This window comes from Actinacidiphila acidipaludis (assembly GCF_019890725.1).
GTDB lineage: Bacteria > Actinomycetota > Actinomycetes > Streptomycetales > Streptomycetaceae > Actinacidiphila > Actinacidiphila acidipaludis.
This window is the reverse complement of sequence record NZ_JAINZZ010000039.1, coordinates 1-56374: the sequence shown is the minus strand read 5'-3', so window position 1 is coordinate 56374 and position 56374 is coordinate 1. Positions and strand designations below refer to the sequence as shown.

Genomic DNA, 56374 nt, shown 5'->3' with positions numbered 1-56374 from the left:
TGCGGCGGTCGAGGTTGCGGTGCATCATGTCGGCGCTGCCGAGCCAGACCTCCGGTTCGCCGCCGTTGCCGAACACGAACACCCGCGAGTGCTCGAGGAACCGGCCGAGCACACTGCGTACCCGGATGTTCTCCGACAGCCCCTCCACGCCCGGGCGCAGCGCGCAGATCCCGCGCACCCAGACGTCGACGGGCACGCCGGCCTGCGAGGCGCGGTACAGCGCGTCGACGACGACCTCGTCGACGATCGAGTTGACCTTCAGCTTCACGAAGGCCGGGCGGCCCGCCTTGTGGTGGGCGATCTCCGCCTTGATCCGGTTGATCAGCCCGTCGCGCAGGCTGCGCGGGGCCACCAGCAGGCGGTTGTAGGCCTCACGCCGCGAGTAGCCGGAGAGCCGGTTGAACAGGTGCGACAGGTCCGCGCCGACCTGCGGGTCCGCGGTCAGCAGGCCCAGGTCCTCGTAGAGGCGGGCGGTCTTCGGGTGGTAGTTGCCGGTGCCGACGTGGCTGTAGCGCCGCAGCGTGTCGCCCTCCTGCCGCACCACCAGCGACAGCTTGCAGTGCGTCTTGAGGCCGACCAGGCCGTAGACGACGTGGCAGCCGGCCTCCTCCAGCTTGCGGGCCCACTTGATGTTCGCCTGCTCGTCGAACCGCGCCTTGATCTCGACCAGCACCAGGACCTGCTTGCCTGCCTCGGCCGCGTCGATCAGGGCGTCGACGATCGGCGAGTCGCCGGACGTGCGGTACAGCGTCTGCTTGATCGCCAGTACCGCCGGGTCGAGGGCCGCCTGGTCCAGGAACGCCTGCACCGAGGTGGAGAACGAGTCGTACGGGTGGTGCAGCAGCACGTCCCGCTCGCGCAGCGCGGCGAAGATGTCCGGCGGCGAGGCCGACTCGACCTCGGCCAGGTCACGGTGGGTGCCCGCGATGAACTTGGGGTACTTCAGCTCCGGACGGTCCAGGTCCGCGATGGCGAACAGACCGGTCAGGTCGAGCGGCCCGGGCAGCGGGTAGACCTCGGTGTGCTTCATCTTCAGCTCGTGCACGAGCAGGTCGAGCACGCGCGGCGCGATGGACTCCTCGACCTCCAGCCGCACCGGCGGGCCGAAGCGGCGCCGCATGAGCTCCTTCTCCAGCGCCTGGAGCAGGTTCTCCGCGTCGTCCTCCTCGACCTCCAGGTCCTCGTTCCGCGTCACACGGAACATGTGGTGGTCGAGCACCTCCATGCCCGGGAACAGCTCGTCCAGGTGCGCGGCGATCACGTCCTCCAGCGGCACGTACCGCTGCGGGCCGGCCTCCAGGAAGCGGGACAGGATCGGCGGCACCTTCACCCGGGCGAAGTGCTCGTGCCCGGAGACCGGGTTGCGGACCACCACGGCGAGGTTCAGCGACAGGCCGGAGATGTACGGGAAGGGGTGCGCGGGGTCCACGGCCAGCGGCGTCAGCACGGGGAAGATCTGCTGCCGGAACAGCGTGGCCAGCCGCGCCTGCTCCTTGCCGGTCAGCTCCCCCCAGCGGATGACGTGGATGCCCTCCTCGGCGAGCTGCGGCGCCACGTCGTTCTGGAAGCAGGCCGCGTGCCGGGCCATGAGCTCGCGGGACCTGGTCAGGATCAGGTCGAGCACGTCGCGCGGCTGCAGGCCGGACGCCGAGCGGGTGGCCACGCCGGTCGCCATGCGGCGCTTCAGACCGGCCACGCGGACCATGAAGAACTCGTCCAGGTTGCTGGCGAATATGGCCAGGAACTTGGCGCGCTCCAGCAGCGGTGTGGTCGGGTCCTCGGCCAGTTCCAGGACACGCTCGTTGAACGCGAGCCAGCTCCGCTCCCGGTCCAGGAAGCGGTCGGCCGGCAACTCGTCGCCGAACTCCTCGCTGGCGGCGGCCAGGCTCGGCGGTTCGGGCTCCAGATCCGGCACGACACGTGGCCGGAACGCGCCGTCCGACAGCGCGTCGCTGTCGGCCCGCAGGGCCTGCGGCTGGGCGGGAACGCTGGTGTGGTTCGTCTGGGCCATCGGTGAGCCCTCCTCCGCTTCCGGCACGTGTCGCGTGCGGCCGGCGGCCTCCGGGTGGCGCCCAGCCGTCGCTCCATTGTCCCGTGTACCCGCTCGTTTCGGCAGGTCGGGCGAAGATGGGGAGGTCGGGCCTGCGGGCTGCATCCTGAGATGTTGGCAAGCGAGGTTGAATCGGCGGTAACGGGTGGGTGGCCGTCAGGCAAGCGGGGCGCTTCCAGCGCGGTTCCTGGTCTGTGCCCGCGGGGCACTCCGCTGTAGGCCCGAGGTCCCCCTCAGCCACCCCATTCCAGCCGCCCCACCGGGGCCGCAGCCCCTTCCAGCTTCCGGGCTGCCCCCGGGTGCGCGTTCCCGGCCCCCCGCTGGTGGGTGGCTTGTCGCGCAGTAGTTCCTCGCGCCCCTTCGGGGCTCGTCCTGTCCCTTGCGGTGCCATTGCCGTCTCACGGTGCGTCGTGGCTTGTCGCGTTGGGGGCACCTCCCGGACGAAGTCTGGGGGACCCCGCGCCCCTGTTTCACGTGCCGTTCGTTCGTCTGTCGGGGGCAGTCCGGAAGCGTCTCCTCGGACTGTGCATGGCGGGTTCTTCCACACCTTGACCCGGGCGGATGCACATTCCTGCGGGGAGCGCTTCCTCCCCACCCCCTGGCAGCAACGAGTGCCGCAGGAGGTGTTACCGGGGTACCGCCGTACTGCCCAGGCGGCTCCATGGGCTGCCAAGGGGGTGGGGAGGAAGCGCTCCCCGCAAGGACTTGTGCACACACCCGCCCAGCCCTTTCGGGAGAACGGTCACGCACAAGTCCGAGGAGACGCTTCCGGACTGCCCCAACGTGCGGGCAAACGGCACGTGATCAGGGGCGCGGGGAACTGCGCGAACAGCCACGACGGCGCAGCAGTCGGCAACGCACCCGCAAGGGGCAGGGCGGCCTCCGGCAGGGGCGGGGAGAACGGTGCGGGGTGGACGGGGAGCGGGACGCAGTCCCGGGGTCAGGATTCGGTGCGGTACATGAGGTCGGTCTCGTGGGTGGTGAAGCCCAGCCGTTCGTAGACGGCGACAGCCGGCGCGTTGTCGGCGTCGACGTACAGCATGGCCGTGGGCACGCCCCGCTCCGCCGCGAGGTGGCGCAGCCCGATCGCGGTGAGGGCGCGCCCCAGGCCGCTGCCCTGCTCGCTGGGAGCGATCCCCACGACGTACACCTCGCCGAGCCCCTCCTCGGCATGGACCTTGGTCCAGTGGAACCCGGCCAGCGCGGCCCCGCGGAAGGCGAGGAAGAACCCGGCGGGGTCGAACCACGCCTCGGCCTCCCGGTCCCGCAGGTCGTCCAGCGTCATGCCGCCCTGCTCGGGGTGGTGGGCGAAGGCCGCCGCGTTCACGGCCAGCCAGGCCGCCTCGTCCTGCCCGGGCACGAACGTCCGGACGGTGACGCCCTCCGGCAGTCGCGTCTCCGGAATGCCGCCACCCGCCGCGTCCAGCGGCCTCCGCATCTGCCGCAGCTCGCGGAACATCTTCAGGCCGAGCTGGACGGCCAGGTGCCGGGCCGCCGGGTGCCCGCCGTGCGCCCACACCCGCAGCCGCTTGCCGGTGGCCTCCAGCATCGCCTCGCCCAGGGCACGGCCGTGCCCCTGGGAGCGGTGCCCGGGGTGGACCAGGAACTCGCCGGCCGGGGCCTCGACGGCGTCGGTCCCGTCGATCTGCCCGTACCCGGTGAGCTCCGCCCCGCTCCACAGCAGCAGGTGCTGCACGCCGGGACGCGATCCGTGCCGTACCCGCAGCCTGCCCTGCTCGGACACCGCGGGCTGGCCGTCCTCCGCGGCGCCTGCGGCGATCAGCGCGAGCACCGCGTCGGCGGTCGCGGCGGGCAGTTCGGTCAGTACCTCGATGCGCCGGTCACTCATGCGGAGATCGTACGGCGCGCACCGGCGGCGGGCGCCGCCACCTGCGCCGGTACCGGGATGATCGCCGCGGACACGCAGGCCGTGACGGCGGCCAGCACGAAGCCCGGCCAGTACGCGGTGGCCGAGATGACGGCGCCCATCAGCGGCGGGACCACCGCCGCGGTGAGGTTCTGGCCCGTGTTGTGGACGCCGAGGGCCCGCCCGGACCAGGCCGGCCCGGCGAGCTCGGCGGTCGAGGTGAACGACAGGCCGTTGGTGCTGGACGTCAGCGCGATGGCCGCCACCAGCAGCACCGGCGTCAGCGGCGAGGGGAAGGCCGTGGCCAGCGCGGTGGCGCCCACCAGCGCCGCGGTGCCCACCGCGAGCTGCCGCATCGGCCGCAGCCGCTCCCCGACCCGGTCCGACCAGCGGCCCACCAGGATGCGCGAGAGCGCGCCCAGCCCCTGGGCCGCGGCGATCAGCTGCCCGGCGTGCACGGACGACCAGCCGCGGACGTCCACCAGCAGCACCAGGGCGAACGCGCCCGCGGTGAACTGCGGGATGACCAGCAGCGCCGCCGAACCGTGGATCCGCCACAGCGTGCGCGACCCGCGGTAGGGGTTCGGCGCGGGCTCCGCCGCCGCCTTGGCCGGCCGGGCCGGGTCCGCGGCGAAGAGGGCGATCAGGACCGCGATGACCCCGCAGACGACCGCCAGGAAGCCGATCGCGCCGCCGAGCCCGTGCGCGTCGGACAGCGGCGGCATGGCGAGTGCGGCCACGCCCATCCCCAGTGGCGTCGACGTCTGCCGGATGCCCATGGCCAGACCCCGCTCACGCGCGGTGAACCAGCCCATGACCAGCCGGCCGCTCGCCGAGTACACCGAGGCCCCGGCGGCGCCGGCCAGCACCAGCAGCAGCCCGAGCGGAACCATGCCGTGCACCGTCCAGGCCGCCACGGCCAGCGCCGCGGCCGCCGCGCCCAGGCCCAGCGCGATCACCACGCGCTCGCCCCAGCGGTCGGCCGCCGCGCCCCACAGGTAGAGCGCGAGCACCAGCCCGGCGGTCGGGCAGGCCACCAGCAGCCCGACCTGGGTGAGGCCGAGGTGTTCCTGGCGGCGCAGCGTGTCGGCCAGGTACGGGATTCCGTACACGAAGGCACACGCCGCGGTCTGCGCGGCGGTGCCCAGGGCCAGCATGATCCATCGGCGCACGGGGCGGCACCTCCTTGGTAGGTGGTACCGCCAACTATGTGCCCATGTCGCGGATTGAGACAGAGGGTTTCGTATCGTGAGACGTGATGGTGTGTCAGGACGCCGGGGGAGCGAGTTCGTCCGGCGGCGGTGTCGGGGCGCCGGGCAGCATCAGGACCGCGAGCGTGCCGCCGCCCGCCGCGGGCGCCAGCGTGACCTCGCCGCCCGACTGCTGCACGGTCCGCGCCACGATCGAGAGGCCGAGCCCGCTGCCGGGCAGGCTCCGCGCTGACGGCGAGCGCCAGAACCGCTCGAAGACGTGCGGCAGTTCCTCCGCCGGGATCCCCGGCCCGTGGTCCCGCACGGTCAACTGCCCACCGTGCAGCCGCACCTCGATCGTCCCGCCCGCCGGGCTGAACTTCACCGCGTTGTCCATGAGGTTGACGATGGCCCGTTCCAGCGCCGTCGCCTCGCCCCGGACGTACCAGGGCGACACGTCCGCCGCGATCTTCAGGTCCGGGCCGCGCAGCCGGGCCCGGCCCAGCGCCGTCTCGGTCACCTCGTGCAGCGGCACCACCTGCAGCACATGGGCCGCGTCCGGCCGCGACAGCTCCTGCAGGTCCCCGATCAGCGCGGCCAGCTCCGTCATCTGCGCCTTCACCGACGCCAGCAGCGCGCGGCGGTCCTCCGGCGGCAGCGCCCGCCCGGTCGCCTCACTCCGCTCCAGCAGCTCGATGTTGGTGCGGAGGGACGTCAGCGGGGTGCGCAGTTCGTGGCCGGCGTCCGCGATGAGCTGCGACTGCCGTTCGCGCGACGACGCCAGCGCGGCGGTCATCGCGTTGAACGACGCGCTGAGCCGGGCGATCTCGTCCTGGCCCTCGACCGGGATCCGCACGTTCAGGTCCTCGGTGCGGGCGATGTGCTCGACGGTGTCCGTCAGCCGGTCCACGGGTCTGAGCCCCGCCCGCGCGATGGCCGCGCCCGCGCTTGCCGCACCGACGACGCCGATGCCTGCGACGGCCAGCAGGAGCCAGGCGAGGCGGGTGAGCGGCGCTGTCACATCGCTGGTGGGCCGGGCAACCGAGAGCGCCGCTGTCTGGTTGCCCACGATGAACGGAGTCGACGTGGTCCGCACGCGGAGGCTCTGCCCGCCCTGCTTCACGGTGTGCGTCACCGTGATCGGCGGACTGTCGGGATTCCTTCTGGCGAGGGACTGATCCTGCGCGGTCGCGGGGAAGGTTCCGGCCCCGCTCATCCAGCAGGTCGTGCCGTCCGCGAGGACGATCTGCGCGGCGACGTTCGACGGGTTCACGTTCTGTCCCCGATCGGCGGGCGGGGACTGGAAGCAGCTGATCCGGCGAAGGGTGTGCAATTGCTGCACGGTGTCCGTCTGTGCCTGGGCGAGGGACTGGTCGAGCTGCGCGTTCAGCTGATTTCTGGTGATCAGCCAGCACGCCAGGGCCGCCGCGGCCACCGCCACCGCCACCGCCGCCGCGGTGAGTATGGCCAGGCGGGACCGCAGGGGGAGGCGGTTCACGAATGACCGCCGTCCGGGGCGCGCAGGACGTAGCCCACTCCCCGCACGGTGTGCACGAGGCGCGGCATCCCGCCGGCCTCCGTCTTGCGCCGCAGGTACATCACGTAGACGTCGAGGGAGTTGGACGAAGGCTCGAAGTCGAAGCCCCACACCGCCTTGAGGATCTGTTCGCGGGTGAGGACCTGGCGCGGGTGGGCGAGGAAGAGCTCGAGCAGGGTGTACTCGGTGCGGGTCAGCTCGACCGGGTGGCCGTCGCGGGTGACCTCGCGGGTGCTGGTGTCCATCCGCAGGTCGCCGAAGGTCATGACGTGCTCCTCGCCCGCGGGTCCGGAGGCCGCCGCGTAGGAGCTGCGCCGGAGCAGGGCCCGCAGACGGGCCAGCAGCTCGTCGAGCTCGAAGGGCTTGACGAGGTAGTCGTCGGCGCCCGCGTCCAGGCCCGTGACGCGGTCGCCGACGGTGTCGCGCGCGGTGAGCATGAGGATCGGTGTGGTCACGCCGGACGACCGCAGCCGGCGTGCGGTCGTCAGGCCGTCCATCCGCGGCATCAGCACGTCGAGCACGATCGCGTCGGGCCGGTAGGCGTCCGCCTGCTCGAGGGCGGCCATGCCGTCGGCGGCCAGGGCCGTGTCGTAGCCCTCGAAGGCGAGGCTGCGGCGCAGCGCCTCCCGTACGGCGGGCTCGTCGTCGACGATCAGGATGCGGGCGGGGGCCTCGCCGCTCTCGCCGGGGCTCATGGTCTGCGGTACCTCACTGACGGACATGGCGGTGGTGTGCGGAACAGTCTCAGCGTCGCACGGTTGCGGCGCGGCGGCGTGCAGTCCGGTGACGGGCGCGGGCCGCGCTGACCTCGGGCGCCCGGGGGGCGGGCGCGAGGCCGGCGGCCAGGGCGAGCGGGAGGTCGAGGTCGGCCGGGCCGGTCGCGACGGCCGGGGCGTGCGGGCTCCAGGACACCGCCGTGCCCAGGGCGCGCCGCAGACGGTTGACGCCGGCCGTGATCGTGCTGCTCATGGGGTCTCCCAGGTGGTGCGGGACGGCAGGACCGGTCGCGGGGCTCCTGCCGGTGGACCGGAGGATCAGTTGCCGGAGGTGCCGCCGGCCCGCAGGGTGGCGAGGTCGGCCTTGACCGTGTTGACGGGGATCGCGAAGCCGAGGCCCACGCTGCCGGCGCTGGAGGAGCCGCCGCTGTTGCTGGAGGAGTCGGAGTACATCGCGGAGTTGATGCCGATGATCTGCCCGCTCATGTTGATCAGCGCGCCGCCGGAGTTGCCGGGGTTGAGGGAGGCGTCGGTCTGGATCGCCTTGTAGGTGGTCGTGGAGTTGCCGGTGTCGCCGTTGTACTGGTTGCCGCCGAAGGAGAACGGCCACCGGCCGTCGCCGCCGCCGAACTGCTGCTGGCCCTGTCCCTCGTCGGTGGAGACGGTCACGTCGCGGTTGAGCGCGGAGACGATGCCGCTGGTGACCGTGCCGCTCAGGCCCTCGGGGGAGCCGATGGCCACGACCTGGTCGCCGACGACGAGTCCTGAGGAGTCGCCGAGGGTGGCCGCGGGCAGTCCGGAGGCGCCCTGGATCCTGATCAGCGCGAGGTCCTTGTTGGCGTCGGTGCCCACGACGCTGGCCCGCGCGGACTTGCCGTTGCTGTACGTCACGCTGACGCTGTCGGCGCCCGCGATCACGTGGTTGTTGGTGATGACCTGGCCGTTGGAGGTGATGATCACACCGGCGCCGGTGGACTTGCCGGTGGGGGAGGTCGCGTTGATCTCGACGACGCTCGGGCTCACGGCCTTGGCCACCCCGGCGACGCCGCCGTCGACCGCGGAGGCGTTGACGACGGCAGCGGGCGCGGCGGCGGTGGTGTGGTCGGTGGCGTTGCCGATCAGGGCGCCGGCGCCACCGCCGACCACGCCGGCGGCCAGGGCGACGGCCGCGACCAGCAGGGCGGGCTTGCGGACCCGCCTGCGGCGGTGCGGCGCCGGCTCGCCGGGCGGCGGGAAGCCGTAGCCGTGACCGTACGGGGGCGGCGGCGGGTAGGCGCCGCCGGCGTCACCGGCCGCCGGGGTCCCCGGTGCGACGCTGTGGGAGGCGACGACCTCCGACGGGACGACCCGGTCGTCCCCGAAGGCCGGCGGCTCGTACGGCGTGGTCGCGTGGACCTGGGGCTCGGGGGAGCGGTACTCCGTTCCCTGCGGGCCGTGGTAGAGCGGAGGCTGCTGGTCGTACGGGTGGGGTTCGCCGTTGCGGCTGCTCTCGGTCATGTCTATGACTGTGCGCTCGGACCATGAGAGGTTCCTGAGTACACGCTGAGAAGCCCGACAGAAGTGGGTATGCCCCATATAAGGACCGGCGGCGCCCGCGCTCACCGGCCTTTATCCGGGCCCAACAGGCCCGTCCGCCAACGGAGTTACGGGCCCCGGGCGAAGCGCGCTCCGGCTCAGCCCTCGCACCCGCAGGACCCGCGGACCACCAGCCGCGACGGGAACTGGCGCAGGCGCTCGCGGCGCGAGCCGGGCACCCGCAGGGAGTCGTCCAGGACCGCGTCGACCGCGGCCCGGGCCATGGCCTGCCGGTCGGAGGCGACCGTCGTCAGCGGCGGGTCGGCGAGCCCGGCCTCCTTGACGTCGTCGAAGCCGGCCACCGCCAGCTCGCCGGGCACGTCGATGCGCAGCTCGCGGGCCGCCCGCAGCACGCCTATCGCCTGGTCGTCCGTCGCGCAGAAGATGGCCGGCGGCCGGTCCGGGCCCGCCAGCAGCTCCAGGGCGACCCGGTAGGCGTCGTAGCGGTTGTACGGGGACTGGAAGAGCCGGCCCTCGGTGGACCGGCCCGCCTCCTGCATGGCCCGCTGCCAGCCGACCACGTGGTCGTGCACCGGGTCGCCGACGACCGGGGTGATCTCGGTGCCGCCGAGGCAGGCCACGTACGGGTGACCGTGCTCCAGCAGGTGCCGGGTGGCGAGCTGGGCGCCGCCGATGTCGTCGGTGACGACCGCGATGTCGTCGATCGCCTCGGGGCGTTCGTGCAGCAGCACCACGCGGGCGTCCCAGGCGTCGATCTCTATCGCGGCGTTCTCGCTGGGGCCCTGGCTGATCAGGATCAGACCGGAGACGCGCATGCCCAGGAAGGCCCGCAGGTAGTGCACCTCGCGCTCGTCGAGGTAGTCGGAGTTGCCGACCAGCACCATCTTCCCGCGCTCGGACGCCGCCTGTTCCACCGCGTGCGCCATCTCCGCGAAGAACGGCTGCCGGGCGTCCGGCACGATCAGGCCGATCAGGTCGGTACGGCGGCTCGCCATGGCCTGCGCCACCCGGTCCGGGCGGTAGCCGAGCTGCTTGATGGCCGCGAGCACCCGCTCGCGGGTGGCCGGGGCAACCGGCCGGGGTCCGTTGTTGATGACGTAGCTGACGACCGCGGTCGAGGTCCCCGCCAGCCTGGCCACGTCGTCGCGCGTCACCTTGGGCACGTCGCGCAGTCTACGCGTGTCTATCCGGCCGCCACATGGGTCGTCGTGCCGGTCATCTTGCCGGTCCTGCCGGGGAGCGTCCGGCGGTGGAGCGGTGGTCACGCGCCTCCGCCTCGGGGCGGTCCGGGCCGCGGCCCTGGGCGGCCTCGCTGCGCGCCGCCTCCTCGGCCGCGCGCTCCGCCTTCTCCGGGGTCACGAACCGGTAGCCGACGTTGCGGACGGTGCCGATCAGCGACTCGTGCTCGACGCCGAGCTTGGCCCGCAGCCGCCGTACGTGCACGTCCACGGTCCGGGTGCCGCCGAAGTAGTCGTAGCCCCAGACCTCCTGGAGCAGCTGGGCGCGGGTGAAGACGCGTCCCGGGTGCTGGGCGAGGTACTTCAGCAGCTCGAACTCCTTGAAGGTCAGGTCCAGCACCCGGCCCTTGAGTTTCGCGCTGTAGGTCGCCTCGTCCACCGACAGGTCGCCGTTGCGGATCTCCATCGGGCTGTCGTCCGCGGTGATCTGCTGCCGCCCCATCGCCAGCCGCAGCCGGGCCTCGACCTCGGCCGGGCCGGCGGTGTCCAGCAGCACGTCGTCGATGCCCCAGTCGGCGGTGACCGCGGCGAGACCGCCCTCGGTGACCACGAGCATCAGCGGGCAGCCCGGTCCGGTCGAGCGCAGGAGCTGGCACAGGCTGCGCACCTGCGGCAGGTCGCGGCGGCCGTCGATGAGGATGACGTCGGCACCGGGGGTGTCCACCAGGGCCGGGCCCTCGGCGGGGGCCACCCGCACGTTGTGCAGCAGCAGTCCGAGGGCGGGCAGCACCTCGGTCGACGGCTGGAGGGCGTTGGTCAGTAGCAGGAGAGAACTCATCGGGCGCTCCCGTCGGTCGTCCGGACGTGCCGCGGCGTACTGCCTCGCGGGGCGCGGGGCACCCCGGGGTGGAGCTGGTCGTGCTGGCTCAAACCGAACCCTCCTCGGGCCTGCGAGGACGACGTGCTCGTGCCGGAAAAGCACGAAAGGACCCGGGGGCGACATTGCCCAGGTCCTCTGCCACGCAACAATAGCCGACATGGACAGCCCTGCCGAGACCGACTCCGAGCGTTTGCGTGTCGAGCCGACTCCGACGAGTGGCCGGCAGACCGTGCTGTTGACGTCCGACGGCGTCCGGATCGAGGCCGAGCACCTGCCCGCGGCGAACGGATCCGGCCGTCTGGCGATCGTCGTCGCGCACGGCTTCACCGGGTCCCTGGAACGGCCCGCGGTCCGCCGCGCCGCACGGCAGTTCAGCCGGTACGGCGCGGTCGTCACGTTCTCCTTCCGCGGCCACGGCCGCTCGGGCGGCCGCTCGACCGTCGGCGACCTGGAGGTGCTGGACCTGGCCGCGGCCGTCGACTGGGCGCACCGCCTGGGGTACGCGCGGGTCGTCACGGTCGGCTTCTCGATGGGCGGGTCGGTGGTGCTGCGGCACGCGCCGGGCGCCGGGCTCGCCGCCGTGGTCGCCGTCAGCTCGCCGGCCCGCTGGTACTACCGCGGGACCGCGCCGATGCGCCGGCTGCACTGGGTCGTCACCCGGCCCGCGGGCCGGCTGGTCTCCCGGTTCGGGCTGAAGACCCGGATCCATCCCGAGGACTGGGACCCGGTGCCCGTCTCCCCGGTGGAGTCCGTGCCGCTCATCGCCCCCACGCCGCTGCTCATCGTGCACGGCGACCGCGACGCGTACTTCCCGCTGGACCACCCGCTGTCACTGGCCGCGGCCGCCGGGGAGGGCGGTGCCGAGCTGTGGATCGAACGCGGCTTCGGCCACGCGGAGAACGCGGCCGACCCCGCGCTGCTCGGCCGCATCGGCGACTGGCTGACCTCCCGCGTTCCCCCCGCGTGAGACCGACGGGCCATGATGGAGCCCGGTACGACCTGCAGGACGACGAACGGAAAGCGTGATGGCTGCACCTGACACGGCCGACGGGTGCCTGGCGGCGGGCACGATCCGCTACTGGGCCGCCGCGAAGGCCGCCGCGGGCACGGCGGAGGAGCCGTACCAGGCGGCGACCCTGGCCGAGGCCCTGGCCGCGGCCCGCGAACGCCACGCCGGCGCACCGGAGTTCGACCGGGTGCTGCTGCGCTGCTCCTTCCTCGTCGACGGCACGCCGGTCGGCACCCGTGACCACGCCTCGGTCGCCCTGCACGACGGCGCGACCGTGGAAGTCCTGCCGCCCTTCGCGGGAGGTGCGCGATGACCGCTCCCGGTGAGGGCGACGCCTCGACGCCCGAGGTCCCGCCGCAGGCGCCCGGCGCCTACCCGCCGCCCGCCGCGCCCCCGAACACCCCGCCGCCCGGCTTCCCGCACGCGACGTACGGCACGCACGAGACCTTTGGCACGCCTGCCGAGGGCTACGGGCAGGGCGGCTACGACCAGGGCGCGTACGGCACCGGCGGCTACGACGCCACGGGGTACGGCAACGACGGGCACGGCACCGGCGGGTACGCGAACGGCGGCTACGCGAACGGCGGCTACGCGAACGGCGGCTACGCCGGTTACCCCGACGCCGCTCACGGCGGGGGCACGTACCAGGACGCCGGTCACGACGGCGGCTTCGGGAACGCAGGCCACGGCACCCCGGGCCAGCCCCGGCCCGGCTACACCGGCGGCGGGCACCTCGACCCCGGCTACCCCTCGGCCGGCCGCCCCGGCCCCGTGTACCCGGGGCCGGGCTTCGGGCACGGCGGGCAGCCGCAGACGGCTCCGCGGACCGGTACCACGGGCTTCCCCGGCCCGGGCCCCCACGACAGCCACCTCGGTCACAGCGCCGCCGCGGCCGGTCCCGGCGAGGACGGCACCTACGTCCCGGAACCGCTCGTCGGGCAGCTGCCGGACGAGGCCGACCCGGGTGCCGCGTTCGGGCTGCCGTCGTCCGGGGACGCCTGGGGCGGCCACGCAGCCGCCCGGGGCGCGTTCACCGGACCCGCCGGCGGCGCCGGCTGGGGGCAGGCGCCGTCCGCCGCCCAGCCGTGGGACCACCAGCCGGCGGCCGACGCCCCCGCCGGTTATGCCCCGGCGGAGCCGCAGCCGCAGTGGTCGCGGCAGCAGCCGCACACCTACGCGGCACAGCAGCCGTTCGCGGGCACCGAGCACACCGCGGTCCTGCCGACCGTCGGCGAGGAGCCGCCGCCCGCAGCCGCCTCGTCCGCGACGGGCGGCGGGCCCGTGCGCACCGGCTCGCCGATCATCCCGCCGGGCATCCAGCCCGCCGCCATCACCGCCGCGCTGGGCCTGCTCATCGCCGGCGCTGCGGCGCTCGGGAAGCCCGGGCTGGCCGTCGTGCTGCTGGTGCTGGAGGGCGTGACCGCGGCCGGCTGGTTCCGGCTGAACGGCATGTGGCCGGCCCGGCAGGGCATCATGCTGGCGTTCCTGGCCGGCGTCACCGCGGACGTCGCGCTGCTGGCCGCCGGCGGCTCCCACAACGCCGAGGTGCTGCTCGGCACGCTCGGCGTGTGGCTGCTGCTGGTGCTGATACTGCAACTGCGCCACCACGGTTCGGCCGACGAACGCCTGTCCTCGCTCACCGCGACCTCGGCGTCCACCCTGCTCACCGTCGTCGCCGCCGGGTATCTGGCCACCGCCGCGTCCGGCGCGGGCAGCGATCCGGTGGTCGTGGGCGCGATCGCGGTGGCCGCGGCCACGCTGGTGCGCGCGGTCCGGCTCCCCGGCGGCGAACCCGTCTCGCTGGCGCTGTCGCTGCTGGCCGCGCTCGTCACGGGCCTGGCCACCGGCCCGGCGACCGGCATGGGCACCGGCCACGGCGTGCTGCTCGCCGTCGCGAGCGGCGCGTGCGCGCTCGTCGGCCTCCGGGTGGCGAGCTACGACTTCCCGTCGCGGTTCGTGCACTTCACCGCGGGCGTCGCGCTGCCGCTGACCGCGGCGGCCCCGGTCGTCTACGCGCTGGGCAACGCGCTGCACTGAGCCGTCACCGCGGTGCCGCGGGCCGTCCTCCCGACGGCCCGCGGGCCTGCGACCGCACGATCCGCGGGCCGGGCCTCGGCCCTGCCGCCGGACGGTCCGCCGGGCGAAAGCCCAGGTGCCTCCCGGGGTGCTTCCCGGGTGTGTCCCAGGTAACGGATCAGTTCCGGCGGGAACCGGCGCACCCCCGCCGTCCGTCAGGCGTAAGCGAAGTGCGGCGCGCTGACCTTGCGCGGCGAAGGGACCTTGCGCGGCCCGGTTGCGGGCAGAAGCAGCCGGAGCGGGCCCAGGACGAGCGGGGAGAGCGGACGCATGCGAGTGGCGCGAATACTTCTGATCGTCGTGGTCGTTCTCGGCGGTCTGTTCGTCGCAGCGGACCGGATCGCCGTCACCGTGGCCCAGAACAAGGCCGCCCAGCGCGCCCAGGCCACCGAGAACCTCACCGAGAAGCCGAAGGTGTCGATCACCGGATTCCCGTTCCTCACCCAGGTGCTGTCCGGGAAGCTGGACGACGTGAAGGTCAGCGCGGACGACATCGCCGCCGGCGACGGCTCGCAGTCGGTACGCATCGACAGCTTCCACGCCGACCTGTACGGGGTGAAGCTGTCGAACGGCTTCAGCCGGGCGATCGCCGACTCCGCCGACGGCCAGGCGTTCATCACCTACGCGGACCTGTCCAAGGCCGCGCCCGCCGGCATCAAGGTCTCCTACGCGGGGCCGTCCGCCTCCGGCACGCCGCGGGTCAAGCTCACCGGCTCCTTCATGGGCGCCCACCTGAGCGTGCTCAGCGACATCGTGCTGAAGAAGGACACCATCGGCCTGCACGCCCAGGGACTGCCGAAGGAACTCACCGCGCTCGGCCTGGAGGGCAAGGTGCGGGACGAGATCGACTTCACCAGCCAGGTCACCCACCTGCCCGCCAACCTGGAGCTCACGTCGGTGACCACCACGCCGGACGGGATCTCGGTGCGGGTCGGCGGCAAGGACATCGTTCTCGCCAACTGAGACGGCCGCGTCCGCAAAGCGGCCGCGCACCCGTCGAGCGGCCCCTCGAACGCACGCGCGAGGCCCCGGAAAGGGCGCCGGGCGGCCGGAATCCCCCTTCCGTACCGCCATACGGACAATCTTGTCTCGACATACGACACGGCGGTGACACCCGCCGGTTCATTTCCCTACGATCGGGACTCATGAAGCGACAGGCGGATCTTACGAAGCGGCGGGCAGTCGACCTGTGCCGCGTCGCCGCCATGCTCTGTCGCATGCCCTAGGGGCAGCAGCTCTCCTGTGCCGCGGCGGGCCCGAAGGCCCCCGGCGCCGCCTGCCTGCCCCTGTTCCGTGCCCACACCGGCACACCCTCGCGCGTCGTCGCGCAACCCGCGGCCCGCGCCACCGCAGATCCGTACTGCCCCGGAGGAGATCAGCATGAGCCGCAGTGACGTCCTCGTGGACGCCGACTGGGTCGAGGCCCACATCGACGACCCCAAGGTGGTCATCGTCGAGGTCGACGAGGACACGTCGGCCTACGACAAGAACCACATCAGGAACGCTGTCCGCATCGACTGGAAGAAGGACCTGCAGGACCCGGTCCGCCGCGACTTCATCGACCAGGCCGGCTTCGAGGCGCTGCTGTCGGCCAAGGGCATCGCCAACGACGACACGGTGGTGCTCTACGGAGGCAACAACAACTGGTTCGCCTCCTACGCCTACTGGTACTTCAAGCTCTACGGCCACGACAGCGTCAAGCTGCTGGACGGCGGCCGCAAGAAGTGGGAGCTGGACTCCCGCGACCTGGTCGCCGCCGTGCCCGAGCGCGCCGCGACCGCGTACCAGGCGAAGTCACAGGACACGTCCATCCGCGCCTTCCGTGACGACGTCGTCGCCGCGATCGGCTCGCTGAACCTGGTCGACGTGCGCTCGCCCGACGAGTTCTCCGGCAAGCTGCTCGCCCCCGCGCACCTGCCGCAGGAGCAGTCGCAGCGCCCCGGCCACGTGCCCAGCGCCCGCAACATCCCGTGGTCGAAGAACGCCAACGACGACGGCACCTTCAAGTCCGACGACGAGCTCGTCCAGCTCTACAAGGACGAGAACGTCGACCTGGCGAAGGACACCATCGCCTACTGCCGGATCGGCGAGCGCTCCGCGCTCACCTGGTTCGTGCTGCACGAGCTGCTCGACCAGGCCAACGTCAAGAACTACGACGGCTCGTGGACCGAGTACGGCTCGCTCGTCGGTGTCCCGATCGAGCTCGGCGCCAACTGACCCCGACCGACTGAGGCGAGGACTGAACCTATGTGTGGAGCGAAGGCCGGCGGCCCGGACCTGGCAGGAGTGGACGTGGCCAACGAGACGATCATCCAGGGGTCCGTGACCCGCGACGGTGAGCCGGTCAGCGGCTACGTGCGGCTCCTGGACGGCGGCGGCGAGTTCACCGCCGAGGTGCCCACCTCGGCGACCGGGCAGTTCCGCTTCTTCGCGGCGCCTGGTACCTGGACGCTGCGTGCGCTGGTCCCCGGCGCCACGGTCGACCGCACCGTCGTCGCCCAGCAGGGCACGGCGTCCGAGGTCGCGATCGCGGTCTGAGGCGCTCCGGACCGTCCGTCCGGACCGCGCTGACGTGAAGGGCCGTACCCCGCGCAAGGGGGTGCGGCCCTTCCGGTGTGTCGCGCACATGTTCCGCTCTCCGCCCGGCGGACGTACCGTTGAAGTGTGTACGCGCGTCGTCGTCACTGGTACTTCGCCATGATGGGCACCTGCGTGTTCCTCTTCATCATGGCGTGGGCGGTCGTGCGTCTGTGGTCGGTGCCCGCGGCGATCGCCATGTGCCTGGTGGCCATGGTCATCCCCCCGGTCGCGGCGATCGTGGCCAACCGGCGCGGCCCCGACGACCGCTGGTGGGACGAGCCCCGCGGCGACTCCGGTGACGCGGAGTCCGACGCCTGGTGGGCGGAGCTGGAGGACGGCAAGGGCCGCAAGGACCGCAACGGCGACCACCACCCCGGCCAGCCCCCGCAGGGCGGCCACCGGCCCGAACAGGGCCCGCAGTAGGGCGGGCGGGCAGCGGACGGGCGCTGAGGCGCGCGCGCCGTCGCCTCAGTAGACGAGCGCCTGCACGCCGTCCGGCATGATCTCGCTGACGAACACCTGCGCCCCGGCGATCCGCACGCCGTCGAGCACGTCCTTCTCCGTGATGTCGCGGCGCGCCGCGCACTGGGTGCACAAGGTGACCTGGCCGCCCGCCACCACCGCGTCCAGCAGGTCGGACAGCGGCGCGGAGTGCGGCAGGTCGAACTCCGCGGCCCGGCCGGGCAGCGCGAACCACGCCGACTCCCCGGTCAGCCACAGCGAGACGTCCACCCCGCTGGCCACCGCCACCGCCGCCACGGTGAACGCCTGCGAGCAGCGCTCGGGCGCATCCGCCCCAGCCGTCACCTTGATCACGAGCTTTTTCGCCATGGCCTCAGCCTAAGCGGTGGTATAACTCTGCTTTCGCGCGATCATGCGATCGCGTCATGCGCACGTCAGCCTGGGGGGGCTTGATGACGGTCGACGACGGCTGCGCGTCCGCCGGTGGTACTGCCCGCGGACGCCGAACTCGCCTACGGGCGGCGGTGGAAGGACCGGTCGCACCGGTGGCGCCCTGCGCCCCGTGCCCGCGGACACCCGCCTTTCCCTCGGCGCGACCCGCTCCCCGCTGAGCTGCACGTCCCACTTTCCCGGAGAAGCTCTTGTCCCAGGACACCCCTGTGCCGGCGGCGGCCCCGCCGCCGCTGCCCGAACCACCGCTCATACCGCCGCCCCCGCCGGTGACGCCGGCTCCCGTCTCGCCCGCCCAGGGGGAGTCGTCCCCGGCGGCCGGGGCGTTCGGCGACATTCCGGCCGCACCCGGAGAGGTCGACGGCGCCGCCGCGTCCGACGAGACCGTGCCGGCCGCGCCCCGCCGGCGCCGCGGGCGGACCACGCTGCTGATCGCGTGCGCGGCGGTGCTCGGCGTGCTGGGCGGCGGTGGCCTCGGCTACCGCATCCAGCAGCAGCGCACCCCGACGCCCCTGCCGCCGCTCACCGGCACGGTGCTCGCCCAGCCCAAGGGCGCGGGCGTGGCGCCGAAGCCGCTGCCGGCGAGCCAGGACCGGGCCGCGGTCTTCGACAGCAACCTCCTCGCCCAGCTCGTCCCCACGCCCGAGGGGGCCAAGGAGGACGACCGGGACTGGGAGTCGCTGGCCGACTACGCCGAGAACTTCACCAAGCCCGACGGCGCCTTCATGGAGTTCGCCGCGAACGACTTCCGCCGTGCCGCGACCGCCTCGTGGACGCAGAGCGGACACGACACCGAAGTCAGCGTCGAACTGGTGCAGTTCCGCGACGAGGCCGCCCCCTACGCCCCCGGCGAGATCTCCTCGTGGACGACCTTCGACGACGACGACGAGCATCTCGGCGACAGCCACGACGTGCCCGGCACGATGGACGGCAAGGTCTGGGGTTCTGCCAAGGCGGAGCACAAGTCCGGCTACCTGCCGATGTACTACGCCACCGGCCTGGCGAGGGTCGGGAACGTCATCGCCGAGGTCGACGTGAACTCCCTCAAGCCGGTCAAGGCGAGCACCGTGATGTCCGTCCTCACCAAGCAACTGGAGCGGCTGTGAGCGACGAGACCGCGATGCCCCCCTCCCCCGAACCGTCCGCGCCTTCCGGGCCGCCGGTGCCCGCCGACCAGCCGGTGGCCGCCGAGCAGCCCGTGCCCTTCGACCAGCCGGTGGCCGCCGAGCAGCCCGTGCCCTTCGGTCCTCCCGTGCTCTCCGAGCGGCCGGAGCGCGGCAGGCGCCGGGTCGCGCTGCTGACGGCCGCCGCCCTCGTCGTGGTCGCCGCCGCCGGCGGCACCGGCTACGCCGTCCTGCACCACGGCGGCTCGGGAACGGACGCGGCCGCGCACCCCACGGCCACCACACCGTGGGCCGAGCCGACCCCGAGCGCGACCAAGGCGTTCGGCGCCCGGTCCGGCGGCAGCCACTACGGCAGCCTGAGCCTGCTGCTCGTGCCGATGCCCGACAACTACGGCCCCGGCCCGGACGTCGACGAGTTCGGCAACGATGTCGTGCTCGACGCGGGCCAGGCCCAGAAACTCGTCAAGGGCGACCTGTCGAGCCTGCCGGCCAAGGAGCGCAAGGCCATCGCGGCGAACGTCGACGCCCTGCACATCGAGGGCGCCGGCATGCGCACCTACACCCAGCACGACAACCGGCTCGTGATCCAGATGGAGATCGTGCAGATGAAGAACGAGGAGGCGGCGCGCGCCGACACCAAGTTCTTCGCCGCGTTCACCAAGGCGATGGGGATCTTCCGCAAGGGCCCGAAGATCGCGGGGCACCCGCAGGCCACGTGCGTGCTGTCGCCCAAGGTGAAGGGCGAGAAGCTCGACCTGATGTTCTGCCAGGCCACGGAGGGTGACCTGATGGTGAAGATGACGGCCAGCGGCACGCTGCCGCTGGAGAGCGCCGAGGCGGCCACGCTGCTGCGCAAGCAGCTCGACCGCGTCCAGGACCCGGGGCAGGCGGTCTGATGAACGAGATCGCCCCCGAGGCCGTGCCGCGGTTCCCCGCGGAGCCCGACGCCGAGCCGCAGCTCTCCGCTGGACCCGGACCCGAGGCCGCGCCGCAACTCTCTGCTGAACCCGGACCCCAGGCCGCGCCCCTGTTCCCCGCCGCGCCCGAGGCCGCTCCCGAGGCCGCCCCGCGGGCACCGCGGCGTCGGCTGCGCGCCGCGATCCGCTGGACCGCGGCGGTGCTGGTCTTCGCCGCCTTCGGCAGCGCTACCGCGTACGCCGTCACGCAGCCCGAGCGCACGCGGATCCCGGGCCTGCGGACCCCGGACGACGGCCGGTGGACGTACCCGCCGATCGCCCTGCCCAAGCTGCCCGCGGGCAGGGCGCGGCCCTTCGCCGACGCCAACCAGGGCCAGCACCACTTCACCGACGTGCGGTCGCTGCTGCTGCCCGCGCCGGTGGGAGCGACCGCGGACCGCGCCGTCCCCGGACCCAGTGGCTGGGTCACGCCCGACGCCTACCTCGACCTGTACAGGTTCGACGACGACTATCTGCGCAAGGCGCAGGCCGCCGAGCTGCGGCAGCAGGGCCTGCGGCACATCGCCGCCCGCTCCTGGACCTCGCCGGACGGCACCCGCACCGACCTCTACCTGCTGCAGTTCCTGAGCTCGGGGTACGCCGACCTGTACGAGCCGAACATCGGCGCCGAGCGGCTCAAGGGCGCCGAGGAGGTCGTCAAGGACTCCGGCGTGACGTCGAAGGCGGTCCCCTCCGACATCACCGTCGACGCCTCGGCCGAGTCGGCGCCGTACGGGGCGGCGGCCACCCGGTACGCGTACCTGTACGCGGGCGACGTCATCGGGCTGGTCGTGCAGACGCGCAAGGGCTCGGTGGCCGAGGTGCCCTTCCGCCAGACGGTCCGGCTGCAGGCCCAGCTCCTGGGCTGAGCCGCACGTCACGCGGGCTGCCCGCGCCCGCCGCGGGGCCGCGCACTAGACTCGTGCGCGGCCCTGACCGCCTGCCCGTCCGAGGAGCCCGTCCCGTGGCAATCGAGTACTTCTTCGACACCCTGCTCGTCCTGATCTGCATCGCCATCGCGGCGTTCGCGCTCTACGCGGTGAAGAAGCTCTACCAGGGTCAGCGCTGACATGATCGAGATCCCTTCCGACCTGCACCCCGACCTGGTCCCGCTGGCGTTCCTGCTGGGCCGCTGGACGGGCGCGGGCGTGCACGACTTCCCGGGCTCCGAGAAGTGCAACTTCGGGCAGGAGGTCGCCTTCACCCACGACGGCCGGCCTTTCCTGGAGTACACCTCGCACACGTGGGTGCTCGACGCCGAGGGCAAGAAGGTCCGTCCGCTGGAGACGGAGAGCGGCTATTGGCGGATCGACGCCGAGCGCAAGGTGGACGTCACCATGACGCGCGACGAGGGCGTGGTGGAGATCTGGACGGGAGAACTCTCCGAGGGCAAGCCGCAGATCGACCTGGTCACCGACGCCATCGCGCGACTGCCGCAGGCCGGCGAGTACAGCGGCGGCAAGCGCCTGTACGGGTACGTCAACAGCGACCTGATGTGGGTGGGCGAGAAGGCGACCCCCGCGGTGCCGCTGCGCGCCTACATGTCCGCGCACCTGAAGAAGGTCGTCGACCCCCGCGAGTGGGTCGCCGACATCAAGGACCTGCCGGACGACGGGATCGCGTTCTTCAAGTAGGCGGCCTCCGGGCAGGCGGGCTCCCAGCAGGCGGCCTCCGGGCAGGCGGGCTCCCAGCGGACGGGCCCCGACCGGGCGGGCGCGACGTGGGCGGGCCGTCGCGGCCGCGCACGACCCGGGTCCGGCCGTTACCGCGTGCCTACACTTGCCGTGTGGCGAGCACCGACTGGAAGAGCGATCTGCGGCAGCGCGGCTACCGGCTGACCCCGCAGCGCCAGCTTGTCCTGGAGGCCGTCGGCCGCCTGGAGCACGCGACGCCCGACGGCATCCTGTGCGAGGTCCGCAAGACCGCCTCCGGGGTGAACATCTCCACCGTCTACCGCACCCTGGAGCTGCTGGAGGAGCTGGGCCTGGTCAGCCACGCCCACCTCGGTCACGGCGCCCCGACCTACCACCTCGCCGACCGGCACGACCACATGCACCTGGTGTGCCGGGACTGCGACTCGGTGACGGAGGCGGCCGTCGAGCTGGCCGCCCCGCTCAAGGAGGGGCTGCGCGAGCAGTTCGGGTTCGAGACCGACATGAAGCACTTCGCGATCTTCGGGCGCTGCCGGGACTGCGCCCGGAAGGCCGCCGAGCACGGCGCGTAGCCGGGGTCCGGCGGCCCCGAGGTACCGGCCGAGGCACCGGCCCCTCCCGACGGCGTAACCCTTGCGGGTCAGGCCGGTCGTACGCTTGACGGCATGACGAAGAGCCCTTTGCTGTCGCTGCCCGGCGCCGTCCCCGCAGAAGGCCCTGACGAAGGCGTCGCCGCGCACTACGGCGACCTGTTCCGCGAGCAGCGCGCGCTCGCGGACGGCACCGGTTTCGTGGACCTCTCCCACCGTGGTGTCGTGACCGTCAGCGGCGCGGACCGGCTGTCCTGGCTGCACCTGCTGCTCACCCAGCACGTCGAGCAGCTGCCCCCGAACCAGGCCACCGAGGCGCTGATCCTCTCGGCCCACGGCCACATCGAGCACGCCCTGTACGTGGTGGACGACGGTGCCACGACGTGGATGCACGTCGAACCCGGTACCCAGGAGGCGCTGCTGGCCTACCTGGAGAGCATGAAGTTCTTCTACCGGGTCGAGACCGAGGACGCCACGGACCGCTTCGCGGTGGTCCACCTGCCCGCCGGGTCGATCACCCAGGTGCCGGAGGAGTGGGCGGTCCGTGAGACGCCGTACGGCCGGGACGTCTTCGTCCCCCGCGACCGTCTGGAGGAGTGGGCGGCGCGGTCCGGTCCGCCGATCGGTGTCCTGGCCCACGAGGCGCTGCGGATCGAGGCGCACCGCCCCCGCGTCGGATTCGAGACCGACCACCGCACCATCCCGCACGAGGTGGGGTGGCTGGACACCGCGGTGCACCTGAACAAGGGCTGCTACCGCGGTCAGGAGACGGTCGCCCGCGTGCACAACCTCGGCCGCCCGCCGCGGCGGCTGGTCTTCCTGCACCTGGACGGCAGCGAGGTGCGGCTGCCGGCGCACGGCGCCCCGGTGCGGATCGCGGAAGAGGGCCCCGACGGCGAACCCGGCCGCGCGGTCGGCGTCATCACGTCCTCCGCCCGCCACTGGGAGCTCGGCCCGATCGCGCTCGCCCTGGTGAAGCGGAACACCCCGGAGCGGGCGACGCTGCTGGCCGAGGACACCGCGGCCGCGCAGGAGACCGTCGTCGCGCCCTGAGGACGCGGTCCGAGGCCCGCAGCCGGAGTGTGCTCCCGCCTGGGGTCCTGGGTCCGGCTGAGACGAGGCGCCGCTCGGAGCTCTCCGAGCGGCGCCTCGCCCGTCCGGCCCGGGCATTCCGGGCCGAGCGGCTCAGACCTCCAGGACGACGGTGAACGGGCCGTCGTTCGTCAGCGACACCTTCATGTCCGCGCCGAACACGCCGGTCTCGACGGTGGCGCCCAGCTTCCGGAGCTGGGCGACGACCTCGTCGACCAGCGGTTCCGCGACCCGGCCGGGCGCCGCTGCGTTCCAGGTGGGCCTGCGCCCCTTCCGGGCGTCACCGTAAAGCGTGAACTGGCTGATCACGAGCAGCGGGCCGCCGATGTCCGAGCAGGACTGCTCGTCCGGCAGGATCCGCAGCGTCCACAGCTTGCGGGCCAGCGCCGCCGCCTTCTCCTCCGTGTCGTCGTGCGTCACTCCGACCAGAACGCACAGTCCCGGTCCTGTGACGGCGCCGACGGTCTTCCCGTCGACGACGACCTTCGCCTCACTCACCCGCTGGGCCACCGCTCGCATGCCGCCATTGTGGCCTGCCCGGCCGGCGCGTCACCCACACGGGTGTGGGGGGCGCACTGGGTGGCGCGGTACGCCCGGTCGGCGGGCTCGCACAACTGTTGCGACGGCCGTTCGGGTGCCATGTCGCTGCGGCGTGTCAGCGGCAAGTGGCAGCATCGATTGCGGGTCGCGGCGCGTCGACGACCAGGAAGCGCGGCGCGGCCTCGGCGAGGAGGGGACGACAGGTATGACCACACCCGGCACTGGAGAGACTTCCGGCACTGCCGCACCAGGACCAGCGGCGGCGTCCGGCACCGCCGGACCGACGGCCGCCGTCTCGACGGCGCGTACCAGGAACGCCGTTTCGGCGGCGCCCACCAGGAAGGGCCATCGCATGCTGAAGGCCGACGTTCCCGGGCCCCTGCGCCCGCCCGCCCCCCGCAGCCCCCTCGTGGACACCCCGATGCCCGACCTCACCGTGCTCGACCTCGCAGCCCTGCGCGCCCTGCGCCGCGACGCCCAGCAGGAGGAGGCCGACCTGTCGTACCTGCGGCGCATGCTGCACGGCCGGATCGACATCCTCCAGGCCGAACTGCGCCGCCGCGGCGCGTCCCCCGGCACCTCGGACGATCCGCTGGCCGAGGACGACGCCCCCGTCGTCGACCGGCTCTCCGAGATCCTCGCCGACGGGCCCTCCCGGATCCGCTCCTCGGCCCGCCATGTCACCCTCGGCACCCCGCACACCGAACGGGTGCGGGCGCTCGCCGAGGAGATGCTCTCCGAGGTCGAGCTGTCCGACCTCGACGCGCGCACCGACCCGGAGCTGGACGTGGCCATGGCCCGGCTGGTCCGCCACGAGCAGCAGGTCTCGCGCCGCCGCCACGCCCTGCAGCAGACCGTCGACGGCTGCTCGGCCGAGATCACCCGGCGCTACCGCGACGGCGAGGCCCGGGTGGAGGACCTGCTCGCCGACGGGTGAGCGACCTGCTCGCCGGCGGGTGAGCGGCCGCGGGGTGAGGGCCGGCGGGGTGAGGGCCGGCGGGTGAGCGGCTGCGGGTGGGCGGCGGTTTCCCGGCCTGCCGATAATCGAGTGCGGCGCGGCCGGGGCCTCACCTAGCGTGCCCGCATGAGCCTTGAGATCCGCACGCTGGACGAGTCCGACGTCGCCGACTGGGTGCGTGCCCTGCACACCGGATTCCACCTGGCGCCGTCGGTGACGGACGAGGAAGTGGCGGCACGCCGCGTCGCGTTCGACCTGCAGCGGACCCGGGGCGCCTACGACCAGGGCCGCTGCGTGGCCACCTTCCGCAGCATGCCGCGCGAACTGACCGTGCCGGGCGGGGCGTTCGTCCCGGCGTCGGCGATCACCAACGTCTCCGTCACCGCGACCCACCGCCGCAGGGACCTGGCCAGCCGGCTGATGGCCGCGGACCTCGCCGACGCCAGGGAGCGTGGTGAGGCGGTGGCCATCCTCGTCGCGGCGGAGTACCCGATCTACGGGCGGTTCGGCTTCGGCCCGGCGACCTGGGTGGCGGACTGGGAGATCGACATCCCCCGCGCGGCCGTGGACCACCGCTATGCCGGGCCGACCGACGGCGGCCGGGTCGACCTGGTGGACGTCGTCGAGGTCCGCAAGGTCGGGCCGGGGCTGCACGAGCGGGTCCGGGCGCTGACGCCCGGGGCCATCAGCCGCGACGCCCGCTGGTGGGAGGTCGCCACCGGCGAGCGGACGTTCCCGTCCCAGCCGTGGACCGAGCCGTTCTTCGCGGTGCATCGCGACGCGGCCGGGGAGGTCCAGGGCCTGCTGGCGTACACCACGATCGACCACCCCTGGCCGGGCAAGCTGCCGCGGGTGGACGCAACGGTCAGGCAGTTGCTGGCCGCCAACCCCGCCGCCGAGCAGGCGCTGTGGCGCTTCCTGCTCTCGCTGGACTGGGTGACGCAGCTCAACACCGGCCACCGCGCCCCCGACGACGTGCTCCCGCTGCTGCTGGGCGACCCGCGGGCGGCGCGGACGGAGACGCTGGCGGACTTCATGTGGCTGCGGGTCCTCGACGTGCCCGCCGCACTGTCCGCCCGGACCTACGGCGGAGCCGCCGGCCGCCTGGTGCTGGAGGTGCGGGACCCGGCGGGGCTGTGCGGCGGCCGCTACCTGCTGGAGACCGATGCGGCGGGGGCGGCGCAGTGCACGCCCAGCAGCACCGAGTCACCTGAACTGAGCTTGGACGTGGCGGACTTGGGTTGCCTGTACCTGGGCGACGAGTCGGCGTCCCGGCTGGCGGCGCTCGGCCGGGTGGCCGAACACCGCGCGGGCGCCGTCCGGATGGCCGACGCCCTGTTCCGTACGGCCCGCAGGCCGTGGTGCCCCGAGGTGTTCTGACCCGGGCCGCGACCCGTGGGTGCGCCCGGGCCGGGCGGGTTCACTGCGCGAGCAGCAGCGCCAGCGCGGTGAGCCCGATGGCCGTGCAGGTGGTGTTGCGGGACTTGTGCCCCCAGGTGACGAGCCCGACCGCGACCATTCCGGCTGCCCCGTACCGCCACTGGATGAGTTGTTCGAACGCGTATGCACACAAGCTGAGAGCGAGCATGACCGATCCCTCCTTCGTGGCGCCCTGCTTCATGGCTTCGTGCTGAAGGTGGGTGGCTGCGGTGCGTCCCGTACGCCCTTGGACGGGAAGGTGCGACCCCCGCGAGGTTGGATCATTCAACTTGCCGCGATTGCTGCCGAGTTGAATGAGTATCCTCATTCAAGGGTGTGCCCGGTTGCCTGAGATCCGTAAACTCAGGTCAAGCAAGCAGTGCTGGATGACGGGAAGTTGTAGCGTAGTGGCGTGAACCAGGAAGAGCGCCCGGGCGTCAACGGTGATCAGCCGCCCTACCTGCACATCGCGGATGTGCTGCGGGGCGAGATCCACGACGGCGTCTTCCGCGTGGGCGAACGACTCCCGTCCCAGGCCCAGTTGGAAAAGCGCTTCAACGTCTCCCGCCCCACCGTCCAGCGCGCTCTGACCGAACTGCGCAGAGACGGTTACCTGGACAACCAGCGGGGCCGCTCCGCGGAGGTGCTGGACTGGCGGGGGTCCGTCCCGGCGTCGCGGGCCACGCATGACATACCGGGGCCGACTCTCTCCGTCCTCGAAGCTGAGGTCGCGGAGGCGTTCGAAGCGCGGCACATCACGATCGACGCGTACTCGCTGTCGTCCGAGACCCTCACCAGCGCCCTGTCCCAGCCGTTGAACCGCGTGCTGCGAGGTGAGTTGAGCCCGGCATCCATCCGCGTGAGAGTTCTGCTTCCCGCCCTGGACGCCGAGCTGGCCATCCCCCGGCTGGTGGAAGGCGACGAGCGGTGGCCCCTGGCGCGACTGCGAGAACTTGTGGGCGCACAGGCGGTCACGCTCGAAAGCTCGTTCAACCAGGTGCGCGATCTGCTGCCGGACATCGATCTGAGCGTGGAAACGCAAGCGCTGCCGGTCACGCCCCTGCACAAGCTGTACATCCTCAACGGGAAGACGGCCCTTACCGGCTACTACCAGGTGATTGAACGGGACGTGAGGTACAGGAAGCTTTCGGGCACGATCTACGACGTCCTGGGGCTCGACGCCGTGCTCTTCCCGTTTCGCGCCGATCCGGCAGACCCTGAGAGTCTCGTGTCGCGCTTCTTCGCAGAGAGCCAGGGCTGGTTCGACTCTCTCTGGTCCACGATCAGCCGGCCACTGTTCGGCTGATCCCCGGAAGGAGCCGGGGCCGGCGGGCCACCCTCACCTGTCCGGGTTACAAGCATGTGCCGGAAGGTGACACCGGGCCGGGAGAGGGCCTCAGGCGGCCTATTGTGATCCCTTTCGGAGTGACGTCGGCCCACGAAGAGCAGAAGAGGCACCTTGACCGCGACGGCGACCGGACGAGGCACCGCTGACCAAGTGTCGGCGGCGGTCATGGGTGCGGATCGGGTGGAGGGCCCACTCAAGGGCAATCATCATCAGACCTTCGCTGTGCGGGTCGACCGTGCGTCCGTGCTCGCCGGGCAATTCCCGTGGCTCAAGCTGCGGGAGCCGCGCGACGGCGTGTTCTGGTACGACATGCGCTGGTTCCCCTCCGAGGAGTACGTGCTGCGCCTGCTCCGGGACGGTTTCGGCGACACGTTCCGCCATGTCCCGCGGGTCTGCGAGCAGCGGGTCCAGGACGAGGCATCCCCGGTGCGGAGGATCGGCCTGATCCAGTTCATCGAGGGCGTCACGCTGGACAAGGTCCGCAGCCGCCGTCCCGGCCGGATCGCGGACCGGTACGTGCGGCAGATCGAGGAGTTGTTCGGGACGCTCGCCTCCGTCGACGCCGGTTCCTTGGTCGGTCACGGCAGCCCGGCAGTCGAGGGCTGTGCGGGGTGCGATCTGGCGTCCTGGCCCGAGCAGGGTGGGTCGACCCAGTTCCTCGGTCGTCTCAAGCACTTCACCTTCAACCATGCCTATGAGCAGCGGCGCCGGGACATGGACGACCTGCTGGCCGATCTGGGTGTGCCCTCGGACAAACTCGCGGCCTTCGCCGAACGGCGACCGGAGCTGACCGACCGGCCGCGCAAACTGCTCCACGGGGACCTGCACAAGAAGAACTTCGTGGTCGATCGTGCGGGTGTGCTGTGGACCATCGACTGGGAACTGGCCCTGGTCGGCGACCCGTTGTACGACCTCGCGACCCACCTGCACCTCATGGGTTACCCCTCCGACCAGGAGGCGGACGTCATCTCCCGCTGGGAGCGCGCCGTGGGTGCGGAGGCCGCCGCAGGAGCCCGCGAGGACCTGCCGCACTATCGTGCGTTCAAGCGCGTCCAGTCCCTGTGCACGGATGTGCTGCGCACCGTCGCCCGGCTGTCCACAGCCGCCCGCGAAGATGGAGAAGGGATGGCGGAGGGAGCGCCGGCGGGCCACCGGTCCGGGGATCGACCTGCTGCGCCAGTCGCCAGGCTTCGAGGGGCCGCGGCTGTCGTGCGCCGGGCGCTGGAGGCTGCGCAGCCGCACCTGGAAGTGGACAAAACCCAGCCGCCGGCCGCGGTGGAGATGGCCCTGCAGGCGTTTCTGCAGCGCACTGAGGACGTGTAGCGGAGGCGGGGCTCTGGCCATAGGCAGCCCGGCCCGTGACACTCGTCAAGTGACTTCTGAGTACACCGAGTTGAGCGGCAGGTGGTGGGGGGCTGAGCCGGGGGAACTGCTCCGGGACGCGTCCTGCCTGCTCTGGGACTTCGACGGCCCTCTCTGCGGACTCTTCGCACAGCATTCGGCGACCGACGTCGTGGTCACTCTGTGCCACCAGCTCGTTGCCCTCGGGCTGCCCGCCGAGGCTGCGAAGTGGCGGGGAACCCACGACCCTCTCGGCATATTGCGGTCACAACTGCCGAGCGGAGTGGCCGCTGTCCTCGAGGAGTTGACTGCCGCTGAGGAGGAAAAGGCGGCGTCGAAGGCCGACCCCACACCGGGAGCGGACCAGTTCGTCAGGCGAATGAAGAAGCGTGGTTGCCGACTGGCGATCACCAGCAACAACGCACCGCGCGCGGTGGAGGCCTATCTGGCGGCGCACGACCTGGAAGAGTGCTTCGGCGATCGGGTCTTCGGCCGTGTTCCGGAGAGTCCGCAGTTGATGAAGCCGCATCCGCACTGCCTGGAGCGTGCCATCGAGAAGCTCGGCGTCCTGCCGAACGAATGCCTGATGATCGGTGACTCGGTCATGGACGCTCTGGCAGCGGCGGAGGCGGGCGTGCCGTTTCTGGGCTACGCGCGTCACGAAGAGGCGGCCCGGTCGCTGCGAGCCGCGGCGCACGTTCCCGACGGTGTCATCGGGATGGCTCCTCTGCTCTGGGCGACCCGGCACGACGAACCCTGAACCATCCGGCGGAGCCGGTCATTGCAGGCCCAACGCCATCCACTTCGCGGGGTCGGCCAGCGGCTCGAAGCCGAGCCGGGCGTAGACCCCGTGCGCGTCGTGCGTGGCCAGCAGAATGCGGCGCAGGCCATAGGGCGTGAGGTGGTCGCGGGCCGCGGCGACCAGGGAGGTGCCGAGGCCCTGGCCGCGGGCGGCGGGCGCCACGTAGACGTCGCAGAGCCAGGCGAAGGTCGCGCGGTCGGTGACGACCCGGGCGTACGCGTGCTGCTCCCCGGTCTCCACGTGGTACGCGCCGAAGTTCAGCGATCCCGCGATCGCGGACTCCTGCTTGGCCAGCGTGCGGCCGAGCGCCCAGTACGCGTCGGTGGACAGCCAGGCGTGGATGCGGGGGACGTCGAGGCGGGCCGGGTCCGCGGATATCTCGTACATGGCCCGCAGAGTAGAGCTGCTTAAGAGTGCCGTGCACGACATTTAACTGGACCTTCCGCGAGTGCCCGGGTGACACTCACAGACATGATCCACGTACCGCTGATCACCCCCTTCGGGCCGGCCGGGCAGGTGGACACCGCCGCGCTGGAGGCGCTCGGGCACCAGGTGCTCGACGACGGCGCCACCGGTCTTGTCGCCCTGGGCACCACCGCGGAGGCGGCCGCCCTGGACGACGACGAGCGCGTCGCCGCGGCCGGCACGGTCGGCCGGGTCTGCCGCGAGCGCGGCGCCCGTTTCGTCGTCGGCGTGGGCGCGAACGCCACCCGGCGGGCCGCACGCGAGCTGGCCGCCCTCGCCGCGCTGCCGATCCGGCCCGACGCCGCCCTGGTCACCGTCCCGTCCTTCACCCGTCCGGGCGAACAGGGCGTCCTCGCCCACTTCCGCGAGCTGGCCGCGACCGCGCCCGTGCCGCTGCTGGCCTACCACGTGTCCTTCCGCACCGGTCAGCCGCTGAGCACGGCCGCGCTTCGCGAGCTGGCCGCGATCCCGGGCGTGGCGGGCATGAAGTACTCCACCGGCGTGGTGGACGCCGAGCTCGTCGCCCTGCTCGCCGACCGGCCCGCCGGCTTCGAGGTGCTCGCCGGGGACGACGTGTTCGCGCCCGCCCTGCTGGCCCTGGGCGCCGACGGCGGCATCCTGGCCTCCGCGCACCTGGCCACCGGCCGCTGGGCGGAGCTGGCCGCGACCGGCGACCGTGACCTCGGTCACCGGCTGGCCGCGCTGGCCGCGGGGCTCTTCCGGGAGCCGAACCCGACGGTGATCAAGGCCGTGCTGCACGCCCGCGGCCGCATCCCGACGCCGGACGTCCGGCTGCCGCTGCTGCCCGCCGCCGGCGAGGTGCGCGACGCCGCCCTCGCCCTGCTCACCGCGCTGGAGCAGTCCGCGCCAGTGGAACCGCCCGCCGGGACCACCCGGCACGCGGTGGCCGCGCGTCTCGGCAGATGAAATCCCGCACCGCCCCCCTCTCGGGCCGGGGGATACTCGAAGCGGCGGCGACGGCCCGGACCTGGACCCCAGCCGCCGGGAGCGCACCACCAGATCGGAGAGAGACCGCATGAGGATCGGAATCGTCGGAGCGACCGGACAGGTCGGCGGGGTCGTGCGCAGCGTGCTGGCCGAGCGGAAATTCCCGGTGACGCAGCTGCGGCTGTTCGCCTCGGCCCGGTCGGCGGGCAAGTCGCTGCCGTGGGCGGACGGCGAGGTCGTCGTCGAGGACGCCGCCACCGCGGACTACTCGGGCCTGGACATCGTGATCTTCTCCGCCGGCGGCGGCACCTCCCGCGACCTCGCGGAAAAGGTGGCGGCCCAGGGCGCGGTCGTGATCGACAACTCCTCCGCGTGGCGCCGCGACCCCGACGTGCCGCTGGTCGTCTCCGAGGTCAACCCGCACGCGCTCGCCGACCGCCCCAAGGGCATCATCGCCAACCCGAACTGCACCACGATGGCCGCGATGCCGGTGCTGCGCCCGCTGCACGACGAGGCGGAACTGGTCGCGCTGGTCGCCACCACCTACCAGGCGGTCTCCGGGTCCGGGCTGGCCGGCGTCGCCGAGCTGCACGGGCAGGCGTCCAAGGTCACCGAGAGTGCCGACCGCCTCACCTTCGACGGTGACGCCGTGGCGTTCCCCGAGCCCGCCGTCTACAAGCGCCCCATCGCCTACAACGTGGTGCCGCTGGCCGGGAACCTGGTGGACGACGGCAGCTTCGAGACCGACGAGGAGCAGAAGCTCCGCAACGAGTCCCGCAAGATCCTGGAGATCCCGGAGCTGAAGGTCTCCGGCACCTGCGTCCGTGTGCCGGTCTTCTCCGGGCACTCGCTGCAGCTCAACGTCCGGTTCGCCCGGCCGATCAGCGTCGAGCGGGCCTACGAGCTGCTGGCCGACGCGCCCGGCGTGGAGATCTCGGAGATCCCCACCCCGCTGCAGGCCGCCGGCAAGGACCCGTCGTACGTCGGCCGCATCCGGGTCGACGAGACGGTCGACAACGGCCTCGCGCTCTTCGTCTCCAACGACAACCTGCGCAAGGGCGCGGCGCTCAACGCGGTGCAGCTCGCGGAGCTGGTGGCCGCGGAGCTGACGGCCGCCCGCGCCTGAACACCCGGCCCGCGGCCGCGAACGGCCTCGTGTCGCGAACGGCTCCTGCCGTGAACGGCCCCCCGCTGTGAACGGTCAAGCGGCCGTGACGCCCGAGCCGCGAACCCCTGAGCGCTGCCCCCACCGGGCAGCGCTCAGCCGTTCGTGAGCAGCCGGAAGGCGGCCAGCACGCACTCCGACTGGAGCTCCACCTGGTCCGGCACCGGCACCCACGTCAGGTCGTGGCCGACCACCAGCTCGTCCGCCCACCGTTCCAGCAGCCGGTCGCACTCCGCCCTCGTCCTGGCCGGCCCCTCACCCGGCAGCCCGGCCAGCAGCCGCAGCAGGGTGCCGGTGGTGCGCAGCGAGATCCGGCGGGCCGCGATGTCCAGCGCGGTCACGTGCGCGAGGGTCAGTTCCACGGGCGCGGGGTGCAGCGCCTCCCAGTCGTCGGCGACCTGCGGGCAGATGTCGGTCAGGCCCGTCGCCAGCCGCAGCAGGGTGCCGGTCGCCGGACCGGAGCCGGAGGGGTCCCAGGGCCCCGCACCGGGCGCGGGCAGCAGCTCCCGCACCTGGTCCAGCAGGCCCCGGGTGCGGTCCGACTGGCGGCGCAGCAGTCCCGCCAGCGCTGTCAGGGCGCGGGCCGGATCGGGGTGCGGGGCGGTGTCGGCGACCCGCCGGCTGCCCCACATCGGCACCTCGAACAGCGCCGTCATCCCGCCGTACCGGTGCGGCCGCACCCAGGTGGAGCGGGTGACGTCCTCGGGCAGGCTCGGGAACTGCGTCGGGCGGCCGGGCTCAGGCATCACGTAGACGCCGGGGCCGGACGTCGTCCAGTACAGCGCGTCGTAGGTGCCCGTCTGCACCGGCACGTCCCGTTCGGCGGACAGCTTTCCCAGCGGTTCGGCCAGCCCCGGGACGTCCCGGGTGAGCTGGATCCACGAACCGCCGAGGTCGTTGCCGTGCAGCGAGCACTGCAGGAACGGTTCGAGCTCGTCGATCAGCGCGACCAGCGCCCGGGACTCCGGAAGCTGGTCGCCGGCGGGCCGGACGGACGGCGCCCACTCCGGCTGCTCGTCCGGCGGCGGCCGGTAGGAGTGCCGGAAGTGCGCGGCCGGGGTGCGCCGCACCGGCGGGCCCTCCTCGCTGCGCACGGTGCCGTCCGGGTCCAGGCACAGCAGGAAGTGCCAGGACGCGTCGGCGCGCGCGTGCAGGTCCGGGTCCGCCGCCACGCGCTCGGCCAGCCGCAGCGCGGTCGCCGGGCCGATCCGCTCGTCGGAATGAGGTGCGGCCACCACCAGGACGTTCCGCCGGCCGTGCCCCACCGACAGCAGGTGCAGCGGACGTCCCTCGCGCGACTTCCCGACCTGCCGCAGTGCGCAGAGCCCCGGGTGGAAGCGCGCGAACGCGGAGGCCGCCGCAGCGACCCCCGCGACGCTCGGATAGGCGTCGGCCATCGCCGACGTCACGTGCCGTTGGAGTTGCTGTCGCCGGTGGTCTCCTTCTTGTCCAGTGGACGGATGACGATCGTGGCTGCCACGAGATCCCCTCTCTGTACAAGTCGGCTGGCGCGCAGGGTAGTCGCGGTATCACCCCGGGTTGTCCCCCATGCCTTGCCAAGGCTGCGGCGGCCCGGCGACAGTGTCAAGGGGCGTTGCCGCGCGGTGGGTCGGCGCGGCGGGTGCTGTGGGTGCTGTCGGTGCAGTCGCGAGGCGAGGGGAGCCGGGTGACGGTACTTCCGGACGGATACGGGGAAGCAGGGACGAGAGCCGGGGCGTTGCGGCGACCACGCATCAAACCGGAGCACCGCGCGTACCGCACGATCGACGGCAATGTGCGGATCGGCAGCGTGATCTACGGGATCGGCGCGGAGGTCCTGGATCCGGACGGCTGGATCTGGACGCTCACGCAGATGATGGACGGCAGTCGCACCCCCGGGCAGATAGCCGACGGAGTGACGGCGCGGCACCCGGCGGTGCCCCACGGCGACGTGTGGGCGGCGATGGCCGACCTGCGCGAGGCCGGTTTCGTCGACGACGCGGCCGCCCCGCCGCCCGCCGGGCTGCTCCCGCGCGACCGGGTGCGGTACGCGCGCGGGGTGGCGCTGCTGCGCTGGATGGACCTCAGCCCGCGGGCCAGCCCGTGGAGCGCCCAACTGCGATTACGGGGCGCCCGGGTGCTGGTGGTGGGCGTCGGCGGGACGGGCGGCGCCGCCGCGCAGATCCTCGTGGCCTCCGGCGTCGGACTGGTCCACACCGTCGACCCGGACGTGGTCGAACTGTCCAATCTCAACCGTCAGTTGCTCTACCGCGAGACCGACATCGGGCGCCCCAAGACGGACGCGGCGCTGGCCGCGCTGCGGGCCCTGAACTCCGACGTCACCGTGACCGGCCAGCGCCGCGAGGTGCGCGGGCCCGACGACCTCGCCCATCTGCTGACCAGCCGCCCCGCCCCCTACGACCTGCTGGTGCTGGGCGCCGACCGTCCGCCGGAGATCCGCCGCTGGGCGAACCGGGTCTGCCTGGCCCTCGGCACCCCCTGGGTCGAGGGCGGCTATCGCGGCCCGCTCGTCACCGCGGGCGTCCACGTCCCGGGCGACGGCCCCTGCTGGGAGTGCCAGCGGGCCGGCGAGGCCGAACGCCGGGACCTGCGGCTGGAACCGGGGCAGGACGAGGACGCCGCGTCGCCGCGGATGCCGTGGAACCCCGCGAGCGCGGTCACCGCGAGCCTGTCCGGCACGCTCGTCGCCCACGCCGCGCTCGCCCTGCTCACCGGCGTACCCCCGATGCGCCCCGGCTTCCGCTACGGCGTCAACCTCATGGCCCTCCAGGACCCGGTCCTGCAACGGCATCCGCGGCGCGCGGACTGCCCGGCGTGCGGGCGGATGTGACGCGGGACCGCAGGCGGATGTGACGCGGGGCCCGGGCGGTGACGTCAGGGCAGTGCGAGGGCCGGCTCCTGGAGGACCAGGTCGGCGGCGGCCAGGCAGGTGCGGGCCTGGAGCTCGATCTGGTCGGCGATGGGCACCCAGCGGGCGTCCGTCGTGGCGATGAGGTCGCGGGCCCCGGCGTCGATGCGGCGTTCGAGCCGGGAGCGCAGGCGGGCCGGCTCGCCGGCCGGGTCCTCGTCGAGGCGGGCCTCGTCCAGCAGGCGGAGCAGCATGCCCGCCGCCCGCAGCGGGATGCGGCGCGCGGCGATGTCCAGGGCGGCGACGTGGGCCATGGTGAGGGGGACGGGGGAGTCCGCGGCGAGCCCGTCGAAGTCGTCGGCGAGCCCGGGGAACGCGCCGACGGCCTGCTCCACGCCGCGCAGCAGCGGGCCGGATGCCGGCGCGGCCCGCGTCAGCAGCGGCAGGGCGCGTTCCAGGGCGGCGGCCGCCGCGGCGCCGTCCTTGCGCAGCCGCGCGCTGAGGACGCCCACCGCGTGGGCCGGGTCGGGGTGCGGGGCCGGGTCGGCGATGCGCCGGGTCGCCCACATCGGCACCTCCACCAGCGCGGTCACCCCGCCGTGGCGGTGCGGGCGGCTCCACGTCGAGCCGTTGGCGTCCTCCGGCTCACTGCCGAAACGCTCCTGCGCGCCGCCCGGCGGCAGCACGAACACGCCGGGCCCCGCGTGCTGCCAGAACAACGCGTCGTAGGTGCCGGTCTGCACGGGGATGTCGAGCTCGGCGGCGTACTTGCCGAACGGCTCGGCGAGCCCGGGGATGTCCCCGGTCAGCTGCACCCAGCTCCCGCCGACGTCGGTGCCGTGCAACGAGCACTGCAGGACCGGCCGCAGCTCGTCGATGATCGCCAGCAGCGCGAAGGTCTCCGGGAGTTCCTCGCGCGGCGTGCGCAACGAGCTCGCCCACTCCGGCTGTTCGGCCGCGTGCGGCCGGAAGGTGTGCCGGTAGTGGACGGCGGGCGGGCGCTCCCCGGCCGGGCCGTTCTCGTTGAGCACGGTGCCGTCCGGGTCGAGGCACAGCAGGAAGTCCCAGGTCACGTCGGCCTCGGCGAACCGCCGGCGGTCGCACACGGCCTGCTCGGCCAGCCACAGCACGGTCGCCCCGCCGGCCTGCTCGTCCGGGTGCGGCCCGGCGACCACCAGGATCCGGCGCCTGCCGTGCCCGACCGACAGGAGCCACAGCGGCCGTCCCGCGCGCGACTCCCCGGCGAGCCGCATCCGGCAGAGGTCCGGGTGCCGCATGGTCAGGATGCGGGCCGCCGCCGCGACACCTGACACGGTCGGGTACGCGTCTGGCGCGCGCATGGCGGCTCCTCCTCGGCATCCGGGCTCGTGGTGCAGCCGCTGTCGGCCCAATCCTGTTGGCGCGCAAGAACGTTGACGGCGACGATCAGCTGCCGCGGCGCGCACAGCCCAGACTCTGCGGGCGGACTGCGGGTGTCAAGGGCGCACCGCGGCGCCCGCGGCGGTCCGGGAGCGGGCGATGTCGGGGCCGCGGTACATGTCCTCGGGGATGCTGGCCAGCGCCGATGGCCGCAGCCGCCCGCCCAGCCCGTAGAGTTCCTGGAAACTCATCAGCAGCGGACGCCACTTGTCGGGATCGATGCGGTGACCTGTTCCGGCCATCCGGATGGCGTCGTGCACCAGCACCCGCTGCACCCGCACCTCGAAGACGGTGATGCCGCCGCGCTGCGCCGGGTCGTCGTCGGCGAGCGGGTGCGTGGCCTCGACGACCGCCTCCATCGCCACCGGGCACTCGGCGGCGCGCGGCGGCCCGACCGTCTCGGACGCCAGCGGGGTCAGCCCGGCCCGCCCGAACTTGTCGCCCACGTACCGGTAGCCGCGCCGGGCCTTGCCCTCCGGGACGGGGTCGCGGCCGGTGGTCAGGGCCAGCGCGTCCACGGCCCCGGCGAGCGTGTCGTCGGGGAGGTTGAGGACGACCTCGCGTTCGCGCAGCAGGTTGCGGGCGGTCTGCGAGCGCGACCCGAGGCCGAGCATGCACCGCCAGCCCAGCCAGAACGCCGACGACATCGGCGCGAGGTTGGGGCTGCCGTCCTCGTTGCGGGTCGACAGCAGGACGACGGGCGTGCCGAAGTAGAGGATGCCGGGCTCGATGCGGGTGTGGCGGCCCGGAGTGAGGGTCTCCTGGCTGAGGTCCTGGCCCGGGTCCGTGCTCCGGCCCGCCCTCGTGCCCGTGCCTGCACCGGCGCTCGCTTCCGTGCCCGCACCGGCGCTCGTGCCCGTGCCTGCACCGGCGCTCATCCCCGTGCTCTTGCCTGCGTTCGTGTCCGTGGTCATGCCGCCAGTCTTGCCGGGGCGCGACGGCGGGGCTGGCGGGAATCGGACGTCGCGCCCGGCGCTCTGAGCAGCGGATTCGGCGTCCCGGTGGCGCGGCGGCCGCTCGCCGCCGCAGCGTCAGGAGGCGGCGAACCGCGAGACGACGACCTGCCCGTCGACCGTCCGGGACTCCACCAGACGCAGTGGCGTCCGCTCCTTCTGCTGCGTGAACAGCCGCCTGCCGCCGCCGAGGACGAGCGGGTGCACGGCGACCACCCACTCGTCGAGCAGGCCGGCCGCGGCCAGGTGCGAGGCGAGTTCGGTGCCGCCGGTCAGCAGGATGTCCTTGCCGGGCTCGGCCTTGAGCGCCGCCACCTCGGCCAGGGCGTCCCCGCGCAGCACGCGCACCGCGGTGTCCCCGGGCTGCGGCAGGGTCCGGGAGACCACCACCTTGGGCATGGCCCGCCAGCGCGGGGCGAACTTCCGCACGTGCGGACTGTCCGAGATCTCCTCGGCGTTCGGCCAGAACGACGCCATCATCTGCCAGACCACGCGCCCGTAGAGGAAGGTGCCGATCCCGCGGTCGACCTCGTCGACGTACGCGGAGAGCTCGGGCCCCATCACCGGCCAGTCGAACTCACCCGCCGGGCCCTCGATGAAGCCGTCGACCGAGGTGTGCACGAGGTGGACGATCCTGCGCATGGCGTTTCTCCCTGCCGCGAGTGCCGGTTCCGCGCCCCGCTCGGGCGCTGTCGTCCCTGCGTCGAACGGGAGGGGCGCCGATCGACACCGGCGGCCGGGATTTGTGCGGCGGCTGTTTCCGGCCCAGGGGCTGGGCGGCCGGGGCCGGCTCGGCGGCGGGAGCCGCGGTCAGTCCGAAGAGGGGGGCCCGAGGTCGCGCGGCCCGTAGAGGGCGGCGGGGGCGCCGGTGGCGAGCGCCCAGTACCGGTCGCCGTAGGACCAGTGCCACCACTCCGTCGGGTAGTTGACCAGCCCCGCCGCGGTCAGGGCGGCGGACAGCAGGTCACGGTTGGCGCGGGCCTCGGCGGCGATGTTCGGCGCCCCCGTGTAGCAGGCGCCCTCCGACTCCTCCGGGTCGGCGTTGATCCGCGTGCCCATGTCCAGCTCGTGCCCGTCCGCGGTCGCCAGGGTCAGGTCGACGGCGGCCCCCGCGCTGTGCGGTGCGATCTCCGGCGGGGAGACGTAGCGGCTCGCGGCGTCGCGCAGCCGGTCCGCGCTCCAGGAGGGGTTGGCCGCCCGCAGGCCCGCCGCGTATCCCTCGAAGTAGCGGCGTTGCAGCGCGGGCGGCCGGTAGCCCTCGACGAACAGCAGGCGCAGTCCGTCCGGCAGCCGGTCCTGGGCGTCGAGCAGCCGGGTCAGCACACCCCGGCGCAGGTGGGCGAAGGCGCCCGCGGGGTCGTCGCGTTCGGCCGCGACCCGCAGGGCGCCGCCGTCGCGCACGTCCACCAGCGGCTCACCGCACTCCGCCACCGGCAGCGCGGCGATCTTCGGATCGGACATCAGGATGATCGTCTCCATCACCCGATCATGGCGCACCGCACTCCCGGGCCGGGGGGCCGCCCAGGCCGGACGTCGGCGGGGGAGGGTCAGGCGGCGGACGGCAGCACGTCCGCGACGACGCAGCTGACGTTGTCCGGCGCGCCGGCCTCGCGGGCCAGGGCGACCAGGTCGCGGACGGCCTGCGCGGGTTCGGGCGCGGTGGTCATCACGCGGCGCACGTCGTCGGACGCCACCACCGCCGACAGGCCGTCGGAGCACAGCAGATAACGGTCGCCGGCCACCGCGTCCTGCAGCCGCAGGTCGGGCTCGGCCGGCTCGCCCATACCCAACGCCCGGACCAGCAGAGCGCGTTGCGGGTGAGATGCGGCCTCCTCAGGAGTCAGCCGCCCCTCGTCGACCAGCGACTGCACCATCGTGTGGTCATGGGTGATCTGGAACAGCTCGCCGCCGCGCAGCACGTACGCCCGCGAGTCGCCGACGTGCACGAGTGCGAACTGCGAACCGGTCCACAGCATGGCGGTGAGCGTCGTGCCCACCTCCTCCTCGGGCGTGGCGTCCGCGACCCCGCGCACCGCGCTGCTCGCCCGGGACACCGCGTCCTCCAGGACGTTCAGCAGGTTGCCGGCCGGTATGCCGTCGGTCTCGAGGTGCTTCAGCGCCTCGACGGCCCCGGCCGCGGCGGACGCGCCGCCGGAACCGCAGCCGTCGGCGACGGCGAGCAGCCGGTCACCGGCGTAGGCGGCGTCCTGGTTGCTCGGGCGGACCAGTCCGGTGTCGGACAGCGCGGCGTAGCGGATGGTCAGGGGGTGTGCGGTGGTGGCCATGTCGGCGGGATCCTTCCGTGCCAGATGGTCGACGAGGAAGGCGGCCAGTTCGCGGCGCGCGGCGGTCTCGGCCTCGACCTGCGCCCAGTACGCGCGCAGCTCGCCGGCCGCGGCCCGCCCGTCGGAGGCGTGCAGGGCGCACACCTCGCGGATGCGGGCCAGCGGCATGCCGAGCCGCCGCAGCCAGGCCACCAGCCGGGCCCGCTCGAGCTGACCGGGCGCGTAGCGGCGGTAGCCGCTCACCGGATCGACCTGCTCGGGCGTGAGCAGGCCGAGCTCGTCGTACAGCCGCAGGGCCTTCGGCGACAGCCGGGACGCCTTCGCGAACGCGCCGATGGTCATCAGCTCGTCCATGTCCGCCGTCCTCTCGTCGTACCGGGCCCGTCGCCCGGCCCCACCGATGCTGGGGGCTGCCCCAAGGGCAAGGTCAACTGTGCCGGACGGCTGCCGCCGGGGCGTGCTCGTGGCGTGACGGTCACCCGCCCCCTTGGCCGCCGGCGCCGTCCCCTTCGACGGGGCCGCCCCCTCGCCGCCCACCCGCGCCCGTCATGCGCCGACTCGCCCCCGGCCCGCACCCGGTACGGCGTCCCGCCCCGCACCCCTGCGGCGGCCCGTTCGGCCGGTGGGAGGGGGCCGTTGACCTGCGGGTATCCGGAGTCCCCGGCCGCATCCGGCCGCGAGCACTTCCGGCCGCACCCGGCTGCGAGCACTTCCGGCCGCACCCGGCCGCGGGCACTGCCCCGGCCCGGCATCGGGCACTCCCGGCTCGCCCCGGGCCCCGGGCACCCCTGACCCGCACCCCGCCGCGCCCGAGCCCTCTCAGTACGTGACCGTGATGCGGCGGGCCGGGCCGTCGACGCGGATGGGGCCGCCGTAGGGGATGACCAGTTGCGGGTCGGTGTGGCCGAGGTCGACGTCGAAGACGGCCATGGTCGTGGGGGCGTACTCGGACAGGGCGCGCAGCACGGCCGCCCGCTGCTCGTGCCGGTAGCGCTCCCCGGCGGCCGGGTCGAGCGGGCGGTCGAACGACCAGCTCTTGGCGCGGCCCATCAGCAGTGCGGGGAAGCGCCGCAGCAGGCCGCGTTCGCCCATGGCGCGCAGGACGCGGTACACCTCCGTCCCGGACGGCATCTCCTCGGAGGTCTCCAGGAAGAGCACGCAGCCCTCGTACTCCTCGGCCGGGCGGATCTCGCGGTCGGCCATCAGCAGCCACGACAGGATCTCCAGGTTCCCGCCCCAGCCGGTGCCCTCCACGACCCGCTCGGGCTGGTGCCAGGTCCAGCCCGCGGCCGGGGCGAGCCGCGGTTCGGCCTCGAAGGTCGCCGGGTCCTCCCACGGCCGGTTGACGTCCCCGGTGGCCTTCGCGGCGGTCAGTTCGTAGGGGCCGGACCCGAACAGGGCGGCGCGCAGGGAGTCCCGCGTCAGCGGGTGCATCGCGCCCGGGCGGCCGAGCTCCACCATCACCGATCCGCCGTGGTAGGCGGTGACGCCCAGGTTCCACAGGCAGGCGAGCAGGTTGGTGTTGTCGCTGTAGCCGAAGAAGGGCTTGGGGTTCTCCCGCAGCAACTCCCGGTCCAGATACGGCAGAACGGTGATCTGGTCGTCGCCGCCGATGCTGGCCAACACCGCCGTGATGTCCGGGTCGGCGAACGCGGCGTGCAGATCCGCCGCGCGCTCCTTCGCCGTCGCGCCCATCCGCCGCGTCGTCGGGTACTCCACGACCTCCAGTCCGAACCCCTCGCGCAGCCTGCGCAGGCCGAGTTCGTAGGGAAGCGGGAAGAGGCCGGGCAGGCCGGCGGAGGGCGACACGACGGCGATGCGGTCCCCGGGCCGGGGCTTGTCGGGGCGGCGGTGAGTCGTCATCCGGCGAGGCTAGCCGCCGCCCACCCATCCCCGTCACGCCATTTTCACCGGGCCGGCGCGGGCCCCGGCCGCACGGCCCGTCTCCCCGAGGACGAGGGCGCGGACGACCTCGACGGCCCCCGCGAAGTCGGGGCCGGGCGGTCACGGTGTCAGGCCTCCGCGGGCTTGTGGGCGAGGAGGACGGCCTGGCGTCCCTGGCTGGGGAGTTCGGTCACGTCGGGCTCGCGGATCATCCGGGCGTCGACGGTGAGGCCGGCATCCGTCAGCAGGCCGGCGACGCGGTCGGGGTCGCGCCAGTAGACGTCGAACGACACGGTGTGGCCGTAGGCCTGCTCGCGTCGCCACACCTGGTCGCCGACCTTGAAGCCCAGGAGCATGCGGCCGCCGGGGGCCAGGACGCGCGCGCACTCCGCGAAGACGGCCGGCAGGACCTCCGGCGGCGTGTGGACGGTGGAGTACCAGACGAGGGCGCCGCCCAGGGAGTCGTCCGCGAGGTCCAGCGCGGTCATCGACCCGACCTCGAACCGGAGCCCGGGATGGGTCCGGCGGGCGACGGCGACCATGCCGGGGGAGAGGTCGATGCCGAACACGTCCTCGACGCCGAGGGCGCGCAGGTGCGCGGTGACCCGCCCGGGCCCGCACCCGAGGTCCGCGACCGGCCCGGTGCCGGGCGCCTTCACCAGTTCCGCGAACGCCGCCAGCATGGCGCGGTCCAGCGGCTTGCCGTCCAGCTCGTCCCGCAGCATCCGTTCGTAGCTGACCGCGACGGTGTCGTACATCGCGCGCGTCGTCTCCAGGTACCCCGCCTCATCACTCATGCCGGCCGACCCTAACCACCCCCACTGACACCGGGCCGCCGGTGTCCACCGGCCGCACCTTCCTTGCCCCGGGCGGACGTTCGGGTTTCGCCGCACCCGCACCGGGGAGGCGGCGTGAGTCCGCGGCCCGGCCGCGGACGGTGACACGGGCGCGTACGCGGACGGGTAACACAGTTGCAAGCAGCGTGCTTGCAAAAGTTAGCGGATGGAGGCACTCTGTGGGCATGGGTGCACTGAAGGTGGGCGGTCTGGGGGAGTTCCTGCGGGAGCAGCGGCGCAGCGCGCAGCTGAGCCTGCGGCAGCTCGCGGACGCCGCCGGAGTGTCGAACCCGTACCTGAGCCAGATCGAGCGCGGGCTGCGCAAGCCCAGCGCGGACATCCTGCAGCAGCTCGCGAAGGCCCTGCGGATATCCGCCGAGACGCTCTACGTCCAGGCGGGGATGCTCGACGCCCGCGAGCGGGACGAGCTGGAGGTGCCCGCCGCGATCATGGCGGACCCGTCGATCAACGAGCGCCAGAAGCAGGTGCTCATCCAGATCTACGAGTCCTTCCGCAAGGAGAACGCCGCGGCCCGCGAGGAGGCCGCCGCCGCGGAGGGGGACGCCACCGGGCGCCCCTCCGGCCCGGCCGACGACGAGCCCACGCTCGCCGGCGAGTCGGCGCACGCCGACGAACCCACCGGAACCACGCGCACCACACGCACCACGAACGCCACACACGGCACCGACGACGAAGAACATGCGGGGCCCGTCCCCGTACGGGAGGAAACCGGCAATGACGATCACCGATGACATCGTGAAGAGCCTGCGCAACCCCACGCCGCTGTACGCGGTCGCCGGGACCGCGGACCTCGCCGCGGAGAAGCTGCGGGAGGTGCCGGCGCTGCTCGGCAGGATCCGGGAGCAGGCTCCCGAGCACATCGAGAAGCTCCGCGGCACCGACCCCAAGGACGTGCAGCAGCGGGTCAGCACGCATGCCAAGGACGCCCAGCAGCGCGTCGCCGCACAGGCCAAGGACGCCCAGGCCCGCCTCAACGGCACCTTCTCCGACGTGGACCTGAAGGAACTGCGGGGGGACTTCCGCAAGCTCGGCGAGTCCGTGCAGGGCTTCGCGCTGCAGGGCGTGGGCCGGGCCGCCGAGTACGCGGTGAAGGCCCGTGAGACCTACGACGGGCTGGCCGAGCGCGGCAAGGGCGCCGTCGCCACCTGGCGCGGCGAGGCCGCCGACGAGGTCGTGGAGATCGCCGCGGCCGTCGAGCCCAAGCGCGACTCCGCCGCGAAGTCCTCCCGGGCCGAGGGCGCCTCCGGCTCCGCCGCGAAGCCCGCGGCCGCCAGGAAGACCACCACCACCACTCCGCGCAAGCCGGCCGCCAGGAAGGCCGCCGACAAGTCCGCGAAGTGAGCACACGCCCCGGGAGACCGGGGCCGCGCCCCGCGAGGCCGCGCCCCGCGGAGAGGAAGCCGTTTCACCGACGGGCCGGGCACGCTATGCGCGTCCGGCCCGTTGGGTGGGTAGGACGGGTACCGTGGACGGCGGTCGTCAACAGCAGGCAAAGGCCGCACGACCGGCAAGACGGACAGGCCAGACGGCGACTCAGGTGGAAACAGGCGGTGGACAGGTGCTGATCACGGGATTCTTCACGGTCTTCGGCGTGATCTCGTTGGTGCTCTTCCTCTTCGCGGTCTTCGCGTTCGTGGACGCCGCGATCCGCCGTGACGACGCGTACCGGGCGGCGGACAAGAACACGAAGGGGTTCTGGCTGATCATCCTCGGCATCGCGGCCGTGGTGATGAAGCTCTTCTCGCTGCTGTCGTTCCTGCCGATCATCGGCCTGGTCGCCGTGATCGTCTACATGGTCGACGTCCGGCCGGCCCTCCGCGCCGTCTCGGGCCGTCCGCGCGGGAGCCGCCCCCTGCTGCGCGGGCGCCGCAACCGCGGTGGCGGCAGCAGCAGCGACGGCCCCTACGGCCCCTACAACGGCCGCCGCTGAGCCCTGACGCGCGGCCCGTCCGCCGCCCCCGTTCGGCCGTACGGCACGGGGGCGTACGGGCGGTGTGCGGGCGCGGGTCAGCCGTCGTGCCGCTCCAGCAGCACGACCGCCACGTCGTCGGTCAGCTCGCCGCCGTTGAGGTTGCGGGCCTCGGTGACGACCGCGTCCAGCAGTTCCTCACCGTCCAGCCCGGCGGCCAGCATCCGCGACGTGATCCGCACCATGCCGTCCTGGCCGAGCCGCAGCGTGCCCTCGCCGATGTGGCCCTCGATCAGGCCGTCGGTGTAGAGCATCAGGCTCCAGCCGGCGTCCAGCCGGACCCGGATCCGGTGCCAGTAGGCGTCCGGCAGCAGCCCGAGCGCCGGGCCGCCCTCCTCGAACGGCAGCAGTCCCGGCTCCTGCCCGGCCAGCACCATCAGCGGCGCCGGATGCCCGGCCAGGTGCACGTCGGCGGACTCGCCGTCCGGCGCGATGTCCACGATGCACAGCGTGGCGAAGATCTCCTCGTCCGCCCGCTCGTGCACCAGCACGTCCTGCAGGGTGCGCAGCAGCGCCTCCCCGCCCAGCCCGGCGAAGGTCAGCGCGCGCCAGGCGATGCGCAGTTCGACGCCGAGCGCGGCGGCGTCGGGGCCGTGCCCGCAGACGTCGCCGATCATCGCGTGCACCGTGCCGTCGGCCGTGCGCACCGTGTCGTAGAAGTCGCCGCCGAGCAGCGCGCGGCTGCGGCCGGGGCGGTAGCGGGCGGCGAACCGCAGCCCCGTCGCGCCCTCCAGCAGCGGGGTGGGCAGCAGGCCGCGCTCCAGCCGCGAGTTCTCCTGGGCGAGCAGCCGCGACTCGGTGAGCTGGCGCTGGGCCAGGTCGGCCCGCTTGCGCTCGACCGCGTACCGGACGGCCCGGGTCAGGGTCGGCGCGTCCACGGACTCCCGGGCGAGGTGGTCCTGCGCGCCGATGCGGACCGCTTCGGCGGCGCGGCCGTCGAGGTCGGGGCCGTCGGTCAGTACCAGGACGGCGGTGCCGGGCGCGATCCGCAGCACCTCGGGCAGCCGCTCCAGGACGTCGGGCAGGTCCAGCAGGATGCAGTGCACGTCGTCGGTGAGCAGGCGCCCGGCCGCGGTCAGGTTGCGGGCGCGCAGGACGCGGACCCGCGGCCCGGAGCCCTCCTGGAAGTACGGCGCGGTGAACGCGCCGGTCGGGTCGTCGCCGACCACGAGGAGGGTCAGCACGGCCGGTCCCGCGACACTGTCCTGGCGCTGCCGGGGGAGGGTGAAGGCGCCGCCCTGCTGGGCGGCCTCCGGCTCCTGCGGGTGGTCCTGCCGCTCCTGCGGGTACTCCTGCGCCGGGCCCTGCGGCCCGTCCTGGCTCTGCTGTCCGGGCCCGGCCGGCTCCAGCGCGGTGTGCGCGGGCATGGGGGCGGGACCCTCGGCCCCGGTGTCGGTGGCTGAGGGCCGTTCGGTGCCGCGCCTTGCTGCGGACATCAAGCGACTCCCTTCCTCCCCCCGAGGAACATCAGGCGACCCTAGTGGCAGAAGACGACGTCACGGGAGGCCCGGAAGTAAACCGTCAGCGTCATATGCAATGGCCAGAGGGGGATTTCGGGGTGGATGTGCTGATCCGCACATGACCAACGTCACGCTGCAGAGCCACAACCGTGCCCCGGATTCAGCCCTCTTACGGGTTCGCGGGTGCGGCTCGGTCAGCGGCCGGCGGCGGGCGCGACGGCGTCCCAGGCGAGGGTGATCTCGCCCTGGCGCCAGCGGGCCGGGCCGTCCAGCACCGGCCAGCCGGCCTCGCGCAGGTCCCGGACCGCCCGGATCCAGCGCTGGCGCGCGCCGAGCGCGGACAGCGGCGCCGCGGCCGCCCAGGCGCGGTCGAACGCGGTGAGGAACGCGTGCACCGGCTCGCCCGGGACGTTGCGGTGGATCAGCGCCTTCGGGAGACGTTCGGCCAGGTCGGAGGGCCGCTCCAGGGAGCCGAGGCGGGTGGCGAAGGTGACCGTGCGCGGACCCTCGGGGCCCAGCGCCACCCAGACGTGGCGGCGGCCGATCTCGTCACACGTGCCCTCGACCAGCAGGCCGCCCGGGGCGAGGCGGGTGCGCAGCCGCGCCCAGACGGCGTGGACCTCGGACTCGTCGTACTGCCGCAGCACGTTCGCGGCACGGATGAGCAGGGGGCGGTGGCCGCCCGGGAGGGGGACCTCGAAGCCGCCGTGCACGAAGGTGAGGCCGTCACGTGCGTACGGCTGCGCTGCCGCCACGCGCGCCGGGTCGATCTCGACGCCGACCACGCGGGCGTCCGGGCGGACGCGGCGGAGGCGGCCGAGGAGCTCGACGGCGGTCCAGGGGGCGGCGCCGTAGCCGAGGTCGACGGCGACGGGGTCGGGGGAGCGGCGGAGTTCCGCGGCGTGGGCCGCGGCGATCCAGCGGTCCATGCGGCGCAGGCGGTTGGGGTTGGTGGTGCCGCGGGTCACCACGCCTACCGTTCGCTTGCCGCCTGCCACTCTCGCAGCGTAACCGCCTCGGGCCCCGTCACCTCCACCAGCGCCCGGGCACTCCGCCCCGGCCCCCGCTGCCACCACCGGCCGGTGGTCCGGCGCGGACGGAACTGCCCCTTTGGGGCGGACGGCGGAGTGCGGCGCCATCGTGGCTGGTCGCGCAGTTACCCGCGCTCCTCGTGGTTGCCGTGCGCCCGCACAGGGCGAGTCCTCATCGGCGGGTGGCGGGGTCGTGCAGGGGGCGGCCGGATGGGTAGGCGGTAACCGTTCGGCAACGGAGGAAATGGAATCGCAGATTCCAGCGTTGGCCCCCGTTGACGACGGGGGTACGGCTGCCGGAAGGACTCACAGGGTGACCCAGTACACGTCCCGCCTCAGCGCGCTCCGCGCCGGCCCCCACAAGCGGTGGACGGTCGGGCGCCGCGTGCGCCGCGTGGCGATGCTGAGCGTGCACACCTCACCCCTGCACCAGCCCGGCACCGGCGACGCCGGCGGCATGAACGTCTACATCGTCGAGCTCGCCAAGCGCCTCGCGGAACGCGACATCGAGGTGGAGATCTTCACCCGCGCCACCAGCGGCGGCCTGGCCCCCGCGGTCGAGCTCGCCCCCGGCGTCCTCGTCCGGCACGTGGACGCCGGCCCGTACGAGGGCCTGGCCAAGGAGGAGCTGCCGGCCCAGCTCTGCGCCTTCACCCACGGCGTGATGCAGGCCTGGGCCGGTCACCGCCCCGGCCACTACGACCTGGTGCACTCCCACTACTGGCTGTCCGGCCACGTCGGCTGGCTCGCGGCCGAGCGCTGGGGGGTGCCCCTGGTGCACGCCATGCACACCATGGCCAAGGTCAAGAACGCCGCGCTGGCCGAGGACGACTGCCCGGAACCGACCGCCCGCGTGATCGGCGAGACCCAGGTGGTCCGCGCCGCCGACCGCCTGATCGCCAACACCGACGAGGAGGCCGCCGAGCTGGTCCGGCACTACGAGGCCGCCCCGGCCAAGGTCGCCGTCGTCCACCCCGGCGTCAACCTCGAGCGCTTCCGTCCGGACGGCGGACGGGCCGCCGCGCGCGCCCGGCTCGGGCTGCCGCAGGAGGCCGTGATCCCGCTGTTCGCCGGCCGGATACAGCCGCTGAAGGCCCCCGACGTGCTGATCAGGGCGGTGGCCGTGCTGCTGGAGGAGGACCCCTCGCTGCGCGACCGGCTGATCGTGCCGGTGGTCGGCGGGCCGTCCGGTTCGGGCCTGGCGAAGCCGGAGGCGCTGCACAAGCTCGCCGCCCGCCTGGGCGTGTGCGACGTCGTCCGCTTCCAGCCGCCGGTGTGCCAGGAGGAGCTGGTCGACTGGTACCGGGCCGCGACCGTCCTGGTCATGCCGTCGTACAGCGAGTCCTTCGGACTGGTGGCCATCGAGGCGCAGGCCTGCGGAACGCCGGTGATCGCGGCGGCCGTCGGCGGCCTGCCCGTCGCCGTCCGCGACGAGCAGACCGGCTTCCTGGTGCCGGGCCACGACCCGCACGACTACGCGGCCGTGCTGCGCCGGTTCGTCGACCACCCCCATCTGGGGGACGCCATGGGCGAGGCGGCGGCGCACCACGCCCGCGGCTTCGGCTGGGGCACCGCGGCCGCCGAAACCGCCGAGGTCTACGCGGCGGCGCAGTACGAACACCGCCGTCACCTACGATCGATCCATGGCTGAGCACCCCCACGACGAGCGCGCGACGGCCGGTCCGAAGGCTGCCGCGGCGGACTCCGCGCCCGACCGCCCGGACGCCCCCGCCGTCGACGCCGCCCCGGCCGGACCCGCGGGCGCCGACTCCGAGCGCACCCGCGCCGCCGCCGAAGCCGCCGAGGCCGTCGAACGGGCTCTCAGCGAGGCCGAGCTGAGCTGGGAGTCCCCGCGGCCGGGCACATATGTGACCCAACTGCCGGGCACGCGCAAGCTGTCGACGACCTGCCAGCTCATCGTCGGCCGCCACACGCTCTCCCTGAACGCGTTCGTCGTGCGCCGTCCCGACGAGAACCACGAGGCGTTCTACCGCTGGCTGCTGGAGCGCAACCTGCGCCTGTACGGGGTGAGTTACGCGATCGACCGGCTCGGCGACGTCTATCTCAACGGGCGGCTGCCGCTGGCCGCGGTGTCCGCCGAGGAGGTCGACCGGCTGCTCGGCCAGGTCGCCGAGCACGCCGACGGCTCCTTCAACGTGCTGCTGGAACTGGGCTTCGCGTCCTCGATCCGCAAGGAGTACGCCTGGCGGGTGTCCCGTGGTGAGTCCACGCGGAACCTGGACGCGTTCACCCATCTGACCCAGGACCTCGCCGAGTAGCGACCGGTCGGCAGGGTTCGCCCTCTTCCCCCGCCCGTCGCCGCGTGGCACCCTCGTGGCCGTCGCACTCCTGAATCGTGTTCAGATACGTGAAAGGCGGACCCCATGGCGATGAGTCGCAGACGGCTGCTGGCCGCGAGTATCCAGGTGACCTCGGCGGCCGCGGTGGCCGGCGCGCTCGGCGGTACGGGCACGGCCCAGGCGGCCGAGGCGGCCCCGGCCGTCCCGGCCACCGGCGGTTCCGCCGGCCCGTCGTCGTCCGGCAGCCAACCCCCCGGTCTGTGGGCCGAGTTCAGGGCCACCCCGTACACGCACCCGCAGATCCCCTACGTCGCCAGGGCCGGCTTCGACGGCGCCCGGCACTTCCCGCGGCATCCGGTGCGGGCCGACGTCCTCCACTACGGGGCCGTGCCGGACGGTTCCGCCGACTCCGCGCCCGCGATCAACCGTGCCCTGCGCGAGGTCGGCGAGGCGGGCGGCGGCACCGTCCTCGTCCCGCCCGGCACGTACCGGATCGACGACGTGATCCAGGTCGGCTGGAGCAACACCACCCTGCGCGGTGCGGGCAGCGGCCGTACCACCCTCTACGCCACCAAGTCGCTGACCGACGTGATCGGCGTCTACGGCAGCCGGTACGGCGGCGACAAGTCCTCCTGGTCCTGGGCCGGCGGCCTGGTGTGGATGTGCCCGGCCGACCGCTACCGGACCCTCACCGACGCGATCCGTGCGAAGGCCTGGCCGTTCGAGGGCTGGACCGGCAACAAGCGCGACGAGTTCGAGGTGCTGGCCACCGTCACCGCCCCTTCACCGCAGGGCAGTTGGTCCGTCACCGTGGACGACGCGCACCGGCTGCGGCCCGGCGGCCGGGTCCTGCTGCAGTACGCCGACGATCCCGCCCACGGCCTGCTCGACCACATGGCGGGCGACGTCGAGGGCGCGGCCGCGTACGACTGGAGCGACAAGTCCAAGCTGCTGTCGTACGTCCCCTACGAGTGGCCGGCCCGGGTCGCCTCGGTGCGCGGCCGGCGGGTGACGTTCGACCGCCCGCTGCCGCTGGACACCCGGCTGCTGTGGAACCCGCGGATCACCACCTGCGTGCCGCCGCTGGTCAACTCCGGGGTGGAGGGCCTGACCATCCGCATGACGCCCACCCCTCAGTCCCCGCACCTGCTCGACAAGGGCTACAACGGCCTGGTGGCGCAGTGCACATGGGACTGCTGGGTGGACGACGTGCACGCGATCGACGTCGACAACGGTTTCCTGATGGTCGCGGCCAAGGCCACCACCTTCCGCCGCACCCGGGTCTCCGGCCGCGGCAGCCACCACCCCTACGCCTGCCGCGAGGGCGCCCACGACAACCTCTTCGAGGACTTCCGCATCGACCAGCGCACGGTGCTCCCGGCGCCGCCCGGCACCCAGCTGCACGGCATCAACGTCGAGGGACTGTCCTCCTACAACGTCTGGTCCCGCGGCGACATGGAGATGGGCACCTTCGACACCCACCGCGGCCTGCCGTTCGCCAACGTGCGCACGGACATCACCGTCTCCAACGACGGCGCCCACGGCGGCGACGCCAGCGCGGGACCGCTGTACGGCGCGCGCTTCACCCACTGGAACGTCACGGTCACCAACGGCCGGGCCGGCTGCGTCAAGATCGACGACATCGCGCCGCGCAGCGCGACGTTCGCCCTCTCGACGGTCACGCCGTTCGGCCAGATCGACGTACCGGACTTCGGCGGGGCGCTGGACTCGCGGCTGGAGGCGTACGGGACGCCGGGAGTGGCGCCGGTCAACCTCTACGAGGCGCAGCGGGAGTTGCTGCTCTGAGGCTCCGCCGGGGCGACGGCGGTCGGGCCGGGGCGGCTGGTCGGCGGGCCGCTCGGGCCGCCCGGGTCAGCCGCCGACGGCTTCCGGCCGGGGGTCCGCGGCCTGGGCGGCGACGGGGAGGGCCGGGGCGGGCGCGGGACGGACCCGCAGCAGGGCGTAGTACCCCGCGGCGGCGACCGTGCCGACCAGCGCGCACGCCGCCCAGACCGCGTCGCGGCCCAGGTTGTCGTAGACCAGGCCGCCGCTCAGCGGTCCGGCGAAGGACGCGGCCGACCAGGCGAGCGTGTACATGCCCTGGTAGCGGCCGCGGGCGGTGGCCGGAGCCAGGTCGGCGACGACGGACATCGAAGCGGGGGCGTGCACGATCTCGCCGAGCGTCCACACCACCACCGTCAGCGAGTACAGCCCGACCGTGCCCGCGAAGGCGGTGAGGCCGAAGCCCCAGGACATCAGCAGTGAGCCGGCGGCGAGCAGCCCGGCGGTCGGCCGGCTGCGCAGGAGGCGGGTCAACGGGATCTGCAGGACGACGATCACCAGGCCGTTGATGGCGGCGACCAGGCCGAACTGGCGGGCGGACAGGCCGTGCGCACCCATGTCGACGGCGAGGGTGGAGTTGCCCTGCTGCATCACGCTGCCCAGCAGGAAGGTCAGGCCGACCAGGCCCATGAAGCGCTGGTCGCGCAGGACGTCGGCGAGGCGGATGCCGGCGGGGGCTTGGACAACTGCGGTGGCCGGGCCGTTCGCGAGGGCTGCCGGGGCAGCCGTGACGTTCAGCGTCTCCTTGGCCTTGGCGAAGACGACGACGGCGCACAGCACGGTGGTGAAGGCGTCGCCGAGGAACAGCCACAGGTAGCCGGCGGCGGCGATGAAGCCCGCGGCGGCGGCCGAGACGCCGAAGCCGATGTTGATCGCCCAGTAGTTGAGGGAGAACGCCCGGACGCGGTCCTTGGCCGGGACCAGGTCGGCGATCATCGCCTGCAGCGCGGGCCGGGAGGCGTTGCTGGCCAGGCCGAGCAGGGTCGCCACGGCGGCGATGGCCAGGGGGGCGGTGACCAGGCCGAGGACGGCGGTGGTCACGGCGGCCCCGACCTGGGCGGCGAGCAGCGTCGTCCGGCGGCCGAGCCGGTCGGCCAGGACGCCGCCGAGCACCGCGCCGCCCGCGCCGCCGAGGCCGTAGAGCGCGGCGACCAGGCCCGCGTACGAGGCGGAGTAGCCGCGCTGCACCGTGAGGTACAGGGCGAGGAAGGTCACCACGAAGCCGCCGAGGCGGTTGATCAGGGTGCTGGTCCACAGCCACCAGAACTGGCGGGGCAGGCCGCCGACCGTCTCGCGTACCGCCCGTGTCGCCGCCCCCACCGTGGCCCTCCCCTGTAACAACCGATCTCGCCGTGCGCAGCTTACATAGGCCCGGGGAGGAGCGCCAACGCATTTCTATTAGGCTCAGGACCATGGCTGCTGCTGCGTACAAGCTGATCCTGCTCCGCCACGGCGAGAGTGAGTGGAACGCGAAGAACCTGTTCACCGGCTGGGTGGACGTCAACCTGAACGAGAAGGGCGAGAAGGAGGCGGTCCGGGGCGGTGAACTGCTCAAGGAGGCCGGCCTGCTCCCCGACGTGGTGCACACCTCGCTGCTGAAGCGGGCGATCCGGACGGCGCAGCTCGGCCTGGAGGCGGCCGACCGGCACTGGATTCCGGTGCGGCGCTCGTGGCGCCTCAACGAGCGGCACTACGGGGCGCTGCAGGGCAAGGACAAGGCCCAGACCCTCGCCGAGTTCGGCGAGGAGCAGTTCATGCTGTGGCGCCGGTCCTACGACACCCCGCCGCCGCCCATCGACCCCGGCAGCGAGTTCTCGCAGGCCGACGACGCGCGCTACGCCTCGATCCCGCCGGAGGTGCGCCCCCTCACGGAGTGCCTGAAGGACGTCGTCGAGCGGATGCTGCCGTACTGGTACGACGGCATCGTGCCGGACCTGCTGGACGGCAAGACGGTCCTGGTCGCCGCGCACGGCAACTCGCTGCGCGCCCTGGTCAAGCACCTGGACGGGATCTCGGACGCCGACATCGCGGGCCTGAACATCCCCACCGGCATCCCCCTGGTCTACGACCTGGACGCCGACTTCCACCCCGTGACCGGCGGCCACTACCTCGACCCGGCCGCTGCGGCCGCGGCGATCGAGGCGGTCAAGAACCAGGGCAAGAAGTAGTTCTATTTCGTCACCATGCCCCCGGCCTGCGCTTCCTGCGCGGATCGGGGGCGTTTTGACGGCCTGGGCCTGGAAAGGCCCCGGGTGAACCTTGCGGCAGGGGGGCCGATGAGCGAGCGCGTGCGCCGGTTGCCGGCGGTCGTCTACTGGGTCGCTTGCGCGGCGCTCAGAGGGACCGTGTGACCGGCGACCGTATGCCGAGCCACTGTTCGGCGTCCCAGGCCTCGAACCGCTCCACCTCGGTGAACCCGAGCTTCGCCGCGAGGCGCATCGATCCGAGGTTGGCGGACTGGGTCGTGAGCACCACCGGCTCGCCCGGCAGCACGCCGTCGAGCCAGTCGAGGGCCGCCGCGCACGCCTCGAAGGCGTACCCGTGCCCCCACGCCCGCGGCAGGAACAGATAGCCGAGATCGGCCTTCCCCGCGGCAGCCGGACGACGGTGCCCGGTCGCCCTCCTGAGCAGCACCTGGCCGATCATCGACCCGTCGAGCTCGACCACGAAGCTGCCGGCCCACCGCTCGGGCACCTCGGGCATCTCGCGCTCCAGTTCGTCCCGCGAGCGCGGACCGCCGAGGTACGTGTTCACCTCCGGCGAGGCGAACAGCTCGATGAACCCCTCACGATCCCGCGCCTCGGCCCCCCGCAGCACCAGCCGCTCGGTCCTGATCGCCGCGGGCGGCCACGCCACCGGTCCCAGATCATCCATCCGCGCAAGCTAACAGATCGTCGGACGATTCCGGCCGGGCACCGCTGACCGCCCGGCTCACGTCCGCCAACTCCGCGGGCGACGGGCGTTGTTGAGCTCAGAGGACTCCCGGCGGACTGCCGATCAGCGCCGGGATGGCCTTATCTGCGATGACGGACGTACCAGGCCACGGCGGCCACGATCAGGATCGAGAGCGCGAACGCCCAAGCGGTGGCTGCGGCGTTGTAGGAGCGGGAAATGAGGGCCAGCATGTCTGGTCGGTTACCCCGGGCTGCGGCGCCGCAGCCGGATGGCCCTGGGGGCGAGTGCGTTGCCGCACCTCCGCGCGGGCCCCCGCGTCCCGAAGTGCGGCTGCCGCGGTCGCCGCGGCCTCCTCGGGAAGGTCGGCGAGGACGATCACCGGGGCGCGGCCGCTCAAGGCCACCACCGTCTCGGCCCCTTCCCAAGATCCGGCCCGGCCCCGCAGCCTGGACTATTCCGGGGGAGGGACGGCTTGGGCGAGGGACGGGATCAGGGGGTTGGGGTTGTCCGTGCGCCAGATGAAGGCCCAGCGGCAGGGGGGCGCGTCCCGGACGGGGGTGAAGGCCGGGCCGGGCCAGGGGTAGAAGCGGGCCGCCTCGGCCACGGTCGCGACGACGGCCTCCCCCGCGAACACCGCCTTCATCTGGTCGTCCCACGCGACGACCTCCGGGCCGCGGGCGATCGGCCGGCCCGAGGGCGTGTGGAACGGCTGGAAGACCTCCTCCATCGACGCCGGGATGGGCGACCGGTGCGACACGAACGTCAACTCGCCGAAGTCCTCCCGGCAGACGGACTCCCGCTCGGCGTACGGGTGCGTGGCCGCGGTCAGCAGCACGATCGGCGAGGTGTGCGTGACCGGGCCGACCGTGAACTCGGGGTCCTCCACCGGCAACCACATGTGCGCCACGTCGAGTTCGCCCGCTCGCAGCGCGGTGAGCGGGCCGACCGGGCTGATGTCGCGGTGTTCGACCCGCGCGGCCGGGTTGCGGTCCCGGAACCGAGCGACGACCTCCTGGATCATCCAGCTCTGCGGGCCCATCGTGCCCAGCGTCAGTGTGCCGCCCGACGTTCGGACGGACGCCGACACCTCCTCGATCCCGTCGAGGATCTGCCGGTACGCCGGCCGCAGCGCCTGTGACAGCCGCTCGCCCTCGGGCGTCAGCACGTACCGTGCGGGAGGTGCGCTCGAACAGCGGCGCCCCGATGCGGCGTTCCTGCTTCTTGATCGCGTGGCTGACCCGCGACGGCGTGACGTGCAGCCGCTCGGCCGTACGTCCGAAGTGCAGCTCTTCCGCCAGCGTCAGGAAGATCTCGATGTCGCGCAGTTCCATGGCCCCCTCCGGACCGTGAACCTAACGGTCACCGCTGCGGTGCCACAACACGCATCGGTGACCCGTGCGGCAACGCAGCCTTGCCGAGATCGCCGTTGATGGCGGGCCGGCGCCCGGCCACGCTGAGACCAGCCGCGCCGCAGGCCAGGGGTGCGGTGGCCGGTCAGCACATCGGCCGGTCAACGCATCGGGGAGCCCGCATGACCGGACAGGTGCCGAACTCGGGGGTCGGGGCTGTCGCCGTCCCGGAGCCGTCGCGCGGCGAGCGCAAGAGGCGACGAGGACGCACGACGTCGATACCGCCGCCGCCGGACCCGGGTCCCTCGGGCTGCGGCGTGCACCCGTGCCCGCGGCCCCGTAGCGTTCAACTTCGCTCATTGCAATGGACGATCCAGGAGTTCGTTGCGTTCCCGTCAGCTCCAGTGCAATGAAATCCTTGACTCCACCTGCATGATTGCCGGTTGCGTGCAACAAACTCGTTGCTGCATCTCTGAATGCAACGTAGCGTTTCCAGTGTCGGAAACAGCGGGCCGACGAGCGAGCCCGCACCGCTACCAGCAGGAGCACACGATGCAGACGTTCAAGACCCCCGCCCCCATCGCCGTCGTCCTCGACGTCCCCGCCGGACGGGTCCGCCTCGTCGCCGGCGAGCGCGCCGTCACGACCGTGGAGGTCCGGCCCGCCGACGCCTCGAAGAGCCGTGACGCGCGGGCGGCGGAAGAGTACGAGGTCACCTACGCCGACGGGGTGCTGAGGGTCGGGCCAGGGGCGGCGAGACACCGGGTCCTCGGCGGTTCCGGATCCGTCGAGGTGACGGTTCACCTGCCCGCCGGCTCGCGCCTCGACGCGAAGGTGGCCGCCGCCGAACTCCGCGGCGAGGGGCGGCTCGGCGACGTGACCGTCGACGGCCGGCAGGCCGGCGTCGACCTCGACGAAGCCGCCGGCGCCCGCGTGACCGTCCTGGCCGGCGACGTCTCGGTCGGCCGGCTCGGCGGTCCCGCGGAGATCAGCACGCAGAAGGGCGACCTGCGGATCGCGGAGGCGGTGCGCGGCGCCGTCGTCCTGCGTACCGGGCACGGCGACATCGAGGTCGGCGCGGCCACCGGTGTCTCCGCGTCGCTGGACGCGGGCACCGCCCACGGCCGGATCCACAACGCGCTGAAGAACGCCGAGGGCGCCGCCGCGGACCTGACCGTCCAGGCCACCACCGCCTACGGCGACGTCACCGCCCGCAGCCTGTGAACCCGCGGCCCGCGAACTCCCGCACCCCGCAACCGCATGCGGCCGACATCCGCCCCCCACAGAGGAGCAACCCCCAATGACCAGCATGGACATCGCGGCGCACGGGCTGCGCAAGTCCTACGGCGGT

General features: G+C 73.2%; 55 protein-coding genes and 1 pseudogene (1 of these 56 cut by a window edge). 29 read left to right on the top strand and 27 right to left on the bottom strand.

Going from position 1 to position 56374, the window contains the following annotated elements; genetic code table 11:
- The 9 genes from K7862_RS25500 to K7862_RS25460 form a co-directional block, all read right to left on the bottom strand.
- Nucleotides 1–2011: the 5' portion of an RNA degradosome polyphosphate kinase gene (locus K7862_RS25500; RefSeq protein ID WP_222966537.1), read on the bottom strand. The gene continues 218 nt to the left of window position 1, outside the view; the window shows 2011 of its 2229 coding nt (coding positions 1–2011); it begins with the start codon at nt 2009–2011; its stop codon lies beyond the left edge, outside the window.
- Nucleotides 2012–2990: 979 nt separating this feature from the next.
- Nucleotides 2991–3899, bottom strand: coding sequence for a mycothiol synthase (gene mshD / locus K7862_RS25495; protein ID WP_222966535.1), 909 nt, complete (start codon nt 3897–3899; stop codon nt 2991–2993).
- Nucleotides 3896–5089, bottom strand: coding sequence for an MFS transporter (locus K7862_RS25490; RefSeq protein WP_308012176.1), 1194 nt, complete (start codon nt 5087–5089; stop codon nt 3896–3898). The genes mshD and K7862_RS25490 overlap by 4 nt, the downstream gene beginning before the upstream one ends.
- 94 nt (nt 5090–5183) lie before the next feature.
- Nucleotides 5184–6605, bottom strand: coding sequence for a sensor histidine kinase (locus K7862_RS25485; RefSeq protein WP_222966533.1), 1422 nt, complete (start codon nt 6603–6605; stop codon nt 5184–5186).
- A complete protein-coding gene (locus tag K7862_RS25480; protein ID WP_222966570.1) occupies nt 6602–7339 on the bottom strand; it encodes a response regulator transcription factor in 738 nt (245 codons plus the stop codon). Before K7862_RS25480 ends, K7862_RS25485 begins: the two co-directional genes overlap by 4 nt.
- 49 nt (nt 7340–7388) lie before the next feature.
- Nucleotides 7389–7613, bottom strand: a complete 225-nt coding sequence (locus tag K7862_RS25475) for a hypothetical protein (RefSeq protein WP_222966580.1) — start codon at nt 7611–7613, stop codon at nt 7389–7391.
- Nucleotides 7614–7678: 65 nt separating this feature from the next.
- Nucleotides 7679–8857 (bottom strand): S1C family serine protease, encoded by a 1179-nt coding sequence (locus K7862_RS25470; RefSeq protein ID WP_222966531.1) that lies wholly within the window; start codon nt 8855–8857, stop codon nt 7679–7681.
- A 176-nt stretch (nt 8858–9033) separates the two neighbouring features.
- Nucleotides 9034–10059, bottom strand: coding sequence for a LacI family DNA-binding transcriptional regulator (locus tag K7862_RS25465; protein ID WP_222966529.1), 1026 nt, complete (start codon nt 10057–10059; stop codon nt 9034–9036).
- 52 nt (nt 10060–10111) lie between these two features.
- On the bottom strand, nt 10112–10912 hold the full coding sequence (locus K7862_RS25460; RefSeq protein ID WP_222966527.1) for a response regulator transcription factor: 801 nt from the start codon (nt 10910–10912) through the stop codon (nt 10112–10114).
- A gap of 199 nt (nt 10913–11111) precedes the next feature.
- Between K7862_RS25460 and K7862_RS25455 the strand changes: the two genes are divergently transcribed.
- The 7 genes from K7862_RS25455 (at nt 11112) to K7862_RS25425 (ending at nt 17042) form a co-directional block, all read left to right on the top strand.
- Nucleotides 11112–11921, top strand: coding sequence for an alpha/beta hydrolase (locus K7862_RS25455; protein ID WP_222966525.1), 810 nt, complete (start codon nt 11112–11114; stop codon nt 11919–11921).
- Between the two features lie 88 nt (nt 11922–12009).
- Nucleotides 12010–12276: a MoaD/ThiS family protein gene (locus tag K7862_RS25450; RefSeq protein ID WP_222966568.1), complete on the top strand. Its 267-nt coding sequence runs from the start codon at nt 12010–12012 to the stop codon at nt 12274–12276.
- On the top strand, nt 12273–14000 hold the full coding sequence (locus K7862_RS25445) for a hypothetical protein (RefSeq protein WP_222966523.1): 1728 nt from the start codon (nt 12273–12275) through the stop codon (nt 13998–14000). The genes K7862_RS25450 and K7862_RS25445 overlap by 4 nt, the downstream gene beginning before the upstream one ends.
- A 309-nt stretch (nt 14001–14309) precedes the next feature.
- Entirely contained in the window at nt 14310–15002 is a 693-nt protein-coding gene (locus tag K7862_RS25440; RefSeq protein ID WP_222966521.1) for an LmeA family phospholipid-binding protein, read from the top strand.
- A gap of 417 nt (nt 15003–15419) precedes the next feature.
- Complete coding sequence (locus K7862_RS25435; RefSeq protein WP_222966519.1) at nt 15420–16256, top strand: sulfurtransferase; 837 nt, start codon at nt 15420–15422, stop codon at nt 16254–16256.
- A gap of 30 nt (nt 16257–16286) precedes the next feature.
- On the top strand, nt 16287–16577 hold the full coding sequence (locus K7862_RS25430; protein ID WP_222966517.1) for a DUF1416 domain-containing protein: 291 nt from the start codon (nt 16287–16289) through the stop codon (nt 16575–16577).
- A 126-nt stretch (nt 16578–16703) separates the two neighbouring features.
- Nucleotides 16704–17042 (top strand): DUF3099 domain-containing protein, encoded by a 339-nt coding sequence (locus K7862_RS25425; protein WP_222966515.1) that lies wholly within the window; start codon nt 16704–16706, stop codon nt 17040–17042.
- A 45-nt stretch (nt 17043–17087) separates the two neighbouring features.
- Here the strand turns inward: K7862_RS25425 and K7862_RS25420 are convergent, their stop codons facing one another.
- A complete protein-coding gene (locus K7862_RS25420; RefSeq protein WP_222966513.1) occupies nt 17088–17450 on the bottom strand; it encodes a DsrE family protein in 363 nt (120 codons plus the stop codon).
- A gap of 272 nt (nt 17451–17722) precedes the next feature.
- On the opposite strand from K7862_RS25420, the gene K7862_RS25415 reads away from it, so the two are divergent.
- The 6 genes from K7862_RS25415 (at nt 17723) to ygfZ (ending at nt 22906) form a co-directional block, all read left to right on the top strand.
- Complete coding sequence (locus K7862_RS25415; protein WP_222966511.1) at nt 17723–18637, top strand: hypothetical protein; 915 nt, start codon at nt 17723–17725, stop codon at nt 18635–18637.
- Complete coding sequence (locus K7862_RS25410) at nt 18634–19551, top strand: hypothetical protein (RefSeq protein ID WP_222966509.1); 918 nt, start codon at nt 18634–18636, stop codon at nt 19549–19551. Before K7862_RS25415 ends, K7862_RS25410 begins: the two co-directional genes overlap by 4 nt.
- A complete protein-coding gene (locus K7862_RS25405) occupies nt 19551–20480 on the top strand; it encodes a hypothetical protein (RefSeq protein WP_222966507.1) in 930 nt (309 codons plus the stop codon). Before K7862_RS25410 ends, K7862_RS25405 begins: the two co-directional genes overlap by 1 nt.
- Before the next feature lie 201 nt (nt 20481–20681).
- Entirely contained in the window at nt 20682–21245 is a 564-nt protein-coding gene (locus K7862_RS25400; RefSeq protein WP_222966505.1) for a heme-binding beta-barrel domain-containing protein, read from the top strand.
- 152 nt (nt 21246–21397) lie between these two features.
- The gene (locus tag K7862_RS25395; protein ID WP_222966503.1) at nt 21398–21835 is read left to right on the top strand and encodes a Fur family transcriptional regulator; all 438 of its coding nucleotides are present in this window, start codon (nt 21398–21400) and stop codon (nt 21833–21835) included.
- 93 nt (nt 21836–21928) lie between these two features.
- Nucleotides 21929–22906 (top strand): CAF17-like 4Fe-4S cluster assembly/insertion protein YgfZ, encoded by a 978-nt coding sequence (gene ygfZ / locus K7862_RS25390; RefSeq protein ID WP_222966501.1) that lies wholly within the window; start codon nt 21929–21931, stop codon nt 22904–22906.
- 132 nt (nt 22907–23038) lie between these two features.
- Here ygfZ and dtd read toward each other — a convergent pair whose 3' ends face one another.
- Nucleotides 23039–23464, bottom strand: coding sequence for a D-aminoacyl-tRNA deacylase (dtd, locus tag K7862_RS25385; protein ID WP_222966499.1), 426 nt, complete (start codon nt 23462–23464; stop codon nt 23039–23041).
- 373 nt (nt 23465–23837) lie between these two features.
- Here dtd and K7862_RS25380 point away from each other — a divergent pair, with 373 nt between their 5' ends.
- Together K7862_RS25380 and K7862_RS25375 are read left to right on the top strand one after the other, a co-directional pair.
- Nucleotides 23838–24422 carry an RsiG family protein gene (locus tag K7862_RS25380; protein WP_372461680.1) on the top strand — a complete coding sequence of 195 codons (585 nt, stop codon included), beginning with the start codon at nt 23838–23840 and terminating at the stop codon, nt 24420–24422.
- 147 nt (nt 24423–24569) lie between these two features.
- Entirely contained in the window at nt 24570–25823 is a 1254-nt protein-coding gene (locus K7862_RS25375) for a GNAT family N-acetyltransferase (RefSeq protein ID WP_222966495.1), read from the top strand.
- 40 nt (nt 25824–25863) lie between these two features.
- On the opposite strand, the gene K7862_RS25370 is transcribed toward K7862_RS25375, so the two are convergent.
- Nucleotides 25864–26031 (bottom strand): hypothetical protein, encoded by a 168-nt coding sequence (locus K7862_RS25370; RefSeq protein WP_222966493.1) that lies wholly within the window; start codon nt 26029–26031, stop codon nt 25864–25866.
- A 243-nt stretch (nt 26032–26274) separates the two neighbouring features.
- On the opposite strand from K7862_RS25370, the gene K7862_RS25365 reads away from it, so the two are divergent.
- The 3 genes from K7862_RS25365 to K7862_RS25355 all read left to right on the top strand — a co-directional run bounded on the left by K7862_RS25365 (nt 26275) and on the right by K7862_RS25355 (nt 29311).
- The gene (locus K7862_RS25365) at nt 26275–27168 is read left to right on the top strand and encodes a GntR family transcriptional regulator (protein ID WP_222966491.1); all 894 of its coding nucleotides are present in this window, start codon (nt 26275–26277) and stop codon (nt 27166–27168) included.
- 285 nt (nt 27169–27453) lie between these two features.
- On the top strand, nt 27454–28533 hold the full coding sequence (locus K7862_RS25360) for a phosphotransferase family protein (RefSeq protein ID WP_222966489.1): 1080 nt from the start codon (nt 27454–27456) through the stop codon (nt 28531–28533).
- Between the two features lie 49 nt (nt 28534–28582).
- Entirely contained in the window at nt 28583–29311 is a 729-nt protein-coding gene (locus K7862_RS25355) for an HAD family hydrolase (protein WP_222966487.1), read from the top strand.
- 18 nt (nt 29312–29329) lie between these two features.
- Here K7862_RS25355 and K7862_RS25350 read toward each other — a convergent pair whose 3' ends face one another.
- Nucleotides 29330–29740, bottom strand: a complete 411-nt coding sequence (locus K7862_RS25350; protein WP_262413766.1) for a GNAT family N-acetyltransferase — start codon at nt 29738–29740, stop codon at nt 29330–29332.
- An 84-nt stretch (nt 29741–29824) separates the two neighbouring features.
- Here K7862_RS25350 and K7862_RS25345 point away from each other — a divergent pair, with 84 nt between their 5' ends.
- Both K7862_RS25345 and K7862_RS25340 read left to right on the top strand, forming a co-directional pair.
- Nucleotides 29825–30745: a dihydrodipicolinate synthase family protein gene (locus K7862_RS25345; RefSeq protein WP_222966483.1), complete on the top strand. Its 921-nt coding sequence runs from the start codon at nt 29825–29827 to the stop codon at nt 30743–30745.
- A gap of 109 nt (nt 30746–30854) precedes the next feature.
- Nucleotides 30855–31892, top strand: coding sequence for an aspartate-semialdehyde dehydrogenase (locus K7862_RS25340; protein ID WP_222966481.1), 1038 nt, complete (start codon nt 30855–30857; stop codon nt 31890–31892).
- 134 nt (nt 31893–32026) lie between these two features.
- Here K7862_RS25340 and K7862_RS25335 read toward each other — a convergent pair whose 3' ends face one another.
- The gene (locus K7862_RS25335; protein WP_308012175.1) at nt 32027–33340 is read right to left on the bottom strand and encodes a M14 family zinc carboxypeptidase; all 1314 of its coding nucleotides are present in this window, start codon (nt 33338–33340) and stop codon (nt 32027–32029) included.
- Nucleotides 33341–33648: 308 nt separating this feature from the next.
- Between K7862_RS25335 and K7862_RS25330 the strand changes: the two genes are divergently transcribed.
- Nucleotides 33649–34761, top strand: a complete 1113-nt coding sequence (locus K7862_RS25330) for a ThiF family adenylyltransferase (protein WP_262413765.1) — start codon at nt 33649–33651, stop codon at nt 34759–34761.
- A 44-nt stretch (nt 34762–34805) separates the two neighbouring features.
- Here the strand turns inward: K7862_RS25330 and K7862_RS25325 are convergent, their stop codons facing one another.
- The 7 genes from K7862_RS25325 to K7862_RS25295 form a co-directional block, all read right to left on the bottom strand.
- A complete protein-coding gene (locus K7862_RS25325) occupies nt 34806–36119 on the bottom strand; it encodes a M14 family zinc carboxypeptidase (RefSeq protein ID WP_222966479.1) in 1314 nt (437 codons plus the stop codon).
- A 135-nt stretch (nt 36120–36254) separates the two neighbouring features.
- Nucleotides 36255–37112, bottom strand: coding sequence for a flavin reductase family protein (locus K7862_RS25320; protein WP_262413764.1), 858 nt, complete (start codon nt 37110–37112; stop codon nt 36255–36257).
- A 117-nt stretch (nt 37113–37229) separates the two neighbouring features.
- Nucleotides 37230–37793 carry a dihydrofolate reductase family protein gene (locus K7862_RS25315; RefSeq protein ID WP_222966477.1) on the bottom strand — a complete coding sequence of 188 codons (564 nt, stop codon included), beginning with the start codon at nt 37791–37793 and terminating at the stop codon, nt 37230–37232.
- A gap of 168 nt (nt 37794–37961) precedes the next feature.
- Entirely contained in the window at nt 37962–38630 is a 669-nt protein-coding gene (locus K7862_RS25310; protein ID WP_222966475.1) for a M15 family metallopeptidase, read from the bottom strand.
- Between the two features lie 68 nt (nt 38631–38698).
- Nucleotides 38699–39790, bottom strand: coding sequence for a MerR family transcriptional regulator (locus K7862_RS25305; protein WP_222966473.1), 1092 nt, complete (start codon nt 39788–39790; stop codon nt 38699–38701).
- Between the two features lie 465 nt (nt 39791–40255).
- Nucleotides 40256–41299: a S66 family peptidase gene (locus tag K7862_RS25300; protein ID WP_222966471.1), complete on the bottom strand. Its 1044-nt coding sequence runs from the start codon at nt 41297–41299 to the stop codon at nt 40256–40258.
- Nucleotides 41300–41448: 149 nt separating this feature from the next.
- On the bottom strand, nt 41449–42117 hold the full coding sequence (locus tag K7862_RS25295) for a class I SAM-dependent methyltransferase (RefSeq protein WP_222966469.1): 669 nt from the start codon (nt 42115–42117) through the stop codon (nt 41449–41451).
- Between the two features lie 224 nt (nt 42118–42341).
- Here K7862_RS25295 and K7862_RS25290 point away from each other — a divergent pair, with 224 nt between their 5' ends.
- The 3 genes from K7862_RS25290 (at nt 42342) to K7862_RS25280 (ending at nt 44107) form a co-directional block, all read left to right on the top strand.
- Entirely contained in the window at nt 42342–42908 is a 567-nt protein-coding gene (locus K7862_RS25290; protein WP_222966467.1) for a helix-turn-helix domain-containing protein, read from the top strand.
- Nucleotides 42892–43518, top strand: coding sequence for a hypothetical protein (locus tag K7862_RS25285; RefSeq protein ID WP_222966465.1), 627 nt, complete (start codon nt 42892–42894; stop codon nt 43516–43518). The genes K7862_RS25290 and K7862_RS25285 overlap by 17 nt, the downstream gene beginning before the upstream one ends.
- 217 nt (nt 43519–43735) lie before the next feature.
- A complete protein-coding gene (locus K7862_RS25280; RefSeq protein WP_222966462.1) occupies nt 43736–44107 on the top strand; it encodes a DUF2516 family protein in 372 nt (123 codons plus the stop codon).
- A 77-nt stretch (nt 44108–44184) separates the two neighbouring features.
- Here K7862_RS25280 and K7862_RS25275 read toward each other — a convergent pair whose 3' ends face one another.
- Both K7862_RS25275 and K7862_RS25270 read right to left on the bottom strand, forming a co-directional pair.
- Nucleotides 44185–45582 (bottom strand): PP2C family protein-serine/threonine phosphatase, encoded by a 1398-nt coding sequence (locus K7862_RS25275; RefSeq protein WP_222966460.1) that lies wholly within the window; start codon nt 45580–45582, stop codon nt 44185–44187.
- A 218-nt stretch (nt 45583–45800) separates the two neighbouring features.
- Nucleotides 45801–46535, bottom strand: a complete 735-nt coding sequence (locus K7862_RS25270) for a class I SAM-dependent methyltransferase (RefSeq protein ID WP_262413772.1) — start codon at nt 46533–46535, stop codon at nt 45801–45803.
- 415 nt (nt 46536–46950) lie between these two features.
- Between K7862_RS25270 and mshA the strand changes: the two genes are divergently transcribed.
- From mshA to K7862_RS25255, 3 genes are all read left to right on the top strand, one after another.
- Nucleotides 46951–48288, top strand: coding sequence for a D-inositol-3-phosphate glycosyltransferase (gene mshA, locus K7862_RS25265; RefSeq protein ID WP_308012174.1), 1338 nt, complete (start codon nt 46951–46953; stop codon nt 48286–48288).
- A complete protein-coding gene (locus K7862_RS25260; protein ID WP_222966456.1) occupies nt 48281–48916 on the top strand; it encodes a YbjN domain-containing protein in 636 nt (211 codons plus the stop codon). The genes mshA and K7862_RS25260 overlap by 8 nt, the downstream gene beginning before the upstream one ends.
- A gap of 105 nt (nt 48917–49021) precedes the next feature.
- Nucleotides 49022–50743 (top strand): glycosyl hydrolase family 28-related protein, encoded by a 1722-nt coding sequence (locus tag K7862_RS25255; RefSeq protein WP_222966454.1) that lies wholly within the window; start codon nt 49022–49024, stop codon nt 50741–50743.
- Between the two features lie 66 nt (nt 50744–50809).
- Here the strand turns inward: K7862_RS25255 and K7862_RS25250 are convergent, their stop codons facing one another.
- Nucleotides 50810–52099: an MDR family MFS transporter gene (locus K7862_RS25250; RefSeq protein WP_222966452.1), complete on the bottom strand. Its 1290-nt coding sequence runs from the start codon at nt 52097–52099 to the stop codon at nt 50810–50812.
- Nucleotides 52100–52191: 92 nt separating this feature from the next.
- Here K7862_RS25250 and K7862_RS25245 point away from each other — a divergent pair, with 92 nt between their 5' ends.
- On the top strand, nt 52192–52947 hold the full coding sequence (locus tag K7862_RS25245) for a phosphoglyceromutase (protein ID WP_222966450.1): 756 nt from the start codon (nt 52192–52194) through the stop codon (nt 52945–52947).
- 166 nt (nt 52948–53113) lie between these two features.
- Here the strand turns inward: K7862_RS25245 and K7862_RS25240 are convergent, their stop codons facing one another.
- The 3 genes and pseudogenes from K7862_RS25240 to K7862_RS37825 form a co-directional block, all read right to left on the bottom strand.
- Nucleotides 53114–53653, bottom strand: a complete 540-nt coding sequence (locus K7862_RS25240) for a GNAT family N-acetyltransferase (RefSeq protein ID WP_222966448.1) — start codon at nt 53651–53653, stop codon at nt 53114–53116.
- Between the two features lie 472 nt (nt 53654–54125).
- Nucleotides 54126–54839, bottom strand: a complete 714-nt coding sequence (locus tag K7862_RS25235) for a LysR substrate-binding domain-containing protein (RefSeq protein ID WP_308012173.1) — start codon at nt 54837–54839, stop codon at nt 54126–54128.
- A 55-nt stretch (nt 54840–54894) separates the two neighbouring features.
- Nucleotides 54895–55005, bottom strand: a pseudogene (locus K7862_RS37825) (LysR family transcriptional regulator); the annotation flags it as partial.
- A gap of 570 nt (nt 55006–55575) precedes the next feature.
- Here K7862_RS37825 and K7862_RS25230 point away from each other — a divergent pair.
- The gene (locus tag K7862_RS25230) at nt 55576–56247 is read left to right on the top strand and encodes a DUF4097 family beta strand repeat-containing protein (RefSeq protein WP_222966446.1); all 672 of its coding nucleotides are present in this window, start codon (nt 55576–55578) and stop codon (nt 56245–56247) included.
- Nucleotides 56248–56374: the final 127 nt, after the last annotated feature.

Excerpts from the sequence above, each read along its gene's own strand:
- mshD (WP_222966535.1), bottom strand. The coding sequence starts at position 3,899 with ATGAGTGACCGGCGCATCGAGGTACTGACCGAACTGCCCGCCGCGACC.
- K7862_RS25480 (WP_222966570.1), bottom strand. The coding sequence starts at position 7,339 with ATGAGCCCCGGCGAGAGCGGCGAGGCCCCCGCCCGCATCCTGATCGTC.
- K7862_RS25475 (WP_222966580.1), bottom strand. The coding sequence starts at position 7,613 with ATGAGCAGCACGATCACGGCCGGCGTCAACCGTCTGCGGCGCGCCCTG.
- K7862_RS25470 (WP_222966531.1), bottom strand. The coding sequence starts at position 8,857 with ATGACCGAGAGCAGCCGCAACGGCGAACCCCACCCGTACGACCAGCAG.
- K7862_RS25460 (WP_222966527.1), bottom strand. The coding sequence starts at position 10,912 with ATGAGTTCTCTCCTGCTACTGACCAACGCCCTCCAGCCGTCGACCGAG.
- K7862_RS25455 (WP_222966525.1), top strand. The coding sequence starts at position 11,112 with ATGGACAGCCCTGCCGAGACCGACTCCGAGCGTTTGCGTGTCGAGCCG.
- K7862_RS25445 (WP_222966523.1), top strand. The coding sequence starts at position 12,273 with ATGACCGCTCCCGGTGAGGGCGACGCCTCGACGCCCGAGGTCCCGCCG.
- K7862_RS25440 (WP_222966521.1), top strand. The coding sequence starts at position 14,310 with ATGCGAGTGGCGCGAATACTTCTGATCGTCGTGGTCGTTCTCGGCGGT.
- K7862_RS25435 (WP_222966519.1), top strand. The coding sequence starts at position 15,420 with ATGAGCCGCAGTGACGTCCTCGTGGACGCCGACTGGGTCGAGGCCCAC.
- K7862_RS25430 (WP_222966517.1), top strand. The coding sequence starts at position 16,287 with ATGTGTGGAGCGAAGGCCGGCGGCCCGGACCTGGCAGGAGTGGACGTG.
- K7862_RS25420 (WP_222966513.1), bottom strand. The coding sequence starts at position 17,450 with ATGGCGAAAAAGCTCGTGATCAAGGTGACGGCTGGGGCGGATGCGCCC.
- K7862_RS25405 (WP_222966507.1), top strand. The coding sequence starts at position 19,551 with ATGAACGAGATCGCCCCCGAGGCCGTGCCGCGGTTCCCCGCGGAGCCC.
- K7862_RS25400 (WP_222966505.1), top strand. The coding sequence starts at position 20,682 with ATGATCGAGATCCCTTCCGACCTGCACCCCGACCTGGTCCCGCTGGCG.
- ygfZ (WP_222966501.1), top strand. The coding sequence starts at position 21,929 with ATGACGAAGAGCCCTTTGCTGTCGCTGCCCGGCGCCGTCCCCGCAGAA.
- dtd (WP_222966499.1), bottom strand. The coding sequence starts at position 23,464 with ATGCGAGCGGTGGCCCAGCGGGTGAGTGAGGCGAAGGTCGTCGTCGAC.
- K7862_RS25380 (WP_372461680.1), top strand. The coding sequence starts at position 23,838 with ATGCTGAAGGCCGACGTTCCCGGGCCCCTGCGCCCGCCCGCCCCCCGC.
- K7862_RS25375 (WP_222966495.1), top strand. The coding sequence starts at position 24,570 with ATGAGCCTTGAGATCCGCACGCTGGACGAGTCCGACGTCGCCGACTGG.
- K7862_RS25370 (WP_222966493.1), bottom strand. The coding sequence starts at position 26,031 with ATGCTCGCTCTCAGCTTGTGTGCATACGCGTTCGAACAACTCATCCAG.
- K7862_RS25350 (WP_262413766.1), bottom strand. The coding sequence starts at position 29,740 with ATGTACGAGATATCCGCGGACCCGGCCCGCCTCGACGTCCCCCGCATC.
- K7862_RS25345 (WP_222966483.1), top strand. The coding sequence starts at position 29,825 with ATGATCCACGTACCGCTGATCACCCCCTTCGGGCCGGCCGGGCAGGTG.
- K7862_RS25340 (WP_222966481.1), top strand. The coding sequence starts at position 30,855 with ATGAGGATCGGAATCGTCGGAGCGACCGGACAGGTCGGCGGGGTCGTG.
- K7862_RS25325 (WP_222966479.1), bottom strand. The coding sequence starts at position 36,119 with ATGCGCGCGCCAGACGCGTACCCGACCGTGTCAGGTGTCGCGGCGGCG.
- K7862_RS25320 (WP_262413764.1), bottom strand. The coding sequence starts at position 37,112 with ATGACCACGGACACGAACGCAGGCAAGAGCACGGGGATGAGCGCCGGT.
- K7862_RS25315 (WP_222966477.1), bottom strand. The coding sequence starts at position 37,793 with ATGCGCAGGATCGTCCACCTCGTGCACACCTCGGTCGACGGCTTCATC.
- K7862_RS25310 (WP_222966475.1), bottom strand. The coding sequence starts at position 38,630 with ATGGAGACGATCATCCTGATGTCCGATCCGAAGATCGCCGCGCTGCCG.
- K7862_RS25305 (WP_222966473.1), bottom strand. The coding sequence starts at position 39,790 with ATGGACGAGCTGATGACCATCGGCGCGTTCGCGAAGGCGTCCCGGCTG.
- K7862_RS25300 (WP_222966471.1), bottom strand. The coding sequence starts at position 41,299 with ATGACGACTCACCGCCGCCCCGACAAGCCCCGGCCCGGGGACCGCATC.
- K7862_RS25295 (WP_222966469.1), bottom strand. The coding sequence starts at position 42,117 with ATGAGTGATGAGGCGGGGTACCTGGAGACGACGCGCGCGATGTACGAC.
- K7862_RS25290 (WP_222966467.1), top strand. The coding sequence starts at position 42,342 with ATGGGTGCACTGAAGGTGGGCGGTCTGGGGGAGTTCCTGCGGGAGCAG.
- K7862_RS25285 (WP_222966465.1), top strand. The coding sequence starts at position 42,892 with ATGACGATCACCGATGACATCGTGAAGAGCCTGCGCAACCCCACGCCG.
- K7862_RS25275 (WP_222966460.1), bottom strand. The coding sequence starts at position 45,582 with ATGTCCGCAGCAAGGCGCGGCACCGAACGGCCCTCAGCCACCGACACC.
- K7862_RS25270 (WP_262413772.1), bottom strand. The coding sequence starts at position 46,535 with ATGGACCGCTGGATCGCCGCGGCCCACGCCGCGGAACTCCGCCGCTCC.
- K7862_RS25260 (WP_222966456.1), top strand. The coding sequence starts at position 48,281 with ATGGCTGAGCACCCCCACGACGAGCGCGCGACGGCCGGTCCGAAGGCT.
- K7862_RS25255 (WP_222966454.1), top strand. The coding sequence starts at position 49,022 with ATGGCGATGAGTCGCAGACGGCTGCTGGCCGCGAGTATCCAGGTGACC.
- K7862_RS25245 (WP_222966450.1), top strand. The coding sequence starts at position 52,192 with ATGGCTGCTGCTGCGTACAAGCTGATCCTGCTCCGCCACGGCGAGAGT.
- K7862_RS25240 (WP_222966448.1), bottom strand. The coding sequence starts at position 53,653 with ATGGATGATCTGGGACCGGTGGCGTGGCCGCCCGCGGCGATCAGGACC.
- K7862_RS25230 (WP_222966446.1), top strand. The coding sequence starts at position 55,576 with ATGCAGACGTTCAAGACCCCCGCCCCCATCGCCGTCGTCCTCGACGTC.